We start from the raw sequence: 57,671 nt of genomic DNA on the forward strand, positions 1-57,671 counted from the left end.
AAAACAATTAAGCGCCTCAAAACAGCTGTTTTGGGGCGCTTAATGTTACGAAATGGCAAGATTTTCTGTTAAAGAATTAGTTATTCATGCATAACTTGAAATTTTGAATTGGCGAATGCCTATTTAGTCCATCATAAGTAAAAAGCAAAGTATATACCTTCACTTGAGGTCTTTTGCTTAAGTTTGGAGACTGTTTTTTTTACGATTATTTTGGTTCAACAACAACTAAATTACTCGTGGGATTCACGAATAAAATCATGTTTATAATCTCGGACATATTCTTGAATGGTTCGTGGTGGCCGATGTAATACTTGTTCAATTGTATTTGTCACCTTTTTAGCATTACCTAATTGAGTAATCAGATAAAGCATTACCATAACATTGACGTAGTCTTTTGGTATACCACGTTGAATCATCACCCGACGAAAGTTAAATAAAGTTGGCTTGCTGTAAGTAATTTTCGTGTCCAAAATCGTTGTCATCACTTCAGCTATCTCGTCATAAGTTAGTGCGCTTGCTCCAGTAAGTTCTAACTCTTGGTTCAAGTAAGCTGAATTTGTTAAACAAACAGCAGCTACCTCACCAATATCTCTGGTATCAATAAAACTTGTTTTTGAATGTCCTGCTGGAATAAACAAATCATGGTTGTTCTTGATATCATTTTGATGCGTTGTATTTAAATTTTGCATGAAGAAGCTAGGACGAATAAAAGTATAAGGTATTTTTGCTTCACGGATCATTTTTTCAATTTTATGATGAGGAGTCATCGGATTTTTTTCAACTCCAATTAAAGAAACGAAAACGATTTGCTCGATAGTTTGTTGTTTGGCATATGCTAGAAAAGGTGCCATGTCTTCTTTTGGTTTAGATAACTGTGGTGGCCGAATAAAGAAGACTTTATTCACACCTTTAAAAGCTTTAGGAAAAGTTTTTGGGTCTAGAAAGTCAAATGGGACAAGTGTTAACTGTTGAAAATGTTGAAATGCTTCTTGAACCTTTGAAACAGTATGAACGCCTACTGTGAGTTTGATTTGATCATTTGTTGCTAAAATTTCAATCAAAGGATAACCAATATTTCCTGTACCACCGATAACAAGTATATGATCCACTATACGTTCCTCTTTTCTATTTGATTGTTTTCCTGATTTATTTTTGTTAGTAAAACATTCAAGGTTGTTTGCTCATCTGTTGATAAAACTGTTAAATAGTTTGCAAGAATCTGTTCGCTAATTGCTTGGCATTCACCTAAAATTTCATGCCCACTATCGGTCAATGAAATCAACTGAGAGCGAAGATCTGAAGGATTCTCCGTTTTGATAACTAATCTTTTCTTTTCTAGTCGTTTGATGATTCCGGAAATAGTGGGTTTGTCCATATCCAATGCTTCTGATAATAAGACAGCAGTCCGTTCATCTTTGAGAGAGAGTTGTTGGATTACTGCCCATTGTTGAACAGTAATTCCTTTTTTATTCAGTACTTGATTTAAATTGTATTTTAATTGCTTTGAAATATTCATTAATAAATAGCCAGTATCCATTTAAGTGAGGCCTCCTTCAATAAAATAATCGATAAATGATATTTAGTTAGTATGCTAACTAAATAAGGGAGAGTTGTCAACTTTTTTTGTTTTGGCTGTGGAAAACTACATTAAAAATCAACTAGCAGATGAAATTGTAGAATAATAAATGTATTTTTTTGAGCAAAAATGATAGCTATTTTTTATTTTTTTAAACTAAAAGCGAAAATAAAAAAAGTATTTCGTTGCATGTTTTGCTATACTTTTTTTGTGTTGATCACAAATAGAGTAATGCCCAATTCTATTTACACTTCCATCAAACCCAAACTTATTCCAATAGCCATTAACGCTTGGTTCAGCGAAGTGATCATTGCTGGACCTTTCTTCATTTTTAGCTTCATCCTTAGTAGAATAGGTGAATTATTTTTTTTTAAGCTGTTTCTCTGGCTAATCAGATCATCACTAAAAAAGCTCTCCCAAAAAGGTTAACTTTTGAGAGAGCTTTTTATTTGTTGAGAGGCGTTAATTCAGATCCAATCGAAAATCAAGTGGATGTTCCTTATTTTTGTTTTTGTGGTAGAGCCAATAATCCAAAACAGCAGCAATACAAATGCAAAGTGGCGCATCTTCATCTTTGGTCACATCTAGTACATAGTAGTCACCAGTAAACAAAGTGGCTTTGTTCATCGCCATAATCGGCTGATTGAAATGATGGATGTGGTAACGGTGATTGTAAATATCCCCTTGAACTGTCCAATGAAGGTGACGAATATAATAAAAATCACCTGGCCAATTAAAAATCTTTTGCATGGTGCCAACTTTTTCAAAATCTTTGTAAAGTTCAAAGCGAGTACCAAATGTCAGGCTGATTTGCTTGATGTGCGCAACGAGTTTTCCATTCATTGAATAAAGCGAAAGTGCATCGCCTTTCGTTCCCCAACGACCAACCATTAAGAAAAGTGATTGACCATCCTCGTTTTTAACGATTGTCCGAGTCGCACGACTAAGCTGTTTTTCTTGAACGAAAAATTCTGACATCGTTATCCCTCTTTTCTAACTAAAAACTATAAGTCTTCAGCAATTGCACGTAAAATTGCCTTGCCAACGCCAGATTCTAAATTCGTCGCAGTTGTGTATTTTGCATATTCTTTCACGTCAATTTCTGCATTCCCCATAGCAAAGCTTACACCTGCTACCTGCAACATACTGACATCATTGAAATTATCTCCAATAGTCATGACGTCATCTAAAGAAATGCCACGGTCGTTTGCAACGTGTGCGACAGCAATTCCTTTTTGAGCATTTTTATGGTTGACTTCAATATTATTTTGACCAGAAGAAGTAACTGTTAGATTACCAAGTTCATCAATTTGTTTGCCGACAGGACCGAGAACACTTGGCCCTTCATTATGGAAACAAATAATTTTCAAAACTTCAATTTCCTCGTCTTGTTGCAAAAGATCACGAATACTATCAATGTAATTAATATGAAGTAATTCTAAATTTGCTGAAGCCATTGCGATGGCCATTTTGTAAGTCAAATGTGGTAAATGTGTAGCAACCATGGAGGCAAAGCTTTCTATTCTTTTTGCTTGGCTTTCAGAATACAAGCCTTTGTTGGTTGAAACTTCATAATAGATTTTATTTTGATCTAAAATATCTAGTACAAGCGCTGCTTCTTGGTGAGGGATGGCAACTGTAAAAAGAGAATTGCCTTCTTTGTCAAAAACTTGTGCACCGTTTAAAGTAATCATCGCACAATCGATACCAACTTCATCTAAAGCGGCACGCGCTTCTTGATAATTACGACCAGTAGCTACCATAAATTCGATTCCAGCTTGTGTAGCAAAGCGAATCGCTTCGGCGTTTTCCGGTGTCACGCTCATGTGTGAATCTAATAATGTACCATCCATGTCGGATGCAATTAGTTTGATCATAATTGTTTACCGTTCCTTTCTAATTCTTCTTCTTAGTTTACCATATTAAGGAGGCAACGCGAGGAAGATTGTCCCTTGTTTAAGAATAATTTGTAGGTTATCCTTTGAAAAGGAGGTGAAGGATTTTGAAAAAAATCATTCATAATAGCTGGCAAGAAATCTTAGCAGATGAATTTGAAAAACCTTATTATCAATCTTTACGTGAATTTTTAAAAACAGAATATCAAACACAAAAGATACATCCCGATATGTATCATATTTATGAAGCATTAGAATTAACGCCCTATGACAAAGTCAAAGTAGTCATTCTGGGTCAAGATCCTTATCATGGTGTGAATCAAGCACATGGCTTATCGTTTTCGGTGCAACCGGGTGTGAAGACACCACCGTCACTTGTGAACATTTATAAAGAAATGCAGTCAGATTTGGGCATCGTGCCAGTACAACATGGAAATCTGGTTTCTTGGGCAAAGCAAGGCGTTTTATTGTTAAATACTGTTTTGACTGTTCGAGAAGGACAAGCGTATTCACATCGTGGAAAAGGCTGGGAACAATTAACAGATCGAATCATTGAAAAATTAAATGAGCGGGAACAGCCAATCGTTTTTATTTTATGGGGCAAACCAGCTCAAGAAAAAATCAAAATGATTGATCGCAGTCGCCATGTCATTTTGGCTTCACCACATCCAAGTCCGCTGTCAGCACATCGTGGTTTTTTTGGCTCGAAACCATTTTCGAAAGCAAACGATGCATTGGTGGCTTTAGGCGAAACACCAATTGAATGGCAACTGCCTGAAACAGTGTAATAAAACAGCGCTTTCCTGTTATAGTGCAGAATTGCATCTATGTGAAAAACTTCATTTTTATAGCATTTATGACTAATACAGATAAAATAAACTGTTCTTTTTTTTGAGAATAGTGTATGATTGGGTATATAAAATATCTGGAGGTCATCTCGTGGAATTGTTTGATAATTTAAGATTTAAAATTGTTCGTCGTGGTATTAAAATCGTTTTTCCAGAAGCAACTGATGCAAGAATTTTGGGCGCTGCTGCTCGTTTGAAAGCAGAAGAATTGATGGAACCAATTTTGATTGGTAACCCAGAAGAAATCAAAAATGCAGCCCATGCGCGTGGGATTAAAGCTTCAGGATTTACAGTCATTGACCCTGCTAATTATGCACAATGGGATGAAATGGTTGATGCTTTTGTTGAACGTCGTAATGGAAAGGCATCCAAAGAACAAGCACAAGAAATTTTAAAAGATGTCAACTATTTTGGTACAATGTTGACTTATATGGGGATTGCTGATGGCATGGTTTCTGGTGCTATTCACTCGACTGGTGATACAGTTCGTCCAGCTTTACAAATCATCAAGACAAAACCTGGTGTGAGTCGTACAAGTGGTGCGATGATTATGGTTCGCGGAAGAGATCAAGAAAAATATGTCTTTTCTGACTGTGCAATCAATGTCAATCCAACGGCGCAAGAATTAGCTGAAATCGCTGTTGACTCAGCTAAGACAGCTGAATTATTCGACATCGAGCCAAAAGTTGCGTTGATGAGTTTTTCAACAAAAGGTTCTGCAAAAGCAGCTGAAGTAGATAAAGTTGTAGAAGCAACAAAAATTGCGAAACAATTAGCACCTCAATACATGATTGATGGTGAATTACAATTTGATGCTTCATATGTGCCAGCAGTTGCACAATTGAAAGCACCTAATTCAGATGTAGCAGGCCAAGCAACTGTTTTTGTATTCCCAGAGCTTCAATCTGGAAACATTGGCTATAAAATTGCGCAACGTTTTGGTAACTTTGAAGCAATTGGTCCAATCTTACAAGGTCTAAACAAGCCAGTTTCTGATTTGTCACGTGGGGCAAATGAAGAAGATGTTTATAAATTGTCAATTATTACGGCAGCACAAACTTTGATGGACTAATAAGGTTGTGGCGTCAAGCGTTCAGCTCTGAAAAAATAAAGAATAACTGACAAAAATAGCTGCTTATGTTTTTGGACAGTTATGAATTATTTCGAGGAGTTGCTTGGGGAACACCGTGAATAAGGTTGTGGCGCAAGGTGGTTAGCTTCAAGCGGTCATCTCCAACAAATAAACCAACAAACGTTTTATTTTTGAAAAGTTGATTTTTAGTAAGAGTGTATGGCTTCGGTCGACACTCTTATTTTTTCTTTAAAAATCGGTTGTTCCACGTTATACTTGCACATAGAAACAGGACGAATCATAGAAAGTAGTGAACCAAAAATGATTGAATTAACAGGATTAGACATGACAGAAAAACTTGCGAAGGTAATTGGGCAAGTTGCTGAAGCAGGCGACAATTTAATACTAACTGGTGATCTTGGTGCTGGAAAAACGACGATGACCAAGGGAATTGCTCTAGGATTAGGCATCGATCAAATGATTAAAAGCCCAACCTATACGATTATTCGCGAGTATGGACAAGGACGCTTACCGTTATATCACATGGATATCTATCGCGTGGCAGCAAGTGGTGCTGACTTGGGATTAGATGAGTATTTTGAAGGTGACGGGCTTTCTGTTGTTGAATGGGGAAATCTACTGGAAGAGGCTGTACCAGAAGATTATTTGGAACTGATTTTAGAAAAAAGTGATACAGATTTGGATAAACGCTATGTGAAGTTCCGCGCATATGGCAGTCAAGGAGCAGATTTTGAAAAAAGAATACGAAATGGATGGGAAGAAATCAATGGCTGAGGAAATTAGTGTGGTAATCCGTGAAGCTGCTCCAGAAGATGCCCAAGAAATTTTGACAATGAGTAAACAAGTTGGCAGCGAAACAGAATTTTTAGTGATGGATGAAGAAGGCTTGCAATTGTCCCCAGAAGGACTTGCTTTAGAATTAGGTTATTTGGCTGAAAGTGCGAATAATTTGCTATTGGTTGCTTTAGTTGGGGATAAAATTGTTGGGACAGCTTCCGTAAAAGCTACTAGTGAATACCGAATCGCTCACATCGGAGAAATTGGAATTAGTTTACTAAAAGAGTATTGGGGCTTTGGTTTAGGAACATTGCTGATTGAAGAAATTATTGATTGGGCAAAGAACAGTGAAGAAATTTTTCGCTTGGAGTTACAAGTTCAAGTTCGAAATGAACGCGCAGTACATTTATATCAAAAATTGGGTTTTAAAATTGAATCAACGATGCCAAGAGGTGCGCGAAGTGATACGGGTGAATTTTTAGATGTGTATCAAATGAGTTATTTGAATTTATAAGTATAAGATGTGTTTCTAGTAAAATGATTAGGGAATTAAAAAGAGGAACGGCTCATAGTGTGCCCCAAAAGTTAGCTATTCTGGTCTAACTTTCGATGTACACTATAAACCGTGCCTCTTTTTTTGTCTTTAAGTGTTAAAAAATTGTTTGTTTTGATTGTGGTAGTTCAAAATATCAAAAGCTATTTTGAGTGACTGTTCGCTAGCTTGTTGGACTGAACGCTTGGCGCCACAACCTTTATCCACGGTGTTCCCCAAGCAACTCCTCGAAATAATTCATAACTGTCCAAAAACATAAGTAGCTATTTTTGTCAGTTATTCTTTATTTTTTCAGAGCTGAACGCTTGACGCCACAACCTTACTTCAAAGTAACCAATTTCTTAAGTGGCTCCGTCCCAAAATGCTTTTCTTGATAAAGCAAGATTTCAGCACAAGCTCGACTATCTTCTAGCGCATCGTGATGATGATCTAGTGAGATAGAGAGATTCTCACAAACCGTATTGAGTTTGTGGTTAGGGAATTCTGGAAATAGTTTGCGACTACTTTTTACTGTACATAATGATAAATAATTTGGTTGAGCTAGCTGATAGTAGTCTAAGCAGCCAGCTAAAACTTTAGTATCAAAAGCGGCATTATGTGCAACAATCAGCCGATTTTGTTGAAAATAATTTTGAATAGTTGACCAAACCTCTGGAAATTTTGGTGCATTTCGCACATCTTCTTGATGAATCCCATGAATTTGAACATTACGCCAGAAAAAAGGTGTTTCAGGCTGGATCAAGGTATAATATTCATCAACGATTTGACTATTTTGGACCATCACTAATGCCAACGAACAAGCACTATATGGTTGATGGTTAGCCGTTTCAAAGTCCATTGCAACGAAGTTCATTTTCATAAAACCTCCTTTTTAAAAAGTATTCTAACATAGATTGTCGAAAAATAAACTGTTTCTAGTAATCAAAATAAATCTTTACATTTTTAAGTCTAATTCAACTGGGCAATGATCACTACCGAAAATTTCAGTGTGGATTTTGGCATCGATTAAGTTGCTATCCAAAGAACGACTTGTTAAAAAATAGTCAATGCGCCAGCCAGCATTATTTTTCCGTGCATTAAAGCGATAGCTCCACCAAGAATAAATACCTTCTTGCGTTGGGTAAAAATGACGGAAAGTATCAGTAAATCCTGTAGCAAGTAAGTGTGAAAAGGCAGTTCGCTCTTCAATGGTAAAGCCAGCATTTTTTTGATTTGTTTTCCAATTTTTTAAGTCGATTTGTTCATGTGCCACATTTAGATCACCACAAATAATTACTGGTTTTTGTTTGTTTAACTCATTTAAGTAATTTTCAAAAGATTTTTCCCATTCAAGTCGATAAGCTAATCGCTTTAATTCGCTTTGTGAGTTGGGCGTGTAACAGGTAACTAAGAAGAAGTTTGGGTATTCCAATGTAATCAAACGACCTTCTTGATCGTGTTCATCAATGCCCATACCGTAAGAAACAGATAGAGCCTCTTCCTTAGCAAAAATGGCGGTACCTGAATAACCTTTTTTGACTGCATAATTCCAATATTGATGATAACCAGGTAAGTCTAACTCAATTTGTCCTTCTTGTAATTTAGTTTCTTGTAAACAAAAGAAATCTGCATCTAGTTCATGAAAGACCTCCATAAAATTTTTCTTCATAATCGCTCTAAGGCCGTTAACATTCCAAGAGATAAGTTTCAAAATAGACACTCCTTTTTACTTTAAGTACGTCTTTTTTTCTGTTCTCATTGTACTTCAATTTTATCGAAATGAAAAATAGTGTAAGATTGAGTTAAGAAACCGTTATTGGAGGAGAACAAATGAAGATTGGCGTAATCGGTGTTGGCAACATTGCAGAAAAAGCATATCTACCAACTTATGCAAAAAATCAAGGAACATTGACCTTTTATTTTGCAACTAGAAATGAACAAACTAAAAAAAGAATCAAAGAGATGTATGGATTTTCTCATTTGTATGAAACGATTGATGAATTGATTGCAGAAAAAATCGAAGCATGTATGATTCACGCAGCAACAAAAGTTCATTATGAACTCGCAAAAAGATGTTTAGAACAGGGAATCCATGTGTTTATTGACAAACCATTAAGTACTTCGTTGCATGAAGTAGCTGAGTTACAAGCCTTGGCAAAAAAACATCAGGTTGTGCTGATGATTGGGTTTAATCGCCGTTTTGCGCCAATGGTTGAAGAATTGAAGCAATTGCCAAATAAACGTCTGATCCAATTACAAAAAAATCGGATAGCTGCTCAAGAAACAACTGAATTTGTTGTGTATGATCTCTTTTTACATTTAGTCGATACAGCTGTTTATTTATTGGATGAACCAATTACCCAAGTGAACAGTAAAATTATTGAAAAGAATGACTACTTAGAACTTGCTGTGTTGCATCTCGAAACGGCGAATCAAACGGCTATTTTAACAATGGACTTGAGAAGTGGTGCGAATACAGAACAGTATCAAGTAACAAGTGAACAAGGGACGTACGAAGTTCGTAATCTGACACAGATGACGATTCAACAGGAGGGACAAACACGCCAAAAGGAGTTTGGGGATTGGACGAACACTTTAGAAAAACGCGGATTTGAACCAATGATTATGGCATTTTTTGAACAGATCCAACACACGCAACCGAACAATCAACAGTTAAAACAAACAGGGGTTTATCAGAGTCATGAACTTTGTGAACAAATGATTCGGACACAGCTTCGTCACTTGCTTTAACATCGAGGGTAGTAACTTTGTTTTAAGCGTGATAGAATAATGTGGATGTTTTAATAGAAAGGAAAATCCTCAGTGAATAAAGAAGAAGTAATGAAGCACTTACCAGAGATAACTTTGCTCTTAGATGAACCGTTGATGAATTATACATTTACCAAGACTGGTGGACCAGCAGATGTTCTTGCTTTTCCAAAGAGAAAAGAAGAAGTCAAAGAAATCGTTGATTATTGCAGAGTAAACCAAATTCCTTGGATGGTTTTAGGAAATGCTAGTAATTTGATCGTTCGTGATGGCGGAATTCGTGGCGTAGTTATTATGTTGACTGAAATGAATGCTGTTCATGTAGAAGATATGGTTGTTGTAGCAGAAGCGGGTGCGAAACTAATTGATACAACTTACGCAGCTTTGGCAGAATCATTAACAGGTTTTGAATTTGCTTGTGGAATTCCAGGAAGTATCGGTGGCGCTGTTTATATGAACGCCGGAGCTTATGATGGTGAAATCAAGGATGTATTTGCAGAAGTAGATGTTTTGCTTGAAGATGGAACGATGCAAACATTGACTAATGAAGAAATGAATTTCTCTTACCGTCATAGCGAAATCCAAAAAATGAAGGCAATCGTGTTAGAAGCACGTTTTCAATTGAAAAAAGGGGATTACCCACAAATCAAAGCGCGAATGGATGAACTAACTGAACTGCGTCAGTCTAAACAACCACTTGAGTACCCTTCTTGTGGTAGTGTGTTTAAACGTCCTGTTGGGCATTACACTGGGCAATTAATCCAAGAAGCTGGCTTGCAAGGCTTAAAATGGGGCGGCGCACAAATTTCTGAAAAGCATGCAGGATTTATTGTCAATATTGATCATGCAACAGCAACAGACTATGTGGAATTGATTGGCCATATTCAGCAAGTAATCAAAGAAACGTTTGATGTAAACTTAGAAACGGAAGTTCGAATCATTGGTGAATTGGCTCCAGAAAAAAATTTAACAAAATTTTAAAAGAAGGTTGTGGCTCCAAGCGCTCAGCTTCGAAAAAATAATGAGAAACTGACAAAAATAGCTTTTCATATTTTTGGACAGTTATGAATTATTGAGAGAAGCTGCTTGGGGAACACCGTGGATAAGGTTGTGGCTTCAAGCATCCATCTTCGAGTAAATAAGAATAACCAAAAAAATAGTTTATTATCTGTTTGAGTAATTACCTGATGAAGACTTCAAAAAAAGTTGTGACGATTGTCACAACTTTTTTTGTCGATTAAAAATTATGTTATGTTTTTATTTATCAAATACTTGGTAGTGTCTGATTTTTTTAGATGACTTTTAAATTTTTCTCATAGCAGTTGTTATTGTGATTTTATTCACTTATAATAGGCTTTGGGAAAAAGGAGGAAAAAAATGAAAAAATTATTAGCAAGTTTATTTATTGTTACATCTGTTATCACGATGAGCGCCTGTTCATCAGATAATTCAGCTTCAAAAGAATCATCAAACTCAAGTACAAAAGAGACAACAGATGTGTCTTCTGGTGCATCTGAGCAAGCATATACTGATCCAAAAGAAATGAAAGATTCCTATGATCTAGTGATTGTTGGTGCTGGTGGAGCTGGAATGACTGCTGCAATTGAGGCAAAAGATGCTGGTCTAAATCCCGTGATTTTAGAAAAAATGCCAGTTGCGGGCGGAAATACTTCAAAATCTTCAAGCGGAATGAATGCCTCTGAAACAAAATTCCAAAAAGCAGATGGCATTACAGATTCAAATGATGCGTTTTATGAAGAAACATTAAAAGGTGGCGGAGGAACGAACGACAAAGAAATGTTACGCTACTTTGTTGATCATTCAGCAGACGCTATTGATTGGTTAGACACAAATGGTATTACTTTAGATAACTTAACGATTACTGGTGGAATGAGTGAAAAACGTACACATCGTCCATCTGATGGTTCTGCAATTGGTGGGTACTTAGTTGAAGGTCTTTTGAAAAACGTTCATGAACGTGAGATTCCAATTTTTGTAAACACAGACGTAACAGATATCAAGAAAAATGACGGTACAGTGAATGAAGTAACTGTTCAAGTGCAAGGCGAAAAACCAAAAGAAATCACTGGAAAAGCAATTGTCGTAACAACTGGTGGTTTTGGTGCAAGTAAAGAGTTGATTGAAGAATATCGTCCAGACCTAAAAGGCTATGTAACAACTAACCAAGAAGGTTCAACTGGTGATGGAATCAAGATGATTGAAAAACTTGGCGGACAAGCAGTGGATATGGATAAAATTCAGATTCATCCAACTGTTCAGCAAGATAAAGGTGTTTTGATTGGCGAAGTTGTCCGTGGTGAGGGTGCAATTCTTGTCAATAACGATGGTGAACGTTTTGTAAATGAAATGGATACTCGTGATAAAGTATCAGCAGCAATTACTGCTTTACCAGACAAATCAGCTTACTTGATTTTTGACCAAGGTGTACGCGACCGCGCGAAAGCAATTGATTTCTATGATGAAAAAGGCTATGTTACAGCTGGTGACAGCATTGAAGAGTTAGCCAAAGCAATCAACGTTCCTGAAGAAACATTAGCAAATACAGTTAACACTTGGAATAGTGAAGTAGCAGATAAAAATGACACACAATTTAATCGTACAACTGCAATGGATAATGACCTATCAAAACCAAAATATTATGCAATCAAAATCGCACCAGGAATCCACTATACAATGGGTGGTGTGAAAATTAATACCAATACAGAAGTATTAAATGCAGATAATGAACCAATTAAAGGTTTATATGCAGCTGGTGAAGTAACTGGTGGCTTACATGGAGATAACCGAATTGGTGGAAATTCAGTAGCAGAAATTATTATTTTTGGACGTCAAGCTGGTCAACAAGCAGCTAAATTTGTTTCTGAAAATTAAAAATGAGCTTGGGGTAGCAGTTGCCCCAAGCTTTTTTGTTTAAAATGTTTTTTTATAATCTAGTAATCAGTAGGACAAACGAGACTGGGATAAACCTAAAAATCCAGTTGTTCTTAACACATTTTTTAATTTAAAAAACGCCTAAAATCAACGTTTTCAAAAACGAATTTTAGGCGTTTTTTCTATTTAGGCGACTTTTGCCCCAGTTCCGTTTATTTTTTACAGGTCTTATAACTAAGTATGTGTGGATAGCTATTTAGAGTAACGGCTCGCTATCTGTTCGGAGCTAAGCAGTTTGCGCCACAACCTTTTACGGTGTTCCCGAAGTAGCTTCTTCGGTAATAAGTCCTCTTTTTATAAAAATATAGAAAGCTATTTTTATAAAAGATTCCTTATTACTTGAAGCTAACCACTTTGCGCCACAACCTTTTACGGTGTTCCCAAAACAACTCCTCGAAATAACTCATAACTGTCTAAAAATATAAAAACTATTTTTGTCAGTTGCTCATTATTTTTTCGGAGATGAACGTTTTGCGCCACAACCTTATTCACGGTGTTCCCAAAGTAGCTTCTTCGGTAATAAGTCCTCTTTTCATAAAAATATAGAAAGCTATTTTTAGAAAAGATTCCTTATTACTTGAAGCTAATCACTTTGCGCCACAACCTTATTCACGGTGTTCCCAAAGTAGCTTCTTCGGTAATAAGTCCTCTTTTCATAAAAATATAGAAAGCTATTTTTAGAAAAGATTCCTTATTACTTGAAGCTAACCACTTTGCGCCACAACCTTTTTTACGATGTTCAAGAAGTAACTCCTTCAAAATAAGTCTAAACTATTCAAAAATGTGAGCAGCAATTTCTGGTAATTTATTCTTATTTATCGGGACTGGACACTTCTTTCACAATTTTTTTAAATGTACATCCAAAACAAACTTACTTTGATTGCTAATAAAATAGGATTTTGAAAATTCAAATGCTCGTCCTTTTTGATCGTAACCAATTTGCTCAATCACCAATACAGCATCATTTTTTTTGATTCCTAAAGAGGCACTAACTTCTTCATTTGCTTGGTCTGCATAAACAATTCGACGCGCATCAACCAGCTGCAACTTGGCTTCATGCCCTAGATAATCATAGACAGATCCTTGCAGTATTTCTTCGGTGATAGGTGCGATTGCAACAGGCATAACAACATGTTCAAAACTATAATACTGACCATTCAATAAACGGACACGCTTAAATTCATAGACAGGGTCTGTTTTATTTAAAGATAAATTTTGCTGTTCTTCTTCTGTAGGCAAACGCGCATCAAAAAATAAAATATTACTTTTGATTTCTTGATCACGATGAGAGTAAGTTACCCCAACTGGCAGATCTAAAGGGAGTAATTCACTTGTATTATTTTCAATTGTTGGGCGAATATATGTACCAGATCCTTGCTTACTAAATATTAATCCCTCGTTTTCTAATAAAGATAGTGCTTTTTTTAACGTAATACGAGAAACATCATATTTTTCTGCAAAAAATTCTTGGGTAGGCAATAAAGTCCCAGCACGATAATGATTTGTTAGAATATCACGCTTGATATCTGAATAAATTTCACGGTATTTATACAATTTGTAAACCTCACTTTTTATTATTTGTATACACATTTTAATATAAAATAGATAATTTGTATATATAATTATAAAATTAAATGTTTACAAATTATCTTAGTTGTATATAATTAAATCAGAAAACGTTTTCTCTAAAAAGTAGAAAAGGGAGTATTACTATGAAATTTGATGTACAAAAACTTCAAGAACCATTGTTAAAAGTTTCAGCTTGGGTTGAAGGCAATACTATTTTACAAGCTGTAAAAAATGCGTTTGTCCGCACCATCCCGTTTACTGTTGTTGGCTCATTTTCAAATTTAATTAAAATGCAGATCGATGCATTGATTAAAAATCAAGGAATCGATAATGCGATTTTAACAAATATCAGTAATTTATTTGGTTACTTAGGAAATGCTACATTAGGAATCGTTGCTATTATTGTTGTTTTTTCTTCAGCTTATTCATATGCAATTGAACTAAAACATAAAGAAAAAAATGAACGTTTAAATCCGATTATTGCAACATTACTTGCGTTGTCTGCTTACTTTGTAATGGTACCAAATAATGTGAATTATCTCGACTCTAAGGCGGAAATTATCGAAGGATTTGCTTCTTCTTTCTTCAGTTATGAAGGAATGTTTACTGCGTTGATTGTTGGAATGATTGCCGTTGCTTTATTTGCTCGGTTTACACGAAGCAAATTTACAATCAAGATGCCTGGAAATGTCCCACAAAATGTTTTTGATTCCTTCTTCTCATTGATTCCAATCAGTGAAGTATTATTGATTTTTGGTGTTCTTCGCATTGTAATCCAATCATTAGGATATGTTTCATTGTTACAAATGATTTCTGAAGTATTGATTAAACCACTGTTGACTGTTGGAACAGGATTGCCTGCAATCATTATTGTCATTTTATTACAACAAATTTTATGGTTCTTAGGATTACATGGTTTTAATATTGTTTGGGGAGTTGTTTCCGCATTTTGGTTACCAGTTTTCTTAGAAAATGTTGCCAAATTTGCAGAAACACAAAGTTTTGCTGGCATTTCAATTGCACCAAACACAATGACGAATGTCTATGCAATGATTGGTGGTTCAGGGGCAACCTTTGGCTTGATCATCGCCATGCTGATTTTTACGAGAAAAGGTGAGAAAGAACGAGAAGTTGCTAAATTAGCATTGATTCCTGGATGCTTTGGTATTAATGAACCAGTTATTTTCGGATTACCAATTGTTTTAAATCCATTGATGTTTATTCCGTGGATTGTTGTACCAATTGTCAATGCAGTAATTGCCTATGTGGTGACTTCACTTGGCTGGGTCGTACCATTAGTTGTTTTGAATTCAGGAAATGAACCAATTTTTATTAGCACTTGGGTCTTAGGCGCATTCCATATCAGTCCAGTAATCTTGACTTTTGTATTGGTTGTCTTAGACATCATTATGTATGCACCTTTTGTCATTTTGAATCAACGACAAGAACGAGCAGCCGATCAATTAATGGCGCATTCAGCTGAATAATAACATGAATTGTAGAAGAATAGAGGAGTGGCACGCATGAAAGACATTTACACCGTCGCACATACCCATTGGGATTTTGAATGGTATTTTACCCGTCAAGAAGCACGCGTTCAATTTATTTTCCATATGGATGAAGTTTTGGAAGCTTTAGAAACGAATCAGTTAGATTATTATACGTTAGATGGTCAAATGTCGATCATCGAAGATTATTTAGCTTTATTTCCAGAAAAAGAAGTAGAAATCAAAAAATTTGTGACAGCAGGACGTTTATTTATTGGGCCATGGTTTACACAAATTGATGAAATGACTACCTCAGGTGAATCAATTGTTCGTAATCTAAAAATCGGAATTACAGAAGCAAAAGCACTAGGTGGCGTGATGCGAGTTGGTTATCTTCCAGATTCTTTTGGACAAGGACAAGATATGCCCAAAATTTATCAAGGATTTGATATTTCTCATGCATTATTTTGGCGAGGAATGCCAAGAGAAGCGAATGCCCGTTATTTTTACTGGTCAAGTAATGATGGTTCAAAAGTCCTAACAGCTAATATTAAAAATGGTTACTATGCTGGTGTGGAATTGGTTGAGCAAAATCAATTTGATGAGCTTGCAGAAAAAATCAGTACACAGACACCGAGTGAGACCCATTTGTTACCTGTTGGTGGCGACCAACGAGCAGTTGACTTTGATTTGAAACAACGAATCAGTTTAGCCAATCAAGAAAGTGAAGAAGCTACTCGATTCATTGAAAGCAACTATCCGGTTTTCTTTAAATCTTTAGAAAACGAATCAGAAAAACTGCCTGAACTTTCTGGAGAATTTATTGAACCATCTGATTCAAAAATTCATCGTGGCATTTATTCTTCTAGATATGATTTGAAACAGGTTTATGATCGATTAGAACGTAGCTTGACTTACCAATTAGAACCACTATCTGTCGTAGCAGCAAATCACGGTATTCCTGTTAAACAAGGACTGATTACCAGTCTATGGAAAATCGTTGCTAGAGGACAAGCTCATGATAGCGCAGGCGGTTGTAATAGCGATAAAACGAATCAAGACATTTATTTGCGTGGGGTTAATGGATTGCAAGAAGCTCAGTCTTGTGTTGACTATTTATTGCGGAAACTAAGTATTTCTTTAAATCACGGACAAGACAATCAAGTTTTTCTTTGGAATCCGTTACCCTTTGAGTTAACAACAATTCGTAAAGTAGCACTTTCAACTAAAACAGCTACTTTTTCATTAGTCGATCAAAAGGGACAACCGGTTGAAGTTGAACTGTTAAGTCAAAAACGAGAAAATGCCGCACTCTTGAGAAGAGATCCTGAGGCAATGAGTGATGAACATTATTATGTAAGTGAAGTAGCAATCGAGTGTACATTACCTTCAATGGGCTGGCTTTGTTTTACGGTCGAAGAAACAACTGCAAGTGTACCACAGCTCACAAAAGCAACGGAGTTAGAAAATGACTGGTATGTTATCCAATTGAAAGAGGGAAAACTGAACCTTTATTCAAAAGAATTGAAGAAATGGTACCATGATTTCTTATGGTTTGAAGACAGTGGCGATGAAGGGGACACGTATGATTATTCGCCAGCGTTTAATGATTGGTTCTTAAAACTTGATTTTTCACAGCATAACCAAGCAATGGTTGAGCAAGGGGACTTGATTAGTCGAATGACGATTGAGGGAGAATGGGCCTTACCTTTTGACCTATGTTCACGAAAAGAACAAGTAACAGATGGAACAGTCAGCTATACGATGGTTCTGGAATGCAATAAGCAAACGAACTTGATTGATGTGCATCTAACACTGGATAATCAAGTGCTTGATCATCGCTTACGTTTGATGATTGCAACAAAAACAAAGGCCGTGGTTTCTACAAGTGATACACCATTTGGCATAATAAAACGTCCAATAGAAGAAAAACATTTACCTGATTGGAAAGAAATCGGGTATAAAGAAGAACCGACAAGTATGCGACCAATGTTACATCTTGCCAATCTCCATGATGAAAAAGAAAGCTGGTCATTTTTAACTAGAGGTACGAAAGATTTTCAAGTAATCGATGGCGAAAGGCAGCAATTAGCAATCACTGTTTTCCGTGGTGTGGGTTACTTGGGACGTCCAGATACATTGCGAAGACCCGGAGATGCCTCTGGACTTCAAACAAAAGTTGTTCCAACACCAGATAGCCAATTAGTAGGTACAGTTGTGTTCGAAGGCAGCCTTGTTTTAGATGAATTTTTCGATAGCCAGAAGTTACAAACCAACTATTTAGAAACAACACAAGAAGCACTTGACTATCAGACACAGGAACTGAATCGTTTTACAACACCAATCCAATATTTCCCAGTCAATCCAAAATCACTTATTGAAGACCCACGTGGAAAAGTAACCATCGATGAACTGACAGTTGTGTTTAGTAGTCTTCAAGCAACGATTGATGGAACAGGGATTGAATTACGTTTGTATAATCCAACAGATGTAGCACAAACAGCACCAGGTAAACTCTCTTTTGATGCACCTACTGAAGTAAAATTACTGAACTTGGAAGGGAAAGTAATTGATTCGGTAAGCGAAAATGTGACTACTTTACCGATGAGTGCTTTCAAGCCAGGTGAAATTCGAACGTATGGCATTTTTTTCAATCAAAAAGAAATGGAGTAGTGACGTGATCAATCAAACAGACTTAATCAATGAAATCCAACAATATGCAATGACTATCAATTTAAAAGATGCAAAAGCAACAAAGTTATTTCAACATGCACTCGTTGATACAATTACGAATACGGTTTCTGTGAGAGAAAATGGCGAAATCTTTGTTGCTACAGGTGATATTCCTGCCATGTGGCTAAGAGATTCAACTTTTCAAGTCTTGCCATATTTAGAAATCGTCCATGAGGTCCCGACAATCAAACAATTGATTCATGGCGTATTGAAGCAACAATTAACGTATATCAAACATGATCCTTATTCTAATGCGTTTAACAAAGAAGTTGGTGGTGGTCATTACAGTAATGACACGTCGAATATTCCAATTTCGCCATTAGTTTGGGAAAGAAAATTTGAAATTGATTCATTATGTGCGCCATTTTTCTTAGCGTTTCATCTCTACAAAAAAACGGGTTATGAAGCACATTTGACTCCTGATTTTTGGGCGGTCGCTGAGTTGGCAATTGACACTTTTATTACGGAACAGCACCATGAATCATCAGATTATCTTTTCCAACGTACAAATTGTCCGCCATCAGATACTTTAGCGAGAGAAGGAAGAGGAACACCGATAAATTATACTGGAATGGTCTGGAGTGGCTTCCGTCCAAGTGATGATGCATGCACTTATGGTTACTTTGTTCCAGGAAATCTATTTATTCTAGTTATCTTGGATCAATTGCTGGAATTATTAGCAGTGAAACCGAAAGAAGACCAAGAAGTATTACGTCAAAAAATCCAGAAATTACAAGAAGACATCTCAAAAGGTGTCCAACAATTTGCTATTTTAAATGACGAAAATGGTGAAAGTTATTATGCATATGAGGTAGATGGTTTAGGAAATCATTTATTTATGGATGATGCAAATGTTCCTAGCTTATTATCTTTACCGTTTTTAGGTTACATGAAAGAAGACAATCCGCTTTATCAAACAACACGCCAGAAAATTTTAAGTAAAGAAAATCCTTATTATTATTCTGGAACCTACTTGGCAGGAATTGGCAGTCCACATACACCACCAAACTATGTCTGGCCAATTTCACTTGCGATGGAAGGCTTGACTTCAACGAATCGTAACTTTGTTGAAGAAAAAATTGATCAAATTGCTAAAAACGACGCTGGAACTTTGCAGTGTCATGAGGGAGTTGATGTGGATAATCCCGAGAATTATACGAGAGAATGGTTTTCTTGGGCGAATATGACGTATTGTGGGTTGGTTTTTCACTATTTGAATTTAGGTGGAAAATGAATAGTTAAATGCTGCTTGACGGAATGTTTTACAGAAAAAGAGGAGAAAACAAAATGAAGAAAATGAAGTTTGGATTTGCTGCACTCGTTTTTTTTGCTATGACACTTTTTATTCCTGTAACAGTTCATGGACAAGAACAAGAACATTCAACACAGACGATGGTTTACTATCGAGCTTGGCGCGATAAAACGATGCACGGTGTCAACACTAGTTTACCTGATGAAAATTGGCTGACAATGGATGACATTCCTTATGGGATCGACATTGTAAACATCTTTAGTTATGTACCAAAAGGGGAAGAAGAAAAAGCAGCACCTTTTTTTAAGGAATTGAAAGAACATTATGTACCTAACCTGCATGCACGCGGTGTGAAATTGACCAAGGCAATTGATTATTCAGAATTGCTAAAAGTCCCTTATGCTGGTTCGTTTCCAACAGAACAAGAATTTGATGCGTATGCGAATCAATTACTAGATGAACATGTACGCGCTTATGGTATTGATGGGCTTGATATTGATATGGAAACTTTCCCAAGCGCCACAGACATTGCTCTTTCAGATGGTGTAATCAAAGCATTAGCGAAATACATTGGGCCACTAGCGAATAATGGGACCGTTTTTGTTTACGACACAAATGGTTCCAACTTGGCACCTTTACAAAATGTTGCATCAAGTTTCACTTATTTAGGATACCAACAGTACGGCTCGGATGACACACGAACACAACGCGCAATCAATGATTATACCAATGTCATTGAAAAAGAGCGCTTTATGCCAGGTTTGACATTTCCTGAAGAGCAAGACAACAACCGTTGGTACGACACAAAAGAACCTTATGAAACAAGTAATATCTACAAAGTAGCAAAATTTACCGCAGACCATCAATTATATGGAATGTTTTTATATGCTTTGGATCGAGATGGGCGAACATATAATGAAGATGATTTGAATCATGTTGTGCCGTCAAACTTTTTATGGACAAAAACGGCTATTTTGCAAGCAAAAGGATTTACTTTAGAACAAGCGAAAAATATTGCGATTCATCATTGGAACCGAGTAAGTGAAGAAGGACCAATAAAAAATTCAGTCCTAGAAAAAATCAATTCTGCGCAATCTATTTATGAAGTGAACAAAGTATTACTAGGATCAAGTAATGATTTCGTAAATGACGGTGCAAGTATCACCTATGATCCAATTTATGAATTAACACTTATGAAATAAAAAATAAAGGTATGGCAACTACTCGCCATACCTTTATTTTTTTGCTATTTAGCTAGTGTCTTTGCAATTTCCTCAGTTCCTTCAGAAAGAACAATTGTCTTTCGCGAAAAAGCGGAAGTATCTACTAATTGGCTTAAAAATGCAGCAACTGTTTGCCGACTGATTGTTTTAGCAGCTTGTTCACCAGGCGCAGTTAATTGAATGTGTGAAACTTTTTCTTCGTTGGTCAAAGTAACTGGTTGAATAATCACATAATCTAAAGTCGTTTGATTTTTCAACCACTCATCAGCATAATGTTTTGTAATGTAGTAGTCGATCATTGAATCGGGCCAGTTTGCTGGATTATCTGCAAAAACAGCACTAATCATCAGGTAACGTTTCACTGCAGCTTGTTCTGCTGCACGAATAGTTTTGATTGCACCGTCAAGGTCGACTTGTAATAAGTTCTTTCCTTGAGAGCCAGCTGCAAAAATAACTGTATCGATTTCTTTAAAAGTGTTGCTCATTTCTTCTACTGTCCAAGTCAAATCAAATGAAACGTAAGTAACGTTATTTGCTTCAACGAGTGATTGTTTGGCAACATTACGAACACCAGCAGTAACTTGGTGGTCAGTCTTTGCAAGGTCTTCGATTAAATGGCGACCAATTTGACCATTGGCACCGACAACAAAAATGTTCATAGGAATCTTCCTTTCAGTTCAATTTCTTTCGCACCCATAGTAACACGAAGTTATTTAAATGTTCAGTGTTAACCCTTGGAAGGGAATGAAAAAGAAAGATAATATATCAAAGTAGAAAATGAGTTGAATAGTCTAAGAATGTTAGTCTAGACTTAATTTGGAGCCAACAAACTAATAAACTGATATTTATATAAAGTCTAGCAAATTTTCAGTATCCTCTCTGCGTAATTTAATTCTTTCTGACTATGAAATATTACCTTATAATGTGAGTTATTTAATTATAGAAGTAATAGCTGTATGCTATAATATTTTTTGTAAACGTTTACAAAAAATATAGGGGAGTGTTAAAATGAAAAAAGTTAAACTAATTATTACGATGTTGTCTTGTATGTTGCTACTGAGTATATTAGCCCCAGGTACTTCTCAAGTTATCTATGCTTCAGAAAATGATGATAGTATAGAAACAAATAAAATGTTTCAACCAGAGAAGATAACCATACTTGACTCAAATAATTTGTACAAAGCATTTGTTAATGAAATCAATAGTCCAGAAATGAAAGAACAAATAGCTTTTCACGAAGAATCACAAAAAACGATAGACTTGATTCAATCACTTATAGTAAAATATGATGGTGCTGAAGTCAAAATGTGCTATGCAGTTCAAACTCTAGGTGATTATATAGTACCATTAGGTAATGGATGGTCAGAAAAATTTGTGAATGGTGGTATTAATGAGTACGCAACCACTAAGGCAGGTTTAGCAAACTTAAGAGATTATTTAGGCGGTGCCGCTGTAGGATTTGCTGTGAATGGGGCAGCCTATGGAGCGGTAATTGGTGGAGTTATGGGGGCTGTCGTCGGTGTTATTATTGGAGCTGGGATATTAAGTAATCGTTGTAATCAAGGACAGGCTGACATTAAAGCTATGATTAATAAAGGTAGAACAAAAGGTGGTGTTCGACTGACGTTAACAGCAGAATTTCCCATTTGTAGCCTTGATTCACAAACACAATGTGCTATCTGATAATGTAATGATTATAAGATAGCTGATAGGAGTTTACGTATATGTTTCCGATGAGAAATTTTCTGATCTTTTCGACTGTTTTTGTAGTAATATTGCTGTTTATAAAATACTATAAAAATAATCGAAGAAAATAGTTTTCGACTATTTGGAAAGTAACTATTAAAAATCAAATACATAATGAACAATAAAAAAATGGGAGTAAAGTTAATCATCTTTGAGTTTCACCGCTAAAGACGGTGGCAAAGACATTCCTATATCAAAAAGAAATAGCTAGTCGTCTCGCTAAAGTGACGGCTATTTCTTTTTGTCGTTTTTAAGCACAGCCACAATCAAACCAATCAATGCGATGGTAAACATACCAAAGCCGAGAATGATTTGAATTGTTTCCTATGCGGACAAAAAGGTTACTCCTTTCGTAGCGTCCAGTACTTACATTCATAAGCACCACCACCTTTCGAAAAGTAACCACCGTCATTCAACTTCACTGTCAAATTTGATTATAGCATAAGCCTTCCTAAACATAAGTAAATGTTTGGGAAGGCTTTCTTTTTTATTGCTTTATTTTGTTTAATGAATGTGAGAAAAGCTAGACTAACCATTCAGGGTGATCGTTTTTGAAGCTGAACGTTTGGAGCCACAACCTTAATCACGGTGTTCCCCAAGCAACTTCTCGAAATAATTCATAACTGTCCAAAAATATGGAAAGCTATTTTTGTCAGTTGCTCATTATTTTTTCGAAGCTGAACGCTTGGAACCACAACCTTTGTCTACAATTCTTGCGTAGGGTTCGTCTTAACCAATTTAAGCAATACACTTGCTACACCAGCAGTAGCGAGTCCCGCAACAATTGCCTCAGGAACACCACTAGTAAAGATCACAGCCAGAATCGCTGAATAGACTGCATTGGTATTCGCACCAATTACTTGCGCATAATCTTGTTGGAATAAAAAATAAATCAAATTCATTACTAAAATCGTATTTGTAAGTGAACCGGCTAATCCTGCGATAAATAATGCGACAGGCGAAGTGTTTCTCTTAGAAAAACGTTTGAATCCCATATAAACAAAATAGGGAACGATTCCAATCAAAATTCGTGGAATAAACACAACTAACAATGCCTTCCAGCTACCTTGAGTAGTACCAATTACAGGGACTAAAGGTGAAAACACAAAGGAAAGTGGTGTTTGAATAATTGTGCTACGAATTAAGCTGATGAAGCCAAAAACGCCACCAAGGAATGCACCCAATCTTGGTCCTAAAACAATTGAAGCAATAATGACTGGGATGTGCATCGTTGTTGCGTTGATTGGGCCAATCGGAATAAATCCAAGTGGTGTGACTGCTAATAAAATCAGAATGGCTAAAAACATTGCGGTTAAAGTGAAATTTTTAGTGTTTTTCATCACTTTTCCTCCTCTACGTTGTTCGCTGATTCAAATGTAATAACACTTGATCAATAATTATTTGGACTTCTGCCAAGGCACCTTTACCAAAGTCACCACAAGCTAGTAGCGATTCTCTTGGTTCGATTTCTTGATAACCAACGGATTTCAAAGTAGCTAAGTTTCGCTGATTGATTGGATTTGTGTACATCGTTGTATTCATGGCTGGCGCAATCAATTTAGGTGTTTTTTCAGGCAAAGCAAGTGCAACAGTAGACAATAGATCATCTGCAATTCCATTTGCTAGCTTGCCGATGATATTCGCTGTTGCCGGAGCAACTAAAAAAAGGTCAGCTTGTTTTGCTAGTTCAATATGGTTGATTACTTTAGGATTTGCTTCTTGCATGACATCTGTATGGATTGGATGTTTGGCTAAAGATTGTAAAGTTAATGGTGTAATGAAATGGGTACTACTTTCAGTCATGATGACTTCGACTTGATAACCTAACTTCATTAATTGGTTAGTGATATCTGCACTTTTATAGGCAGAGATACTTCCAGAAATGCCAAGTAGAACAGTTTTCATTTAATCATCTCCTCTATTTTTTTGAACATTTGCGACAATCAGGTCTGCAATTTCTTTTTTCGTAAAAGCTTCAGCAATGGTTCCATCTGCTGCGAGTAAGTATCCATGATGATGTTCTTGTGAAATTTCGGTTAAGTCATTGGCTAAAATAAAATCAGTTTGATTTTTCACCAAGCTCTGTTGTGCAATCTTTAGTAAGTGTTCTTTTGAGACATCCACAAGTAGCTTAAACCCAACAATACACGCAGTAGGTTGCCAATCCCGCAAATAACTAATAATTTTAGGTGTTTTTTCTAAAACAATGACTAATTGATCTGTGTCAGAAGAAATTTTTTTGACAGAGTTGCCGTCAGCTTGCTTTGTTTGAGTCAACCAGTTATCAAAAGAAGTTTCAGTTACTTTATTTGTACCAAAACTTTCGATAAAATGCTCTTTTGACAAACTGAGGCTTGGAGTGAAATCACTGACGGCCATACTATGGATGATTGCGTCATAGGTTTTTGCTTGCAACAATGTTTCTAAAATCGTTAATAAATCATGGGTCGATTCAATCATATGGAGATGAATCGCGTCACTTGGTTCAGGTAACACACTGTTTTTGGTAGTGACATAATCAATGATTGCTTCGGGATTGTTCGAAAAAGCATCTGCAATTTGTTTGCCTAGTCGACCAGTCGAATGATTGGTTATCGCACGTACTTGATCAATTTTTTCCGTAGTGCCACCAGCAGTTATTAAAATGTTCATTCTTTTTCACCTACATGAACTAAAGTTCTTCCTTGATGTGTTCCAGCTAATAATTGAGCAATCGTTTCTGGTAATTGGGTAAGTGAAATTTCTGTGACCAGCAAGTCATCTGTAATTGCTAGTTCTGCCAAGGATTGCCAAATTTTTTCTCGTTGTTCATGGGGAACATTAACGGAGTCGATTCCAATCAACTGAATATTTCGCAAAATAAAAGGTAAGACGGTCGTATTCAATTCAATTCCGCTAGCATTGCCACACAGCGCAGCCGCACCATTATAAGAAATCAAAGGCAAAAGTTGACTCAATTGAGCGCCACCAACCGTGTCAATCACGTAATCAACTGTTTGTTTCGCTAACGGTTTTGTTTTTTCTGGTAAAAAAGTTGTAGGCTGAATAACCTGTGTTGCGCCTAATTTTGTTAGCCAAGATTCAGCAGTTGTTTTTCGAGAAAAAGCAGTGATAGTTGTAAAACCTAATTTATGCAGCAAAGCGATTGCCACACTACCCACGCCACCTGAAGCACCGGTAACTAATACGTGATTCGTTGGTTTCATTCCTTGTTCTAACAACGCATTTACTGCAAGAGCAGCAGTAAATCCAGCTGTTCCTAAAATCATTGCTTGACGTGTACTTAATCGTTCAGGTAACTTAACTAGCCATTCACTTGGAACCGCTTGATATTGACTGTAACCACCGGGGTGAGTAACACCTAGTCCGTAACCAGTAACTAAAACTTTTTCACCGGGCGAGAATTGTTCAGTTGAACTTTTGATAACAGTTCCAGCTAAATCAATGCCAGGCGTCATCGGGTAAGTCCGAATCACATTTCCAGATTCGCTACTAGCCAAAGCATCTTTATAATTAACATCTGAATAAGCGACTTCAACAAGTACTTCATTGTCTGCTAGTTCAATGGGTTCTTGTTCAATAATCTTTGCTTGAAATGTTGGATCCTTTGTTACTTGAAAAGCTTTAAAAGTTTCCATAATAAAATGAAACCTCCCTCAAAATTTTCTTATATCATACCATAAACGCATCATTTTTTTTGGAGTTCTTTCTCTAAGCTTTTTATAAAAAATGAGGAATGCATTCTGAAAAAAATTTTCTATGCTGTAGTTGTAAAATTATTTTTTTCCCGCATTCTTTTTTCTCCAAAAAAATAAACAGAAAGGGTTGCGTTTTTTGTCAAAATTCGTATACTAATACAGGTGATTGTAAACTTTAAGTTTACTATTAGAAAACTTCTGACGGAGGAAAAAATGGAAATCGGGGAAAAGTTACGAAATTTACGAATTCAAAAGAACTTGACACAAGAAGAACTTGGCGAGCGGACAGATTTATCAAAAGGCTATATTTCTCAATTAGAAAGAGACTTAAGTTCGCCATCAATGGAAACTTTTTTTTCCATACTTGAAGTCTTGGGTGTCTCACCAGAAGAATTTTTCCGCCAAGAAGCATCAAGTTTGCAAATCGTTTATTCAGCAGAAGATCATACGATTTATTTTGATGAAGAAAACGGTTATGAATTAGAATGGTTAGTTTCTGATTCAAATGAAAAAGAAATGGAACCAGTTCTCTTGACGTTTGAGTCAGCTGGTGAGTATAAGACATTTGAACCTTCTTTATCCGAAACGTTTATTTTTGTGTTAGAAGGGGAGTTAGAGTTAACCTTAGGTGAGAAGAGTTATTTTGCAAAAGCAGGTCAATCTGTTTATTATCAAGCGACAAAGCAACATCAGTTGAGAAATCATTTGACGACCAAGACGAAAGTATTGATTGTTGCGACAAAATCGTATTTATAAATTGGAGGTATGAAGAAGTGGGGAACCCAATTATTGCGTTTGATCGAGTAGTGAAACGCTATGACGATGAAACAATTTTAAAAAAGGTTAGTTTTGAAATTGAGCAAGGGAAATTTTATACGTTGTTAGGGCCTTCGGGATGTGGGAAAACAACGATTTTACGAATTATCGCTGGTTTTACGGAAGCTACTGAAGGAGATATTTATTTTGAAGGGAAACGACTGAACGATCTTCCCGCAAACAAACGTCAAGTAAATACGGTTTTTCAAGACTATGCGTTATTTCCTCATATGAACGTATTTGATAATGTTGCTTTTGGATTACAAATTAAAAAAATGCCTAAAAATGAAATTCGAAAAAAAGTGACGGATGCGTTAAGAATGGTTCAGCTTCCTGGGTACGAAACGAGAGAAATCAGTGAAATGTCTGGAGGACAAAGACAGCGTGTTGCGATCGCACGCGCCATTGTTAATGAGCCAAAAGTCTTGTTACTTGATGAGCCATTATCTGCTTTGGATTTAAAACTACGAACAGATATGCAATATGAATTACGTGAATTGCAACAACGTTTAGGAATCACTTTTATTTTTGTAACACATGATCAAGAAGAAGCTTTGGCAATGAGTGACGAAATTTTTGTTATGAATAAAGGCAAAATTGTTCAAAGTGGTACACCAGTGGACATTTATGATGAGCCGATTAATCATTTTGTTGCTGATTTTGTTGGAGAAAGTAATATTGTTGATGGTGTGATGATTGAGGACAACTTAGTCGAATTTGTTGGGAAACAATTTGAGTGTGTAGATGGTGGAATGCGTCCCAATGAACCAGTTGAAGTCGTTTTACGCCCAGAAGATTTGAATATTACGACACCAGACAAAGGAAAATTAGTTGTTACCGTAGACACACAGCTGTTCCGTGGCGTACACTATGAAATTATTTGTTTTGATGAACAACACAATGAATGGATGGTTCATTCAACGAAGAAAGCCAAAGAAGGAAGTAAAGTAGGTCTTTCTTTTGAACCAGAAGATATCCATGTTATGCGTTTCAACGAATCAGAGGAAGACTTTGATGCACGATTAGAAAGCTATGAAGAGTAAGGGGGCTGTGTAATGAAAACAATGCGGAGAATTTATTCAGTCCCTTATATGTTGTGGCTAGGATTATTTGTAATTGCGCCAGTTATCATGATTATTTATCAATCGTTTTTTGACATGAATGGGCACTTCACCTTAGCCAACTACGCTACGTACTTTACCTCAGGAACGTATCTTTGGATGACCTTTAACTCTGTCTGGTATGCGTTTTTGATTACAGTTTTTGCGTTACTAATTAGTTATCCAACAGCTTATTTTTTGACCAAATTGAAACATAAACAATTGTGGCTGATGCTGATTATTTTGCCAACGTGGGTCAACTTACTGCTGAAAGCTTATGCATTTATTGGTATTTTTAGCATCAATGGAAGTATCAATCAGTTTTTTGACTTCATTGGTATTGGCACGAAACAAATTTTATTTACCGATGTGAGTTTCTTATTTGTTGCGACTTATATTGAGATTCCCTTTATGATCATGCCAATTTTTAACGCGCTAGAAGAGTTGAATCCATCGTTAATTAGTGCGAGCCGTGATTTAGGTGCAAATAATCTAGAAACATTTCGTCGCGTGATTTTTCCTTTATCTTTAAATGGTGTGAAAAGTGGGGTCCAAGCAGTCTTTATTCCTTCACTTTCTTTATTCATGTTAACGCGACTGATTGGAGGAAACCGTGTGATCACTTTGGGGACAGCAATTGAGCAACACTTTTTGGTCACCCAAAATTGGGGAATGGGTTCGACGATCGGTGTTATTTTGATTATTGCGATGTTCGTGGTCATGCTTTTAACCGGTGAGAAGAAAAAAGGAGGGCGATCTTGATGAAAAAATTCAAGTGGTCATATGTTTATCTAGCCATTGTTTTTTTATTGTTGTATTTGCCAATCTTTTATTTGATTTTCTACTCCTTTAATGATGGCGGCTCTATGACAAGTTTTACTGGCTTTACTTGGGAAAATTACCAAGCAGTTTTTGAAGACACGCGTTTGATTATTATTGTATTAAATACATTCATGCTTGCCTTTTTATCTGCATTGTTAGCTACGATTATCGGGACGTTTGGTGCAATGGGGATCTATTACACGAAAAAAAGAAGTTCACGCACAGCTTTGTTGAGTATGAATAATATTTTATTGGTTTCACCAGATGTAATTATTGGTGCCAGTTTTTTGATTTTTTTCACTTTACTGGGCTTTGGTTTAGGATTCCAAAGCGTGTTACTTTCGCATATTGCGTTTAGTATTCCGATTGTGGTACTGATGGTGCTACCAAAGTTACAAGAAATGAACGATTCGATGGTTGATGCCGCACGCGATTTAGGCGCAAATAATTTTCAGGTAGTAAAAAATATCATTTTACCTTTTCTTTCTCCGGGAATCATTGCGGGGTATTTCATGGCGTTTACCTATTCATTAGATGATTTTGCTGTGACCTTCTTTGTTACAGGGAATGGGTTTACTACCTTATCAGTAGAGATTTATTCTCGTGCACGCCAAGGAATTAGCTTAGAAATCAATGCGTTGAGTGCGCTCGTTTTCTTGTTCTCGATGATTCTAGTGATTGGCTATTATTTTATTAGTAAAGAAAATAGTCCCAAACGAGGTAAAAAAAATCGTCGAGTACGTGAGGAGGTGGCAAAACTACAATGAAAAACTTGCAATCCTTATTTTTTGGTATCGTGATGATTATTGTTGTTTTGTTATTCGGCGTTCATCAATTGGAAAAATCAAGTGGCATGACCAATGCCAAAATTTTAACGATTTACAACTGGGGCGACTATATCGATCCTAGTTTGTTGACTAAATTTGAAAAAGAATATGGTTATAAAGTCAACTACGAAACATTTGACTCAAATGAAGCGATGTTTACGAAAATCCAACAAGGTGGAACGAATTACGATATCGCGATTCCAAGTGAATACATGATTCAAAAAATGATTAAGGAAGAATTACTGTTGCCACTGGATCACTCCAAAATCACAGGGTTGAACAATCTCAATCCACGATTTTTAAATTTGGCTTTTGATGAAGGAAATAAATACTCGGTTCCTTATTTTTGGGGAACTTTGGGGATTGTTTACAATGATAAGTTTTTAAATGCAGGACAAATGCAACATTGGGACGATTTATGGCGACCAGAAGTGAAAGATAGCTTGATGTTGATTGATGGTGCCAGAGAAGTGATGGGACTTTCTTTAAATAGTTTGGGTTATTCCTTGAATAGTAAAAATCTTTCAGAGTTACAAGAAGCTGCAGACAAATTAAATCAGCTAACCCCAAATGTCAAAGCAATCGTAGCGGATGAAATCAAAATGTACATGATTAATGAAGAAGCATCCGTTGCTGTAACTTTCTCAGGAGAAGCAGCCGACATGATGTCAGAAAACGACCATTTGCATTATGTTATTCCCACAGAAGGTTCAAACTTATGGTTTGATAACATTGTGATGCCAAAGACCGCAAAGAATACGGAAGGCGCGTACGATTTTATCAATTTTATGCTTAAACCAGAAAATGCAGCACAAAATGCAGAATATATTGGCTATTCAACACCGAATGCTGCAGCAGAAAAATTATTACCAAAAGAAATTTCCGGGGATGAACAATTCTATCCATCAGATGAAACGATTGCTCATCTAGAAGTCTATGAAAATCTTGGTCCGAAATATTTGGGTATCTACAATGATTTATTTTTGGAATTCAAGATGTATCGCAAATGATGACAAAACTCAGTAAAACTGGCGAAAACTCAAGGCTCAAAAGCCTTTGTTTACGTGCTTTTAAAAGCTCAGTTTTCCAATTTTCTACCAAAAGCGTCTTTTTAGGCGCTTTTTTGTGTTATTTTATTTTTTCTATCACAGTTTTCTACCAGAGAAAAGTGGCTAAAAAGGCTATGATGTAGGGGATAGTTCGATAAATAAAAAAACAATAATCAAAGTTGAATTGATTCTCTCTGAAAAGATTGTAGCAAATATCGTTACAGCTTTTTTATGTATCAGTTGGCGGGGAACCTTAAGACAGAAATACAGACTTAATAAACAGAACTAAAGTCTCTAAATTTTTAGCTTTAGTTCTTCTCTGGCATCCAATTGCTTAGTTCAACTCAAAATGCAGTATATTTTAGTACCTTTCAGCTCATTAGTTTTGTTGATTTTAACAGAATTTATTTCCACTCGGACATTCATTATCTTCTTTTAATTCATTTTTGTTGTTTCAAAGCTTTTATACGTACTTAGTAACTAGCGTAACTGTTTAAATTCACAGTAATCGATCCTATTTTACTATTCACTTTCAATGATTAATCCACAAAAATTATTGGTGTAGTATTGTAAATAAGTTCAAATTTCCTTAAGTCAACTTTGAAGCGTTTAGATAGGCTATGAGAACCTATCATTTTTAATCCTTCAAAATACTCTATTAACTCATTTACTCGTCCAGATTCTTCCGTTAAATGTTTAAAAAGTAATTTATAAAAATTACAGTAAACTTCTGTATCGCCAAAAAATAGAAGTTTGTGACGAACGTCAGTCATCTTCTCTAAATATTTTTTTGCTAAAGTAGTTTCTTTACGTTCGAGCATTAATAAAAAGGCATTGTTATACATACCAATCAATATGGAATGAAAAATCTCATAATCCTTATGTTTTTCTATTTTTTTTTCAACGCCTGATAATCTACCGTTTATGTAATTTGTTTCAAAAATAAATAAAAGCGTAGTAAAGGTTGCCATTTCAAATCGGCCCCACTCATCAACAACTTCCAAATATTTTTTTAACTCGGCTAAATATTTTTTGTCAGAATTATTTAGTTTTCTTTCACTATCTGCTAGTTGATACCAATCAATCGTCTTAACAACTAAGTAATTTCTGATATCTACAATATTGTTTGTCTTTCTAACTTTTTCTCGAAGTGTTCGTAACGTACGTTGGGAATTTGGTTTATCTTCTCTGATTTTCTTTATTAATTTCTTTAAACGCCAATTCTTTTCTCTTACGCTATCTTTGTCTAAATAAAAAACAAATTCATCTAAGCTTAGATTCATTCTTTCCAATAATTCAATTAAAACAAAAAATGGAATCTTTGTTTTGCCATTTTCATATTTTACAAACGTTTCTCTAGTCGTTATTCCTTCTGATAGCTCTTTTTGATAAATTCCTCTTTCTACCCGAAGTTTTCTTAGTAGCTCATGAATTTCCATAGACTCTCCGTTATTTTATTTTTTATGATGTGAAAATTTTGACCATAATTTAAATTCTTTTTTCTTAGTTACTATAATAGAATAGCACATGTGAAGAACAAAACAATGAGGTGATAAAAATATGTTTGTTTTTTAGTGCGACCATTCAAAGAGTAGTTTATTGGTGTTTGTTATTTTTTTAAAAGGGTAAGGAGAATTTTTTTGATAAATAAATAGTAAAGAAAATCCATTATCGCAAATTAGCCTTATAATGGTTTGCGTGCTTGGCTTATTTCCGATTACATATTTAATCAATCGCTTTAATAGCTATTCTAATATTGTCCAAATTACGTTATTAACAATTTTTATTGTTAGTGGCTTTATCATAACAAATCATATATTTAATACTAAATGGGAGAAAGAACGACTATGAAAAAAACAATTCTTGACATCTTTAAATATAGTGGTATTTCATTTTTTGCAACATTTTTAATTCTAGTTGCTTTGATAATTCCAAATGGAGTAAATAGTTTTTTAAACGGAACAAGTTTTCAGGTACCATTGAACATGTTAACCATAGCGGGAGTCGCAAACGGCTCTGAAAATTCATTAGAAATACATTTCACACAAATCTTTTTTTGGCAAATATTACTTTTATATACTTGTTTAACTTTCATAATTTTTGGAATAGTTTATGCTAAAAAAAATAAAAAAGCCCTTTATTTGGTAATATCATTGTTAGCAATGGGGACACTTGTGTTAGGCTCGGCTCAATTATCAAGACTTCAACAAGAACCTCTAAAGACAACTACAGTTCAAGATATAGACTCTATCATCAATAGTAAGGGAAATAGTATTATTTACGTTGGCAGAGAAAATTGTCCAGATTGTATACTATACAAACCTAAGTTGATTTCTTATTTGGAAAAAGAAAAATTAGAAATTAATTACCTAGATACTACTGGCAATAAAAACGATGTTGATGATTTCAGAAAATATTATAATAAATTAGGTGTTGAAAGTATTCCTGCGGTTATTTTTATAAAAAATGGTGAAATAGAGCAAATCTTGTATGGAGATAAGGAAGCTAAAAATATAGAACATACCATAAAATTTTTTGAAACCTCGTGAATTTGTTGTCACAGTAGCGATGAAATGTAGGTAAACATACGGCGAAAAAGGTTAGTCTATTACCAGTTTGGGTTTATCAATTTTCTACCATAGAAAAATATTGATATGTTGGGAAAGATAGTCGAGTCTATAAAGTAAACCGTCGATATAAATAACCAGATAGGTGTTAGAATTAGGAACACTAAATTTAACGAGGTAGAGAAAAAAAGATTAAAGTAGTTTTCACGTATAAAACAGCTAAAGAGAATTTACCTGAATTAATGGGTGAGCTTGCTGAATCTGCAAGCAATCCTAAATTTGTATCGAACGTGACAAACGAAAAAATTGATATGTTTAAAAGGATAGTTGGAGATGATGTTTATATTGTTTTAGATATTTATTATAATTCAAGAGAAGATTATGAAATAAGAACAGATTTTGAATGTATTATGGTGGAATGGAACGATATTTGGTTTTCTCCGAATAATAAACATGAAGAAGTTCGCGTGGGAGTATTTGATGTTCTTTGAGACGAGTGTATGTAGTTGAACAGCGACGATGGAGAGGTTTATACTTTTAATCATTACTTTTTAATTTGGACTAAGTGTGCTTAATTATGAACTCGATTTCTTTAGGATAAAAACATTAATAATGTTGTGTATAGTTAGTTGCGTTAATAGATTTTAATGTAAAAAAACTACATTATTATTCTTGAACTAAAATTTTATGTTAATAAAAAGAATCAAAAATACTGTACAATAAATTTAAGTATCAATAAAAACAAACTAGAACAGTTTTTAACAGATGGATGAAGTTAATACTTGAGTGGAGGTGCTAGTTCTGAAGAAAATAAATAGCAAAACAACTATTTTAGTTAGCCTTGTGAATTTTTTATTAGCAATCTATTGGTTAGTTTTTCATTTCAATAACATGCATCTAGTAGATGTTTTTATCATTGGCTGGCTTATAATAAATTTTATTTTACTTTTCAGTAGTGCTGTCAAAAAATAATAAAAATTTGGACATTAGATGTTCTACCAAAAGCGTCTTTTTAGGCGCTTTTTTCTTTTTTTTCCACAATAAAAATGGGTTCTAACATAAATTTTTCGAAGCATTTGCAATGGAAGTTTAAAAAATGAATTGTGATACAATGTGGATAAAAGAAAATGGGATGGGAGAGAGTCAGATGAAAAAAGAAGAAAAAATTTCCATTTTGCAAGACCTTATTCGTATTAAATCAGTGAATGGCAATGAAGCTGAGGTAGCATCCTATTTGAAAAAACTTTTGGCTGAGCATGGAATGAAAAGCGAGATAGTTTCTTATGCTAAAGGACGAGATAATTTAGTTGCTACTTACCAAAGTGGCAATGCAGGAAAAGTTCTAGGTTTATCAGGGCATATGGATGTTGTTTCTGTAGGTGATGAAGCTGTTTGGACTTATCCACCCTTTGAAGCAAAAATTGAAGGAAATCGGTTATACGGTCGTGGAGCAACAGATATGAAGAGTGGACTTGCAGCAATGGTTCTTGCGATGATCGAGTTAAAGGAAACTGGAAAACCATTTAATGGAAAAATCAAATTATTAGCTACGGTGGGTGAAGAAGTAGGGGAACTAGGTAGTGAACAATTAACCAAAGCAGGCTATGTCGACGACTTGAATGGATTGATTATTGGTGAACCAACCAATTACAATTTGCTGTATACTCATATGGGTTCAATCAATTATACTGTCGCATCTTACGGTAAAGAAGCACATAGTTCTATGCCACAAGAAGGATATAATGCAATTGATCACTTGAATGAATTCATGACAAAAGTTAATGCAGAGATGAAGTGCATTGCAGAAATAGTTGAAAATCCTGTTTTAGGTCGGACGATTCATAACGTAACAATTATTAACGGAGGGAATCAGGTTAACAGCATCCCTAGTTATGCACAGCTACAAGGAAATATTCGTTCGATTCCAGAATTTTCAAATGATAAAGTCATTGAAACGTTGCAAAAGATTGTCGATGTCTTGAACCAAGGGAATGAATATCAACTTAAATTAACAATTGATTTCAATAAAATTCCGGTAAAAGCGAATCCCAAGTCTTCTTTGATCCATAGTATTCAAAAACAGTTTGAAGAGCCATTACCATTATTTGGTGCTGCCGGAACAACTGATGCAGCTGAGTTTACCAAAGCAAGACAGCCATTTGATTTTGTTGTATTTGGGCCAGGAGTACCAACCTTGCCACATCAAGTGAATGAGTATGTTGAAATTGATAATTATTTAGCGATGATTGATAACTACCAATCAATTATTCTTGATTATTTAGCATAACATCATTATTTTTTGTGAAGTGTGCTTTGAATTTTTACGTTGTAGAAATTTTCTAGCAGTTTGTAAAGGCTTAGAGGCTGGTTAGTGAATGACTAACGAGCCTTTTTTGTGGCGCTCAGTTCAAGTTTTTTCTTGTTAATAAATAGCTGATGTTGACACTCATTAATTTCATTAAAATCGTGATACTCTTGATGTAAAAATAAATATCATTCAATTAGACAGCGTACATATAAAATGAGAAACCTATCAAAGCATGTAGAGGTGAGTGATAGTAAATGGCAAACAATTGATTTAATACGGTAGCTAGAGAGACTGTATCTTTTTTATTTCTTAGGAGCGCTGTTTTTGCAATGCTACTTGATCTGTTGAGTTAGCTATTTTTTTGCATAGGGAGGATGTTTACTTTTTCTTAAACAAATCCAAAAAAAAGACAAGGTTTCAATCATAATTTCTTCACAATTAAGTTCTATTATAAATACATACCAACAAACAACCCTATACTTTTTCATTTTTACTCCTCAAGTAAAAATAACTCCTAAGGCCGCGGCTACCCACCGCGGTCGTTTTTTTGCTATTTTGCTAGAAAACTGGTTTCATAATGAGAGTGGTTAAAAAAACATTGACAGCGTTTTCTTTATTTGCTATATTGGGCGTATAAATAAAGAGGGTGCAACTATTAAATTAGGCACGACCTAGGAAAAGTACTTTTCTTAGGTCGTTTTTTGTTGTTTTAATAGTAGATCACATAAAATTATTCTTTAGAGAGGATCCGTGCAGCAATGAAAGTTGTAAAAAAAATCAATCATAATGTGGTGCTAATTGATGATGAAGGAATAGAGAAAGTTGCGATGGGAAAAGGAATAGGTTTTTCTACTTCTGTCAATGAACTATTTGATCCGACTGTTGCAGATAAATTTTTTACTTTAGATTCTAAAGAAAAAACGAAGATGTTTACGGAAATGGCTGCTCAGATTCCAATCGAATTTATTGAGTTTTCTGAAGAGGTGATTCAATTTATTTCAAAAAATATCTCATCTCAGCTGGATTCAAATATTTATATCGCGTTGACAGATCATATTTATTTTGCAATCCAAAGACAAAAGGAAGATAGTCAAGTAACAGCTATTATGTTGCCTGAGATGAAGTTGCTTTATCCTGATGAATATGAAACAGCAAAAGAAGTCGTTGCTCTTATCAATCAACGGTATGGGACACAATTAGGTGCTAATGAAGTTGGGTTTATTACAATGCATATTATCAATGCGGAATTGGGTGAGCCCAATAGTTTTAATAGCTTGAAAATATTGGAAATGACCAAAGAAATCAGCTTGGCATTGGAAGAAATTTATGGCTATCGCTTTGATACAGACTCCTTGATCTATTCCCGGATGATGATCCATATCAAATTTTTGGCAAAACGGTTAGTTTATCAAGAAGATTCTTCAAGTAAAAATATTGGTTTTTTTAGTAATGCTTTTAAGGAAAGCGAGCCATATCGAGTCGCTTTTGCAATCAAAAAAATGATTGAAGAAAAGTTTCATTTAAACGTTCAAGAAAATGAAGTGACTTATCTCGCAATCCATTTAGCAAGAATTCAATAATTAGGGCGTAACTATCAGGTAGGCGTAACCTTTTGAAACACAAAATTTTTTGTGGTCATGAGGTTGCGTCTATTTTTAGTGAAAAAGAAAGGAAGGAAGAAATGGGAAAAGTAATAATTAATTCAGATGATTTTGGTTATAGCAATGGCGTAAATTATGGAATTGTTGATGCTCATCAGCAAGGGATTCTAACTTCAACAACTTTAATGGCAAATATGCCAGGATTTGATCACGCAGTAAAGTTGAAAAAAGAATTACCAGATTTAGGGGTTGGCGTTCATTTAACGTTGACATGTGGAGAACCACTTTTGAAAAATGTAGATAGTTTGATGGATGGAGCAAACTTCAAAAAATTAGCTTTTTATCAACGGCCTTTTGAAATAGATGGTGACCAGTTATATGAGGAATGGAATGCACAAATTCAAAAGGTTTATCACGCTGGAATCATTCCGACTCATTTAGATAGTCATCATCATACGCATACTTTTGGAATGAATCAGGAAGTTGTTGTGGCATTAGCAAAAAAATATGGGTTACCTGTTCGTGGAAACTTTGAAAAAAGAGCAGAAGTTCGGCACGTTGATTATTTTGAACCACATTTTGATGATGTTGGAGAAATGATTGTAGAAAAACGTCAGATTAATTGTTCAGTGGAAGAGTATTTAGAAGGACTACTAGAAATTTTACGTGAAGAAAAAACTGTTGAAATCATGTGTCACACAGCTTATATTGACCAGTTGCTGTTAAATGGATCAAGTTTTATTTATCCACGAGTCAATCAAGTTGAATTTTTAATTCACTCAGCTTTTGCGAAACAAGTGAAAGAAGATGAATTGATTGAACAAATCACGTACAAAGAATTATAGATAAGGGGGAGAAAAAGTTGCAAAATTTTAAAGAAAGCGTACAAAAACTTGGTAGAGCAATGCTGTTACCGGTAGCTGCAATGCCGTTAGCTGGATTAATCATGCGTCTCTCAGCTGATGATATGTTAAATATCCCAGTGATTGGGGCTGCCGGAAATGCTGTGTTTGGAAATTTGGATATTCTATTCGCAATTGGGGTAACGATTGGATTTGCGAAGACGAAAGACAAAGGGATTCCAGCACTTACAGGTTTCTTGGCAATTGCAACGTTGAAAAAAGGATTGGAAATCATGAATCCGGCAGTCAACATGGGGATATTTGGAGGGATTATTTCTGGTTTGGTTGCGGCTTGGACGTATAACCGGTTTAAAGAGCAACGCTTACCAATGGTGTTTTCTTATTTTGCTGGTGAAAAATTTCCATTGACGATGGTTATGATTTTTCAGACGATCACTGCAGTTATTTTTGGCATTTTATGGCCATTTGCACAAGCGGGAATCGACAGTTTTGCACGATTATTAGTTAACATGGGTGCTTTGGGTGTTGGAATTTTCATGTTCTTGAATCGGCTACTGATTCCTTTTGGACTGCACCACGTGCTTAATACGTATGTCTATTATGATCTAGGTAGTTATACTGCGCCCAATGGCGAGGTTTTTCGAGGAGAAATGACCCGTTTTATCAATGGTGACCCACAAGCAGGCTTGTTTTTATCTGGATTTTTTGTGGTTATGATGTTTGGGGTACCAGCGATTTGTTTAGCTATTTATCGAGCTGCGTTTAAAGAAAATAAAAAGATGGTGAAAGGGATCATGGGGAGTGGAGCAGCTACTTCTTTTATCTCGAATATCACAGAACCAGTAGAATTTAGTTTTATGTTTATTTCACCAATGCTATACGTTGTTCATGCGGTATTTGCTGGTTTGGCTGGAATGGTTTGCTACTTGTTGAATATTAGGATTGGTTTTACATTTGGTGCTTGTATCGTAGACTATCTAATCAATTTTAAGATTGCGACGAATGCGATTTTGATTCTTCCAGTTGGCCTCGTATTTTTTGGATTATACTATTTTACTTTTTATTATTTAATCAAGAAACGGGACATTCCAACTTTAGGAAGAGAAGTGGCAACGGAATATGGCGCTGAGGCAGTAACTGAGGAAAATGAGTTGGTTTTAGCAAGTAAAAATTATGAATACATGGCAAAAAAAATGTTGCAAGCTTTTGGTGGTTCCGAAAATATTTCTGATGCGTTTAGTTGCAACACACGTTTAAGAGTTGAAGTGGAAAAACCAGAAATCGTTGATGAACAACGTATCAAACAGTTGGGCATCAGTGGTTTGATAAAACCAACAGAAAAAAATTATCAAGTCATTATTGGGCTAGAGGTTACGTATGTAATGGCGGAATTCAATAAATTATTAGAGCAATAGAAAGGAAGAAAAATATGACAAAAAAACAAATTATTACAATTGCTGGTGGAGGTAGCACTTATACACCAGGAATCATTCAAGCAGTATTAAATAATTCAGAACGCTTACCACTCTCAGAAATTCGGTTGTATGACATTGATGCACAAAGAAATGAGGACATGTACTTGATTATTCAGTATATGTTGGAGAAAGAAGGTTTTTCAGATGTCGTAATCTCATCAACAGAAGATCCAGAAGTAGCTTTTACTGGTTGCGACTTCATTTTCTCGCAAATTCGAGTTGGTGGTCTGAAAATGCGTGAAAAAGATGAAAAAATTCCTTTGAGTCATGGTTTGGTTGGTCAAGAAACTTGTGGTTTGGGTGGCTTTGCTTACGGGATGCGTTCAATGAGCGGGCTCTTGGAAATCGTAGGATATGTACAGAAATATGCACCTGAAGCATGGATTTTGAATTATACGAATCCTGAATCAATTGTTTCGGAGGCTGTTCGTCGACGCTATCCAAAAGCGAAAATGATTAATGCTTGTGATATGACAATCTCAATTGAAGAAACAATTGCGATCAACTATGGGTATGATCGTAAAAACTGGATTCCGACATATTATGGATTAAACCATTTTGGTTGGTACACAGCTATTTATGACAAGAAATTGAAGCGTGATGTTATGCCTGAAATCATCAAAAAGCTGAACGGTCAGGAAATGCAGGTTGCAGACTTTAATGCTGGAGATCAAACATGGCAAGAAGCATTTAGTATGATGTCTGTAATTACAAAGAACTTTCCACAAAATATTCCGAATAATTATTTAGAGTATTATTTATATCCGGATATGGTTATTGAGCATTCTGACAAAAACTATACTCGTGCTAATATGGTGATGGAAGGGCGAGAAAAAAATACCAAAGAAATGGCGAAAAAAATTCGGAATGGTGTGACCAAAGATGTTTTAAACTTTAACTTTGGTGAACATGGTCAATATATCGTTGACATGGCAACCTCTTTACTAAACGATGAGCGCCGACGTTTTATGTTGATTGTTCCGAATCAAGGTGCTATTCCTAATTTACGCCCGGACGCCGTGGTAGAAGTTCCTGCTTATGTCGGAGCAACAGGTGTGGAACCCATTTCCTTGAGAGAACCAATTTGTGATTTTCATAAAGGTATGATGGAAGCACAAGTAGCAGCAGAAAAACTATTAGTTGACGCTTATTTTGAAGGTTCATATCAAAAAGCATTACAGGCATTTACACTAAATCAAACAGTTCCTAATGCCAGAGTTGCGAAAAAAGTTTTGGATGAAATGATTGAAGCGAACAAAGAATACTGGCCAGAATTAGTTTAGGAGATGAAAGAATGCTTTTTTTTAAAACGAAGAAGATGTTGAAGTCTGTTGCGAACGGCTATGTTATCCCATTAGAAGAGGTTGATGATGAAGTTTTCTCTTCAAAAATGATGGGTGAAGGCTATGCCATAAAACAACATGATGGTAAGGTTTACGCACCGGTTGAAGGACGCGTGGAGAGTATTTTTCCAACGCTTCATGCACTCACGATTGCATGTAAAACAGGTGAGAAATTATTGATCCATATGGGAATAGATACTGTGGAATTAAAAGGTAAACCTTTTTCAATTCAAGTAACCAAAGACCAGAAAGTAAAGGCTGGAACATTGTTGGCTATTATCGATCTTCCACAATTAGAAAAAGCACAAAAAGAGGCTACACTTATGGTTGTTTTTCCGGGAATGACTAAGGGGAAAATTTTGAAAGAAAAACAAAAAGTTTCCTTACAAGATGAGTTGTTCCAATTTTAGAGCAAAAAGAATATCATTTATTTTTATCTCATCCGAAGTAAGAAGCATCGTGCACTGTAACCAAGCACGATGCTTCTTTTATCATTCATTTGTTGCAATGTTGTCTAGTTGGTGGCAGTTAGGTGTTTTGTATCACAAGCTTTATCCGCGGTGTTCCCAAAGCAACTCCTCCATATAGCTTACAGTCACTTCAAAATATGAAGAGCTATTTTAAGTGACTGCTTGCTATCATGTCGGAGCTGAACGCTTAGCGCCACAACCTTATTCCTCAATCATCATTGCCTTAATACCAAAACCTGCCAAAATTCGAGCAGAAGTATACGTATTCAACCCTTTTCTAAAAGTAAGAAAGACTTGTCGATCTTTAGGAATTTCATCAATTCGATCACGCAATTCGTTCATCGGAATATTTTTGGTTGCTTCGATACTACCAGATTTTGGCTTATCTGTTTCGCGGATATCTAAGAAGAAACCATTTTTTAATTCTTCTTGGGTTAATTCACTTGCTTTGATTGTTTCCACTGTATTATTCAGTTGATTGATTGCAACGTAACCAGCGATATTCAATGGATCTCTAGTAGTTGAATAAGGTGGAGAGTAGGGCAACTCAAGATCTGGTAAATCAAAGACAGTTAAGTTTCCTGTAATGGCAACAGATAATTCCCCAATTCGTTTATCGACACCATGTTCACCAACTGCCTGCCCACCCAAAATTTTACCAGTTTCTTCTTCAAAAATCAGTTTGAGATTTAGTCGAGTAGCACCTGGATAAAAATTAGCATGATCAAAAGGTGTAATGAAAATTGTTTTATAGTTAGTGATACCTGCGTCTTTTAATTGGTGTTCAGTAAGACCAACATAACTTGCAGTATAGTTAAAAATTTTTGCTACACCTGCACCAATATATCCACGATACGTAAATGGCGCACCATTTACGATATCTGCTAGTAGATGGCCTTGCCGATTTGCCGCACTTGACAACATGCTTGGTGTTGGCTGATGCGTAATAACACTAGTTGTTTCGATAATATCACCAATGGCAAAGATATCAGGAAGATTTGTTTTTAATTGATTATCAACGATAATTTGGCCATGCTCATTCATTGAAATACCAGCAGACTGAATGATTTCATTATTTGGTGCTACACCAGTGGCAAATAAAATCATGTCGGGATGCAGAAGATCTCCATCTGATAAGTCGACTTCGCTTCCTTGTTGTCGAATTTCATTGATGTGCGTATTTAAATGAACCGTTAAGCCTTGTTCAATTAGTTTATCATAGACTAAATCGGCAATCTCATGATCGTAAGGAAAAGCAACTTGATCTAGCTGGTCGACTAAAGTCACTTCCATACCGCGATGCTTAAAGTTTTCAGCTAGTTCCAATCCCATGACTCCAGCACCTAAAACTAAAACATTTTTCGGAGCATTGTTTTGAATGAAGGATTGGATTTTGTCGGCGTCAGTCACACTACGCAAAACAAAACCATTTTCGGCTTGGTCTGCACCAGGGATTGACGGTAAAGTAGGACGAGCCCCCGCAGAAATAATTAGATAATCATAATTTGTTTGGCTGACTTGGCCAGTTGTTAAGTCATGGATGGTCAACTCTTTTTTATCTGGGTCAATCTTTGTGACTTCGTGTTTTGTAAAGACATCAATATTGTTTTTAACTTTTAAAATTTCAGGTGTCCGCTCGATCAATGAATCACGATCATCAATTACTTGTCCGAGATAATAAGGAAGTGCACAACTAGCATAGGAAATGTGTTCACCTCGTTCATAAATCACAATTTCATGTTCTTCATTTAATCGGCGTAAGCGAGTTGCAAAGGAAGGACCGCCAGCAACGCCACCAATGACTACAAATTTCATAAAAACAACTCCTTTTCTAATTTGAATAGTACTATTTTATTTGTAATCCAGCAAAGAATTGTGCCGGAAGCAAAGCAAGTAATGGAAATGAGCAAAAAGAAAAAAGCATGTGAGACGAAAAAAAGTCGCTACATGCTTTTTTGACAAGTAAATAATTGTTTTATTTTGTGGTGAAGATTTTTAATTTTTGTGTCAGCTTAATGTTGTGTGTCACAACTTTAGCTATAGTGTTCCCAAAGCAATTCCTCGAAATAATTCATAACTGTTCGAAAATATGAAAAGCTATTTTGAGTGCCTGTTCACTATCTTGTCGGAGCTAAACGTTTTGCGCCGCAACCTTATTCACGGTGTTCCCAAAACAACTCCTCCATATAGCTTACATTCACTTCAAAATATGAAAAGCTATTTTGAGTGCCTGTTCGCTATCTTGTCGGAGCTAAACGTTTTGCGTCGCAACCTTATTCACGGTGTTCCCAAAACAACTCCTCCATATAGCTTACATTCACTTCAAAATATGAAAAGCTATTTTGAGTGCCTGTTCGCTATCTTTTCGGAGCTAAACGTTTTGCGCCACAACCTTATTCATACTCTTCCAACTCAATACTCAAGTTTTCCCAATCAACTAGCTTTTCTTCTTGCTCAACTCGCGCATTTTCCAACTGCTGGTTCAAGTCGTTTAATTTTACATGATCGTCAAGAACATCAGGACGAACCATTTCGGCCTCTAGCTGTGCAATTGTTTCGTCCAATTGTGCCATTTCTTCTTCGACTTGCGTAATTTTTCGACTTAAACTACGCATTAATTTTTGTTGTTCTTTACTTTGATAGTAATTTGATTTGCTAGTGGGTGTTTCAACGACTTCTGTTTGTTCTTCTTTTGCCAAGAGTTCTGCAATTTCTTCTTCTTCCTGTTTCTTTTCCAAATAATAATCATAGTCGCCAAGATACATCTTGCTACCATTTTCAGATAACTCAACAACCTTTGTTGCGATGCGATTGATAAAGTAACGGTCATGAGAAACAAAGAGCAGGGTACCATCGTAATCTATCAGAGCATTTTCTAGAACTTCTTTATTATCAATGTCCAAGTGGTTTGTTGGTTCATCAAGAATTAAAAAGTTTTCTTGATTCATCGCTAGTTTGGCTAACGCAACTCGTGCTTTTTCGCCACCACTTAATAACGGAATCGTTTTTTCAACATCTTCGCCAGAAAACAAAAAAGCTCCTAGCGCACTACGAATTTCTTTTTCCGGTAAAGTAGGATGCTCATCCCATAATTCTGCCAAAATTGTTTTATTTGTGTGTAAGTCTGCTTGTCCTTGGTCATAGTAACCAATTGTTACATTCGTTCCAAGGTGCTGATTTCCTCGAATAAACGGCAGCTGATGAATAATTGATTTAAGCAAAGTTGACTTCCCGATTCCATTTGGTCCAACGAGAGCAATCGCTTCTTGACGACGAACATCTAAATTAATTGGCTCGGATAATACTTCACCGTCGTAGCCAATTGCAGCATCTTCCACTTGTAAGACAACATTTCCAGAAGGTTTTTCTGCGTGGAAAAGAAAATGCGCTTGCTTTTCATCCCCTTGAGGACGATCTAGGCGGTCCATTTTTTCTAGCGCTTTCCGACGGCTCTGGGCACGCTTAGTTGTTGATGCTCGCACAAGATTCCGCGCAACAAAGTCTTCCAGTTTGTGAATTTCTGTTTGTTGTTTTTCGTATGCTTTCCAATCACTTGCAAGTTGTTCCGCTTTTAGGTCAAGATATTTGGAATAATTTCCTTTGTAATGACGCATCTTTTGACGGCTAAGCTCGTATACTTCAGTGACAACTTTGTCAAGAAAATAACGGTCATGTGAGACAATTAGTAAAGCACCTGTGTAGCCTTGTAAATAATTTTCTAACCATGAAAGTGTTTCAATGTCCAGGTGGTTAGTTGGTTCATCGAGAATCAAGATGTCTGGATGTTGCAAAAGCATCCGAGCTAGTGCAAGACGGGTTCGTTGGCCACCTGATAAAGTATCGATTGTTTGTTCATAAAAAGAAGGATCAAATTTGAATCCATGCAAGACGGAACGAATTTCGTTTTCATAACCATAGCCGTTTTTGTCGGAAAATTCGTGTTGTAATCGATCATATTCTTTTAAAAAAGAGTCGTAAGCAGGTGTTTCAGGGACTCCTTCACTGATTGCAATCTCTAGTTCGCGCATGCGTTGTTCCATTTTGCGAACTTCTGCAAAAGCTTTTAGCATTTCGTTCCAGACGGTTTCATTAGAAGACAAACCGGTATCTTGCGCTAAGTAACCGAGTGTAGCTGTTTTATTTTTGGTAATCGCGCCTTGATCCGGAGCTTCTAGACCTGCAATTATTTTTAGTAATGTTGATTTTCCAGCACCATTGCGACCAACTAAGGCAATTCGTGCGCCAGTGCTGATTTCTAAATGAATATTTTGAAACAAAACGTCCGCACCAAAATGGCGGGCGACTTGGTTGGCTTGTAATAAAATCATCGAATCCTCTTTTCTACTTTGTGAATTCTTCTAGGAATAAAAAGTAATTTTCAACTTGTAGTCTACCATAAATTCATTAAGACTGCGAGATTAGCGACAATGATAAAAAGATGAATAAAGAGTAAAAATTCACAATATCCGAGCAATCAAATTGATTTTTTCCTATAGATACTGCTATGATGGGTAAATCAAAGAAAAATTAGAAACTCGTGGAGGTAAGCAAGTGAAAGATCATATAATTCCAAAGGCAACAGCAAAGCGTTTGCCCTTATATTATCGTTATTTGAGAATTTTAAATAATGCTGGAAAGAAAAAAGTTTCTTCAACTGAATTAAGTGAGGCAGTCCAAGTCGACAGTGCAACTATTCGACGTGACTTTTCTTATTTTGGAGAACTAGGAAAACGTGGCTATGGGTATGACGTGGAAGATTTAATGCACTTCTTTGCTAAAACGCTAAATGATGATCAACTAACAAACGTTGCCTTGATTGGTGTCGGAAATCTTGGAAGCGCCTTGTTAAAATATAAATTCCATCAAAGTAATAGTATACGTGTTAGCTGTGCTTTTGATGTCAATGAAGAAATCGTTGGAAGAATTGTTGATGGAATCCCTGTCTATCCAATGGATGATATGATGGAACAAATCAAGATCCAACAAATCGAAGTAGCTATTTTGACTATCCCAGCTTCAAAAGCGCAAGAAGTAGTAAACCGTTTAACTGAAGCAGGAATCAAAGGGATTCTCAACTTTACCTCTGCGCGATTAAACGCGCCAGCAGATGTTTTGATTCAAAATGTTGACTTAACAAACGAATTACAGACATTGATTTATTTCTTGCATTCAGATGCAACTTTAAACACAATGGATGAAGAATAAGCTAAAGAAGGTTGTGGCGCAAAGCGTTTAGTTCCGACAAGATAGCGAGCAGACACTAAAAATAGCTTTCCATAGTTTGAAGTGAATGTAAGTTATATGGAGGAGTGGCTTTGGAAACACCGCTGAAAAGGTTGTGGCGCAAAACGGTCAGCTCTGACAAAATAATGAGTAACTGACAAAAATAACCTTTCATATTTTTGGACAGTTGTGAATTATTTCAAGGAGTTGTTTTGGGAACACCGCTTATTCATAAAAAAGAACCTATGGTAGAACTAAAAATAAAACGTTTCTCAATTTAAAACCGCCTAAAATAATCGTTTATAAAAACGAATTTTAGGCGGTTTTTCTATTTGAGCTATTCTTGTCATTATCCCTTTTTTGTGTTGAAAATTTCTTCATAGTTTAGTGCGTCAGTAGTATGGGTTATTTGAGTTAAAAGGAACTCGATTTTTTCTAAGTCAATGAAACGTGCTTGACGTGCAATCTCTTTTCCTTTGTGAAAAATCAAAATCACTGGGACAGTCAAAACTTCAAATGTGCTAGCAACCTCAGGAATTTCGTGAGCATCCAAATGCAAGGCAGGAATATCGAATGAAGTGAGCAACTTCTGTAAACGTGGTTCAATTGCATGACAGACACTACAATGAGGCATGGAAAGAAAAAGGACAACCGTGTCTTCCGTGTCGATGAGTTGTAATGCTTCTGCTAGCTGAGTTGTTTTCTTCATTCAAACGACCTCGTTTCTCTTTTTTATTTTCTGTGACTAATGTAGTTGGGAATGAGTGAATTGTCAATCAAGTTGCTTTTACAAAAAACAAACTAAAAGATAAGAGAATAGTAAACTTTTTTTCTTAACTTGTAATTTTTTAAGGAAAAGCGTATATTATTTTGGCAAATGACGTTGTATTAGAAGGAGAGACAGTATGTTTTCTTGGATACCCAATTCGGTTTTGCAAATGAGCACGATTTTTTTATCCATCGTTATCGAAGCATTACCGTTCGTTTTATTAGGTTGCATCATTTCGGGAGCATTACAAGTTTTTTTGACGCCGGAACGTGTTCGACGTTGGCTTCCTAAAAATAAATTTTTATCTATTTTAGTTGGCTCTGGATTAGGATTCTTTTTTCCTTCATGTGAGTGTGGCATTGTGCCAATCGTCCATCAATTTGTAAAAAAAGATGTTCCCGTACCAACTGCGTTTGCTTTTATGTTGACTGCACCGATTATCAATCCAGTGGTGATCTTTTCAACTTATATCGCATTTGGCAATTCTTGGAAAATGGCGGGCTGGCGTGTACTAGGTGCTTTTTTGGTTGCCCTAGTAGTAGGCATTTGGTTGGCTTATTTTCAAAAGGAATCTGTTTTGAAAGAAAAATTGATTCAAAATCACTTAAATGAACAGCAAAAACATTCACATCATCATCATGAGTTGCCGATTGAAGACCAGAAGATGAAAGAAAAAAGATTTGCCAACATCCATCGATTAGGTCAGCAAGTATGGCATGTTTTGACTCATGCGATTGATGAATTTTTTGATACAGGTCGCTATTTGATCATTGGTGGACTGATTGCGGCAGCGATGCAAACTTATTTACCAACACGAGTAATGTTGACTTTAGGATCAACTAAAATCTTAGCAATTGTCATCATGTTGTTATTAGCATTTACGATGTCGTTATGTTCTGAAGCAGATGCATTTATCGGTTCTTCCCTATTAAGTTTATTTGGGACAGCACCTGTCGTCGCTTTTTTAGTTTTTGGACCAATGGTGGATATCAAAAACTTGTTGATGATGAAGCGTTACTTTAAAAGTCAATTTATCTTTGCATTGATTTGTGTCATTGCAGTGGTTGTTATAGGTTATACATTACTCATCTAGGAGGGAAAGTGATGATCCGTTTTTTAATTTTATCAGGTTATTTTGAACTGATGATGTATTTACAAGTTTCTGGCAAGTTAGACCAGTATATCAATGTTCATTATCGGTATTTAGCAATCCTTTCGATGATTTTATCTGCAGTACTAGCATTAGTTCAACTCTATTTATGGGGAAAAAATGAACCAGAAAAAGGAACAGATGAGCATCACGATCATGACCACGGATTGACAAAACCAAGCCAGCGTTTGGTTGCTTATGTACTACTAGCTTTACCAATCCTAGTAGGAACATTGTTTCCAACGGTTAGTTTGGATACCACGATTGTTGAAGCAAAAGGATTTAATTTTCCTGTTAGTAAAGAATCTGTGGGTGATCCGGAAATGCAGACGCAATATCTGAAACCTGATACAAGTATTTATTTCAATCAGTCTGATTATCAAGAACAGATGAACGAGTTAAAAGCAAAATATGGAGATAAACAAACTATTCAAATCACAGATGAAAATTATTTGGAGATTATGGAGCTGATCTATAATTATCCAAGTGAATTTATTGGGAAAACAATTAGCTATGATGGGTTTGTTTATCAGACGCCAGATAAAGAAAAACAAGATATTTTCTTATTCCGTTTTGGCATCATTCACTGTGTAGCAGACTCAGGTGTTTTTGGGTTATTGACGCAGATGCCAGAAGGAACCACGGTCAAAAATGATGAATGGTATCATGTGGAAGGTGTGATTCAGTCTGAATATTACCAGCCATTCAAGCGGGATATTCCGACCGTACATGTGACGACAGCGAAAAAAGTGACCGCGCCAAAAAATCAGTATGTCTATCGTTCTTTTTAGGGAAGGAATATGAAAGGATTATTCCACTCTAAAAAGAAAAAAACTAGAAATGACTTCTCCCATTCTTGCGTAATTTGACTTTATTTTGAAGAATTACTGCTTGAACATTATAGACAAAGTCATGGCATAAAGCGCCTAACACTAAAAAACAAGTGTAAAGGATTAAAGCAAAAGAAAACGTCGAGCCCAGTTACGCTCGACGTTTTCTTTATTTTTTTGTCAGGAATTTCTTTTTACGTTTGCTAATCATAGATTCACGCTTTAATTTAAAGTTTCGAATATTGTGATTAAAAACCTCAGATAAAACTAGTCCTAAAGCAATTGCACCAGCAATCATAATTGCTTGTACCGCGTATGTAATCGCGTCTTGATAAGAACCAGTGACTAAATTGCGGACAGCTTGATAAGCTAGCCCCCCAGGAACCAATGGAACCATTCCAGGAATATTAAAAATTGTGACCGGCATCTTGAATTTTTTTGAAAAAACATCGCTAATAAAGGCGACTCCCAGTGAACCAAGTAAGGAGCCAAATGCAGCATTACCACCAAAGGTAATCGTGACCCAGTAGATCATCCAGCCAAGTGCGCCAGAAAAACCACACCAAGCCAATGCGCTTCGTGGCACATTTGTGATAATAGCAAACGCGGCTGTTGCTAAAAAACTAAAAGAAAATTGTATCAGTATCGTCCACATGGGTAAGCTCCTTTTCGATTAAAAAAGTTGAAAGATAAAAGCAATGGCAAAGCCAATCATAGTGGCTGTCATCATAGCTTCTGTTCCGCGAGATACACCTGAAAGGTAATGGCCAGCTAACAAATCGCGAATGGCATTGGTAATTTGAACCCCAGGTACTAACGGCATGACACAACCGATAATAATCAAATCTTGATTGATTCCGATATTTAGTCGAACACTAAGAATAGCCGCTAATCCAATAAATAAAGAAGAAAAAAATTCTGAAAGAAATTTTATTCTGAAAAATTTCAAGCTATATAAATAAATGGCGTATCCTATGCCACCAATGAGTAATGCAATGGGAAGGTCAGCTAATTCGCCACCAAATAAAACCATAATAGTTGCACTGATGATAGCTGCGCTAAAAATTTGTAACCAAACAGGAAAAAAGAAACGCTCTTTATAAATGCCTTGTAAGGCATCGTAGAGTTCAGTCAATGTTAATTCCTTAGCTACGTATCGTCGAGATAGATCATTGACCTTTACTACTTTTTCAAGATTGATGGAACGATTGGTAATTTGTTCCATTCGAATAGTTGAAGTTCGATCAAGTCCAATAAACAATCCTGTTTGTGTGACATAACTAACTAAACGATAATTGCCAGAAGCTAGAGCAATTCGACTCATTGTATCTTCTACTCGGTACATTTCGGCGTTGCTTTCCATCATGATTTTACCTGCAAGTAAACAAGTATCAAGTAATAAATTCAATTCTTTTTCCGACATACCATCTTCTCCAATAGTTCATTTGTTGTTTTCATTCTACTACAAAAAACAGAAATGAAGTAAAAAACTGAATGAAAAAACACTTGAGCAATGAAAAAAAGAGGCGTATACTTTTTTTAGTCATGCGGGTGTAGTTTAGTGGTAAAATCCCAGCTTCCCAAGCTGATGTCGCGAGTTCGATTCTCGTCACCCGCTTTTATACAAAGGACGTGCTTTTATTGTCGTATAGACGATAACTGCACGTTCTTTTTTGATTGAAGATAAAAAGGGAGTTTCTAAAAAGGGGAACATATGTTAAAGTTTAGAAGAATTGGCAAGAAGAGGAGTAGATAGATGAGTAAGAAAACCACTAAGACTATTATGGGTGTTGTCATCGCAATTTTAGCCGGAGCTTTTGGGATTTCGACAACGCAAAACGATTCGGATATCTTTCAACAGATTACTGCAATTTTCGATTCAGCACCACAAGCAGCAAAGTTAGCAGATGTTCCTGAATACGATGGTAAGCATCAAGAAATAGAAATCAATAATAATCAGCCTGATTTTTCTCAATCAGATTTTAGTTTGGCCAACGGTGTTTGGGAAAAATATTCTGAGGTTGATCGTTTAAATCGAGTAGGTTCAGCAAATGCGATGTTAGGAAAAGAGTTATTTCCAACAGAAAAAAGAGAACCTCTTTACGTAAATCCAACTGGATGGAAGCAAAAAAAACTAACTGATGGTCAATGGTTGTACAATCGTAGTCACTTAATTGGTTTTCAGCTAACTGGTCAAAATAATAACATCAAAAATTTGATGACAGGGACTCGTTCGCTAAACACACCTTATATGTTGGCGCATGAAAATGATATTGCTGCATACATCAAAGAAACAAATCATCACGTGCGTTATCGAGTGACACCTTACTTTGAAGATAGTGAGTTAGTAGCACGCGGTGTTCAATTAGAAGCGCAAAGTATCGAAGACTCTAAGTTGAAGTTCAATGTTTTTATTTACAACGTTCAAGACGGTTACACAATCAATTACCAAACAGGTCAAGCTGTTAAGAGTAAAAAATAAGTAAAATGATGGTAAAGTACAAACTCTCCAGAATGATTTTTTGTACTTTGCCATCACTTTTTTTATTTGAAACAGAAAAACGTACATTTTATCTAAAATAACGTATAATGAACAACGAATGTTTTATTAAAGAAGCTTGTACAAATAAAAAAAAGAAACAAAAAACAAATGGTAAATTTCCAATTGTTAAATGTTTTATTATTACTGAAAAAAGTACATAAGATTTATTTGTAGTTTGAGCGTTCTTCTAGTAAAATGAATGTGGATAAGGTAGAATAAATACCTTGCGGGAAAGAGGTGTAGAATCATGGGTTTTACAGATGAAACCGTACGTTTTGATTTTGATGATAATCGCAAAAAAGAAGTCGGTGAAACATTAGCAATCGTTTATCGGGCTTTGGAAGAAAAGGGCTACAATCCTATTAACCAGATTGTTGGCTATTTACTTTCTGGAGACCCGGCCTACATTCCTCGTTATCGTGACGCACGAAATTTAATCAGACGTCATGAGCGCGACGAAATTATGGAAGTAATCGTGAAAGATTATCTTTCAAATCATGGAGTGAATTTATGAGAGTAATGGGCTTAGACGTTGGCTCAAAAACAGTTGGTATCGCAGTAAGTGATCCATTCGGTTGGACTGCCCAAGGTGTAGAAATTATTCGAATTGATGAGGCAGCTGGTGAATTTGGTTTTGACCGTCTAAAAGAATTGGTCGCTGAATATGAAGTCGATCGATTTGTTGTAGGATTGCCCAAAAACATGAATAACTCAATCGGACCAAGAGCAGAAGCTTCCATGGCTTATGGAGAAAAAATCAAAGAACTATTTTCTTTACCGGTCGAATTTCAAGATGAACGGCTAACAACAGTTCAAGCTGAACGCATGTTAGTGGAACAGGCAAATACGTCACGAGCAAAAAGAAAAAAAGTAATTGATAAATTAGCCGCAGTCATGATTTTACAAAACTATCTTGACGGCTCGGGTAAACAACTATTTTAGAAAACGAAAAGAGGAATTGATATGACAGAACATAATCATTCACACGATCATGACCATGAAGGACATGAGCACATCACATTAGTTGATGATCAAGGAAACGAAACACTTTACGAAATCTTATTGACTGTTGATGGGCAAGAAGAATTCGGTCGTAACTACGTACTATTATACCCAGCTGGGGCTTCTGAAGATGAAGATGTTGAGTTACAAGCTTATGCTTACATCGAAAACGAAGATGGTACAGAAGGCGAATTGCAACAAATTGAAACAGATGCTGAATGGGATATGATTGAAGAAGTTTTCAATACATTCATGGCGGAAGAAGAAGAATAGTCCTTTTAAAGAGCAGAATCCTTATTATATAAGGGTTCTGCTCTTTTTCTTCTTTTTTGAATGCCAATCTGAAGGACATTCTTTTGATCTTTAGCTTGATTTAGTGATATCTGTAGTTTTTTCCCTTCTCAAGTTGTTGTTATTCCATAGGTTAGTGTCTGTTGTACTGTAAGCAACATTCATGAATGGAATCAGATTAGTTTTTTTGTAGTCTATGATTGTTTGTGTATTCATTTATTTGTTGTTATACTTCCCAATGTATGTCAAGGCATTATGTATGGTTTACCGTTAATATTCGTTCAGGCCTCTCAAATATTGCATCCAAAACAATGATATACTATGAAAAATTTAAAATAAGGAGTACAAGATGATTACACTAAAATCCAAAAGAGAGATTGACTTGATGACTCAATCTGGATCATTATTAGCAGACGTTCATATCCACTTACGAGACTTTATTCAGCCTGGAATTACCAGTTGGGACATTGAAGTTTTTGTACGTAATTACATTGAAACTCATGGCGGAATTGCCGCTCAAATTGGATTTGAAGGTTACGAATATGCTACGTGCATTAGCATCAATGATGAAATTTGCCACGGCTTTCCAAAAAAACAGGTCTTAAAATCAGGCGATTTAGTGAAAGTTGATATGTGTATTGACTTAAAAGGTGGCATTTCTGATTCTTGCTGGGCTTACGTCGTGGGAACAAGTACACCTGAAGTTGACAATTTGATGGAAGTAACCAAAAAAGCTCTCTATTTAGGAATTGAACAAGCACAAGTTGGGAAACGAACTGGAGATATTGGTCATGCAATCCAGACCTATGTAGAAGCTAAAGGATACAGTGTCGTACGAGATTTTATTGCTCACGGAATTGGTCCTAGTATTCATGAAGAACCTTTCTTTGCACATTATGGTGAAGCTGGAAAAGGTATCCGCCTGAGAGAAGGAATGATTATCACCATTGAACCCATGGTAAATGTTGGTGATTGGCGGATGAAGATGATGCCTAATGGCTGGGAAGCAAAAACTCTAGATGGTAGTTTAAGTTGTCAATACGAGCATAGTTTGGCAATCACTAAAGACGGCCCACTAATTTTAACTTCTCAAGGAGAAGAAGGGACTTACTAATACATGATTTACAAATGTTAAGTCCGTCTTAAGGCAGTAGCTTAGTTCCAAATAAATAAATTGAATGAAACAATATGTAATCATCCCTTTGCTTCTTCTGCTATCGCGGGATTCGGCTTCATTCATGGCAGAAGAAGAATAGTCCAAAGTTGTTCCTGTTCTAGGAACAACTTTTTATTTTACAAAAAATCAAAGGAAATTTATTAGCAAACCAATCATTGAACATTTAAGTTCCCTTTAAGCTTCACTTCTTACACTATCTGTAACGAGGTGAGTGAGAAGATGAAAAAAATATGTGGCTTATTTTTAGTGGTGGGTGTCTTGTTCATTGCTACAAATCATTTGGGAATCTTTGAACAAAAGACAACAGCTGAACAAACAGGAAGCACCCAAACAACTGAGATAAAAGCAACCAGCACAACGACAAGTAGTCATGAAACACGACAGCAAATCAAAATTGGTAAAGAAGATAGTACGTTATATGCCGATAAAGAATTAACGATAAAACTTGCAACGATTAATGGTGGGGAACTAACGGAATATCTTTCCGAAACAGACGACAGCTATCAAATAAAAACGAATGCAGGGACAACGGGTTATTTAGCCAAGACAGATGGAACAATGCTTGTGCAGAAAACACAAAATCAACCAGCTAGTTTGTCTGACGCAGTGATTGTACTTGATCCTGGACACGGTGGAGATGATGTCGGCGCATTGAGCAATGACGAACAGACGGAAGAAAAGACACTCACGCTGAGTACAGCTAAAAAACTAAAAGCAGCTTTAGAGGCGGAGGGAGCAACTGTTTATTTGACCCATACGACAGATGAATTTATCCAACTTGGTGACATTTGTACCTTCAGCAAAGAAAAATCAGCTGATGTCTTTATCAGTTTGCACGCTGATTCAACAGAAATTGCGAACGAAGCAACAGGAATCACTACTTATTATTATTATGAGAAAAATGAGGAGCTTGCACAAACAATTGCTGATGGCTTTTCTGAGTTGCCTCTGAATTCTCGAGGAATCATGTATGGCAACTATCAAGTGTTGCGAGAAAATCTTCAACCAGCCATCTTGGTGGAGATGGGGTATATGAATAATGATTCTGACTTGGCTGAATTAGTAACGGATGATTACCAAGAAAAATTTGCAGAAAGTTTGACAAATTCATTACTTGCTTATTTTAGTGAATAACAATTATCAATAAATAAAAATCAAATATAAACTGATTCGTCGCGCGTTTGATTTAGACTGTAAACAAAGACTTTAGTTATCTTCGTTTTAAAAAAGATATCTGAAGCCTTTGTTTATTTTTTCATAAAAAATCAACAGGAGTACACATTTACTATAGGATTAGATTTATTGTGAGAAAAATAAGTATCGTATGTATGATTTTTCAAGTTTTGATATGAGATCTATCGGATGCTGTTTTTTTATATCTGTCAAAAGCTGCTTAATCGTTTCTTCAGTTTTTGTATATCCTTAGACAAAAATTGTGCCTTGGATAAATCTACAAGTGTTGTTATTCTTTTTATATGTTTTCTATTTTGAAGTAGCTTTGCTTTTGGTTTTTACAAAATTTGTCATTCACGTAAAAGGTGATACTTCATAATTGTTATACGCTATAATTTTTGTTCATCTTACTTATTAGGAACAATAGGTTTGATAGACAGATGATATCGGTTTTTTTAGAAAAGTTTAGAGAGAGTCCCCTTTCATGATACAATTATCTACTGCCACAATGACTTTAAATAAAAAATGAGGAGAAGAAAAACTATGACTAATCAAAGTTTGCTGAAGTTCGAGGACGCTTGGGAGATTGTGAAGCAAGAACCAACGGTATGGGAATTTATAGAAATAAAAAATGATTCTTTCTACTACAAAATAAATCAGGAAGAATTGTTTCTAAGTAGTTTTAAAAGTAAAAATCTACCGTCATCTCCTTATACATTAACATTTTTGGGTGAAGTGCTAACAAAGTTGAGTCCTTTAGCTAATATCATGTCACGACGTCCAGGAACAGAAGAAGTTACTTTTTATGTTTTACTTAATACACCACAGTCGGGTTTTTTTGGGAAAAAAGTAGACAAAAAAATGTTAGAGGTTGCCGCTCCACCACTTGTTTGGAGGAGACAACAAATCCAAAAAGGAATAAGGCAAAAAATCAAAGAGTACATAGAAAAGAATGAATCTTTTTTCTTTCTTGATATTGGTTCAGGGGCAGGTTTTGATAGCCTTGAGATTGAGCGCCTAATACATAGAATCAACGACTTAACAAATAATTGCTTTAATAAACCTTATGAAAGTCTAAATATTGACATTGATTCAAAATGGTTGAAGAATAATCAACTATTAGCAGAAAAATTATTTGGTTTGAATCATTTTATAACAAGAGAAAATATTTCTATTTTTGATTTTTTGGAAAAATATCCAAGGGCCACGCTCGGGCAATATGATCATTTAATTATTTCTTGTAATGGATTTGCTGAATTTTTATCTGACATAGAACTTCGAAATCTATATGAAAACATATTTCTGTTTACACAAACATTTGATGGGAATGTCGATATTATCTTGCCTTTTGCGAATAAAAATAAAAAACAAGAATCTCTTGGACATAAGATTGGCTTTAAATTCAAAGCAAAAGAAAAGCAGGAGATAATCAATATGATCAAAGAAATTTTTATAAATTACAAAGTGACGTATTGCGAGAAATATAGCCACATTGTAATGAATGTGCAAAAAGATAGTGATTAATTGAATACGTCAACAGCATAAAATCCAAATCATAACTTAACAGATATGATCTGGATTTTATGCTTTTCTCAATTGTTGTAGCCAATTTTTTACACTCGATCTCAAGGTGGAAAATATCAGTGAGAAACAAAGGATGAACTTTCACAAATGTTAAATACTAGTTTTCTGAACATTGTTATCTAGCAAGATATGTAGCATTAAGCTCAAATAGCTTATACTTAAAGTAAGCATCAGAAACTCGCTTTAAGAAGAGGTGAAAAATTCAGTAGCTATAATAATTGCAAAAGGAAATATTTTTTGTGAAGGAGTGTTTGGATGAACTTATTACTTAAAGATGTTGACGAGTCTAATTGGCGGGACGTTATTGCGTTGTCTGTTTCAGATAATCAAGTAAATTTTATTGAAACGAATGCCACATCTTTGCTGGAAGCAGCCTATGATGTATCACTGGGGTGGCGACCATTAGCCATGTATGACGGTAAGAAACTTGTTGGTTTTTCGATGATTGGTGCTAAAAAGGAACAGGCTATGTGGTTAGACCGATTGATGATTGAAGCGAACTCGCAGGGAAAAGCATATGGCAGTTTATTTTTGCCTTT

Annotated in this window: 54 protein-coding genes, 1 tRNA gene and 1 pseudogene (1 of these 56 cut by a window edge); 37 read left to right on the forward strand and 19 right to left on the reverse strand. The window is 35.7% G+C overall.

Annotation, left to right across the window (positions count from 1 at the left end):
• Positions 1–230: 230 nt before the first annotated feature.
• From IGJ66_RS02520 to IGJ66_RS02535, 4 genes are all read right to left on the reverse strand, one after another.
• Complete coding sequence (locus IGJ66_RS02520; RefSeq protein ID WP_067485127.1) at positions 231–1,109, reverse strand: NmrA family NAD(P)-binding protein; 879 nt, start codon at positions 1,107–1,109, stop codon at positions 231–233.
• Positions 1,109–1,537, reverse strand: a complete 429-nt coding sequence (locus IGJ66_RS02525) for a MarR family winged helix-turn-helix transcriptional regulator (RefSeq protein WP_393968573.1) — start codon at positions 1,535–1,537, stop codon at positions 1,109–1,111. The genes IGJ66_RS02520 and IGJ66_RS02525 overlap by 1 nt, the downstream gene beginning before the upstream one ends.
• A gap of 501 nt (positions 1,538–2,038) precedes the next feature.
• Complete coding sequence (locus IGJ66_RS02530) at positions 2,039–2,554, reverse strand: LURP-one-related/scramblase family protein (RefSeq protein WP_430616790.1); 516 nt, start codon at positions 2,552–2,554, stop codon at positions 2,039–2,041.
• Between the two features lie 26 nt (positions 2,555–2,580).
• On the reverse strand, positions 2,581–3,453 hold the full coding sequence (locus tag IGJ66_RS02535; RefSeq protein WP_067485117.1) for a Cof-type HAD-IIB family hydrolase: 873 nt from the start codon (positions 3,451–3,453) through the stop codon (positions 2,581–2,583).
• A gap of 125 nt (positions 3,454–3,578) precedes the next feature.
• Between IGJ66_RS02535 and IGJ66_RS02540 the strand changes: the two genes are divergently transcribed.
• The 4 genes from IGJ66_RS02540 to IGJ66_RS02555 all read left to right on the forward strand — a co-directional run bounded on the left by IGJ66_RS02540 (position 3,579) and on the right by IGJ66_RS02555 (position 6,703).
• Positions 3,579–4,259 carry a uracil-DNA glycosylase gene (locus IGJ66_RS02540; protein ID WP_067485113.1) on the forward strand — a complete coding sequence of 227 codons (681 nt, stop codon included), beginning with the start codon at positions 3,579–3,581 and terminating at the stop codon, positions 4,257–4,259.
• Positions 4,260–4,410: 151 nt separating this feature from the next.
• Entirely contained in the window at positions 4,411–5,391 is a 981-nt protein-coding gene (pta, locus tag IGJ66_RS02545; RefSeq protein WP_071868813.1) for a phosphate acetyltransferase, read from the forward strand.
• 321 nt (positions 5,392–5,712) lie between these two features.
• Positions 5,713–6,186, forward strand: a complete 474-nt coding sequence (tsaE, locus tag IGJ66_RS02550; RefSeq protein WP_067485401.1) for a tRNA (adenosine(37)-N6)-threonylcarbamoyltransferase complex ATPase subunit type 1 TsaE — start codon at positions 5,713–5,715, stop codon at positions 6,184–6,186.
• Complete coding sequence (locus IGJ66_RS02555) at positions 6,179–6,703, forward strand: N-acetyltransferase family protein (protein ID WP_430617012.1); 525 nt, start codon at positions 6,179–6,181, stop codon at positions 6,701–6,703. Before tsaE ends, IGJ66_RS02555 begins: the two co-directional genes overlap by 8 nt.
• A gap of 358 nt (positions 6,704–7,061) precedes the next feature.
• Here the strand turns inward: IGJ66_RS02555 and IGJ66_RS02560 are convergent, their stop codons facing one another.
• Positions 7,062–7,595: a 3'-5' exonuclease gene (locus IGJ66_RS02560; protein WP_430617013.1), complete on the reverse strand. Its 534-nt coding sequence runs from the start codon at positions 7,593–7,595 to the stop codon at positions 7,062–7,064.
• Between the two features lie 81 nt (positions 7,596–7,676).
• Complete coding sequence (locus IGJ66_RS02565; RefSeq protein WP_067481517.1) at positions 7,677–8,432, reverse strand: exodeoxyribonuclease III; 756 nt, start codon at positions 8,430–8,432, stop codon at positions 7,677–7,679.
• Positions 8,433–8,551: 119 nt separating this feature from the next.
• Here IGJ66_RS02565 and IGJ66_RS02570 point away from each other — a divergent pair, with 119 nt between their 5' ends.
• From IGJ66_RS02570 to IGJ66_RS02580, 3 genes are all read left to right on the forward strand, one after another.
• A complete protein-coding gene (locus tag IGJ66_RS02570; RefSeq protein ID WP_430616791.1) occupies positions 8,552–9,472 on the forward strand; it encodes a Gfo/Idh/MocA family protein in 921 nt (306 codons plus the stop codon).
• A gap of 72 nt (positions 9,473–9,544) precedes the next feature.
• Positions 9,545–10,471: a UDP-N-acetylmuramate dehydrogenase gene (gene murB / locus IGJ66_RS02575; RefSeq protein WP_067481519.1), complete on the forward strand. Its 927-nt coding sequence runs from the start codon at positions 9,545–9,547 to the stop codon at positions 10,469–10,471.
• A 396-nt stretch (positions 10,472–10,867) separates the two neighbouring features.
• A complete protein-coding gene (locus IGJ66_RS02580; RefSeq protein WP_311797911.1) occupies positions 10,868–12,382 on the forward strand; it encodes a flavocytochrome c in 1,515 nt (504 codons plus the stop codon).
• 897 nt (positions 12,383–13,279) lie between these two features.
• Here IGJ66_RS02580 and IGJ66_RS02585 read toward each other — a convergent pair.
• On the reverse strand, positions 13,280–13,996 hold the full coding sequence (locus IGJ66_RS02585; RefSeq protein ID WP_067481521.1) for a GntR family transcriptional regulator: 717 nt from the start codon (positions 13,994–13,996) through the stop codon (positions 13,280–13,282).
• Positions 13,997–14,154: 158 nt separating this feature from the next.
• Between IGJ66_RS02585 and IGJ66_RS02590 the strand changes: the two genes are divergently transcribed.
• The 4 genes from IGJ66_RS02590 to IGJ66_RS02605 are packed head-to-tail and all read left to right on the forward strand — an operon-like array spanning position 14,155 to position 20,685.
• On the forward strand, positions 14,155–15,498 hold the full coding sequence (locus IGJ66_RS02590) for a PTS sugar transporter subunit IIC (RefSeq protein WP_067481531.1): 1,344 nt from the start codon (positions 14,155–14,157) through the stop codon (positions 15,496–15,498).
• A gap of 36 nt (positions 15,499–15,534) precedes the next feature.
• The gene (locus tag IGJ66_RS02595; protein WP_271026886.1) at positions 15,535–18,171 is read left to right on the forward strand and encodes a glycoside hydrolase family 38 C-terminal domain-containing protein; all 2,637 of its coding nucleotides are present in this window, start codon (positions 15,535–15,537) and stop codon (positions 18,169–18,171) included.
• Entirely contained in the window at positions 18,137–19,465 is a 1,329-nt protein-coding gene (locus IGJ66_RS02600; protein WP_086270606.1) for a glycoside hydrolase family 125 protein, read from the forward strand. Before IGJ66_RS02595 ends, IGJ66_RS02600 begins: the two co-directional genes overlap by 35 nt.
• 53 nt (positions 19,466–19,518) lie before the next feature.
• Positions 19,519–20,685, forward strand: a complete 1,167-nt coding sequence (locus tag IGJ66_RS02605) for an EndoS/ChiA family endoglycosidase (RefSeq protein WP_270344662.1) — start codon at positions 19,519–19,521, stop codon at positions 20,683–20,685.
• A gap of 44 nt (positions 20,686–20,729) precedes the next feature.
• Here IGJ66_RS02605 and IGJ66_RS02610 read toward each other — a convergent pair whose 3' ends face one another.
• Positions 20,730–21,365, reverse strand: coding sequence for an SDR family oxidoreductase (locus IGJ66_RS02610; RefSeq protein WP_067481539.1), 636 nt, complete (start codon positions 21,363–21,365; stop codon positions 20,730–20,732).
• 349 nt (positions 21,366–21,714) lie between these two features.
• Here IGJ66_RS02610 and IGJ66_RS02615 point away from each other — a divergent pair, with 349 nt between their 5' ends.
• Positions 21,715–22,389 carry a glycine zipper family protein gene (locus IGJ66_RS02615; RefSeq protein ID WP_430616792.1) on the forward strand — a complete coding sequence of 225 codons (675 nt, stop codon included), beginning with the start codon at positions 21,715–21,717 and terminating at the stop codon, positions 22,387–22,389.
• Between the two features lie 294 nt (positions 22,390–22,683).
• On the opposite strand, the pseudogene IGJ66_RS02620 reads toward IGJ66_RS02615, so the two are convergent.
• From IGJ66_RS02620 to IGJ66_RS02640, 5 genes and pseudogenes are all read right to left on the reverse strand, one after another.
• Positions 22,684–22,776: pseudogene (locus tag IGJ66_RS02620) on the reverse strand (putative holin-like toxin); the annotation flags it as partial.
• A gap of 380 nt (positions 22,777–23,156) precedes the next feature.
• Positions 23,157–23,792 carry an ECF transporter S component gene (locus IGJ66_RS02625; RefSeq protein ID WP_067481541.1) on the reverse strand — a complete coding sequence of 212 codons (636 nt, stop codon included), beginning with the start codon at positions 23,790–23,792 and terminating at the stop codon, positions 23,157–23,159.
• Positions 23,793–23,805: 13 nt separating this feature from the next.
• Complete coding sequence (coaC, locus tag IGJ66_RS02630; protein WP_430616793.1) at positions 23,806–24,357, reverse strand: phosphopantothenoylcysteine decarboxylase; 552 nt, start codon at positions 24,355–24,357, stop codon at positions 23,806–23,808.
• Positions 24,358–25,104: a phosphopantothenate--cysteine ligase gene (locus IGJ66_RS02635; protein WP_075491833.1), complete on the reverse strand. Its 747-nt coding sequence runs from the start codon at positions 25,102–25,104 to the stop codon at positions 24,358–24,360.
• Positions 25,101–26,090 (reverse strand): acryloyl-CoA reductase, encoded by a 990-nt coding sequence (locus tag IGJ66_RS02640; RefSeq protein WP_071868823.1) that lies wholly within the window; start codon positions 26,088–26,090, stop codon positions 25,101–25,103. Before IGJ66_RS02640 ends, IGJ66_RS02635 begins: the two co-directional genes overlap by 4 nt.
• Positions 26,091–26,363: 273 nt before the next feature.
• Between IGJ66_RS02640 and IGJ66_RS02645 the strand changes: the two genes are divergently transcribed.
• The 5 genes from IGJ66_RS02645 to IGJ66_RS02665 are packed head-to-tail and all read left to right on the forward strand — an operon-like array spanning position 26,364 to position 30,725.
• Positions 26,364–26,906, forward strand: a complete 543-nt coding sequence (locus tag IGJ66_RS02645; protein ID WP_067481550.1) for a helix-turn-helix domain-containing protein — start codon at positions 26,364–26,366, stop codon at positions 26,904–26,906.
• 17 nt (positions 26,907–26,923) lie between these two features.
• The gene (locus IGJ66_RS02650) at positions 26,924–28,009 is read left to right on the forward strand and encodes an ABC transporter ATP-binding protein (RefSeq protein WP_067481551.1); all 1,086 of its coding nucleotides are present in this window, start codon (positions 26,924–26,926) and stop codon (positions 28,007–28,009) included.
• A 12-nt stretch (positions 28,010–28,021) separates the two neighbouring features.
• A complete protein-coding gene (locus IGJ66_RS02655) occupies positions 28,022–28,828 on the forward strand; it encodes an ABC transporter permease (protein ID WP_067481552.1) in 807 nt (268 codons plus the stop codon).
• Positions 28,828–29,655 (forward strand): ABC transporter permease, encoded by an 828-nt coding sequence (locus tag IGJ66_RS02660; RefSeq protein ID WP_067481553.1) that lies wholly within the window; start codon positions 28,828–28,830, stop codon positions 29,653–29,655. Before IGJ66_RS02655 ends, IGJ66_RS02660 begins: the two co-directional genes overlap by 1 nt.
• On the forward strand, positions 29,652–30,725 hold the full coding sequence (locus tag IGJ66_RS02665) for an ABC transporter substrate-binding protein (RefSeq protein WP_430616794.1): 1,074 nt from the start codon (positions 29,652–29,654) through the stop codon (positions 30,723–30,725). Before IGJ66_RS02660 ends, IGJ66_RS02665 begins: the two co-directional genes overlap by 4 nt.
• Before the next feature lie 578 nt (positions 30,726–31,303).
• On the opposite strand, the gene IGJ66_RS02670 is transcribed toward IGJ66_RS02665, so the two are convergent.
• Positions 31,304–32,203 carry a helix-turn-helix domain-containing protein gene (locus IGJ66_RS02670; RefSeq protein ID WP_071868636.1) on the reverse strand — a complete coding sequence of 300 codons (900 nt, stop codon included), beginning with the start codon at positions 32,201–32,203 and terminating at the stop codon, positions 31,304–31,306.
• Between the two features lie 408 nt (positions 32,204–32,611).
• Between IGJ66_RS02670 and IGJ66_RS02675 the strand changes: the two genes are divergently transcribed.
• The 8 genes from IGJ66_RS02675 (at position 32,612) to IGJ66_RS02710 (ending at position 41,331) form a co-directional block, all read left to right on the forward strand.
• Positions 32,612–33,313, forward strand: coding sequence for a thioredoxin family protein (locus IGJ66_RS02675; protein WP_071868637.1), 702 nt, complete (start codon positions 32,612–32,614; stop codon positions 33,311–33,313).
• Between the two features lie 260 nt (positions 33,314–33,573).
• Complete coding sequence (locus IGJ66_RS02680; RefSeq protein WP_071868638.1) at positions 33,574–33,822, forward strand: hypothetical protein; 249 nt, start codon at positions 33,574–33,576, stop codon at positions 33,820–33,822.
• A 656-nt stretch (positions 33,823–34,478) separates the two neighbouring features.
• The gene (locus tag IGJ66_RS02685; protein WP_430616795.1) at positions 34,479–35,618 is read left to right on the forward strand and encodes an ArgE/DapE family deacylase; all 1,140 of its coding nucleotides are present in this window, start codon (positions 34,479–34,481) and stop codon (positions 35,616–35,618) included.
• A gap of 779 nt (positions 35,619–36,397) precedes the next feature.
• Positions 36,398–37,219: a PRD domain-containing protein gene (locus IGJ66_RS02690; RefSeq protein ID WP_067481562.1), complete on the forward strand. Its 822-nt coding sequence runs from the start codon at positions 36,398–36,400 to the stop codon at positions 37,217–37,219.
• A gap of 101 nt (positions 37,220–37,320) precedes the next feature.
• Positions 37,321–38,085, forward strand: coding sequence for a carbohydrate deacetylase (locus IGJ66_RS02695; RefSeq protein ID WP_071868640.1), 765 nt, complete (start codon positions 37,321–37,323; stop codon positions 38,083–38,085).
• A 59-nt stretch (positions 38,086–38,144) separates the two neighbouring features.
• Positions 38,145–39,518 (forward strand): PTS transporter subunit EIIC, encoded by a 1,374-nt coding sequence (locus tag IGJ66_RS02700; protein WP_430617014.1) that lies wholly within the window; start codon positions 38,145–38,147, stop codon positions 39,516–39,518.
• A gap of 14 nt (positions 39,519–39,532) precedes the next feature.
• Positions 39,533–40,861 carry a maltose-6'-phosphate glucosidase gene (locus IGJ66_RS02705; protein WP_071868641.1) on the forward strand — a complete coding sequence of 443 codons (1,329 nt, stop codon included), beginning with the start codon at positions 39,533–39,535 and terminating at the stop codon, positions 40,859–40,861.
• A gap of 11 nt (positions 40,862–40,872) precedes the next feature.
• Positions 40,873–41,331: a PTS sugar transporter subunit IIA gene (locus IGJ66_RS02710; protein ID WP_067481570.1), complete on the forward strand. Its 459-nt coding sequence runs from the start codon at positions 40,873–40,875 to the stop codon at positions 41,329–41,331.
• A gap of 261 nt (positions 41,332–41,592) precedes the next feature.
• Here the strand turns inward: IGJ66_RS02710 and IGJ66_RS02715 are convergent, their stop codons facing one another.
• Both IGJ66_RS02715 and IGJ66_RS02720 read right to left on the reverse strand, forming a co-directional pair.
• Positions 41,593–43,206 carry an FAD-dependent oxidoreductase gene (locus IGJ66_RS02715; RefSeq protein ID WP_430616796.1) on the reverse strand — a complete coding sequence of 538 codons (1,614 nt, stop codon included), beginning with the start codon at positions 43,204–43,206 and terminating at the stop codon, positions 41,593–41,595.
• Between the two features lie 578 nt (positions 43,207–43,784).
• On the reverse strand, positions 43,785–45,719 hold the full coding sequence (locus IGJ66_RS02720) for an ABC-F family ATP-binding cassette domain-containing protein (RefSeq protein ID WP_430616797.1): 1,935 nt from the start codon (positions 45,717–45,719) through the stop codon (positions 43,785–43,787).
• 223 nt (positions 45,720–45,942) lie between these two features.
• Between IGJ66_RS02720 and IGJ66_RS02725 the strand changes: the two genes are divergently transcribed.
• Positions 45,943–46,596, forward strand: a complete 654-nt coding sequence (locus IGJ66_RS02725) for a redox-sensing transcriptional repressor Rex (protein WP_067481576.1) — start codon at positions 45,943–45,945, stop codon at positions 46,594–46,596.
• A gap of 367 nt (positions 46,597–46,963) precedes the next feature.
• Here the strand turns inward: IGJ66_RS02725 and IGJ66_RS02730 are convergent, their stop codons facing one another.
• The gene (locus IGJ66_RS02730; RefSeq protein ID WP_067481578.1) at positions 46,964–47,323 is read right to left on the reverse strand and encodes a thioredoxin family protein; all 360 of its coding nucleotides are present in this window, start codon (positions 47,321–47,323) and stop codon (positions 46,964–46,966) included.
• 196 nt (positions 47,324–47,519) lie between these two features.
• Here IGJ66_RS02730 and IGJ66_RS02735 point away from each other — a divergent pair, with 196 nt between their 5' ends.
• Positions 47,520–48,476, forward strand: coding sequence for a permease (locus IGJ66_RS02735; RefSeq protein ID WP_067481580.1), 957 nt, complete (start codon positions 47,520–47,522; stop codon positions 48,474–48,476).
• 11 nt (positions 48,477–48,487) lie between these two features.
• Positions 48,488–49,324, forward strand: a complete 837-nt coding sequence (locus tag IGJ66_RS02740) for a TIGR03943 family putative permease subunit (RefSeq protein ID WP_430616798.1) — start codon at positions 48,488–48,490, stop codon at positions 49,322–49,324.
• Positions 49,325–49,532: 208 nt separating this feature from the next.
• On the opposite strand, the gene IGJ66_RS02745 is transcribed toward IGJ66_RS02740, so the two are convergent.
• Both IGJ66_RS02745 and IGJ66_RS02750 read right to left on the reverse strand, forming a co-directional pair.
• Positions 49,533–50,018: a threonine/serine exporter family protein gene (locus tag IGJ66_RS02745; RefSeq protein WP_067481582.1), complete on the reverse strand. Its 486-nt coding sequence runs from the start codon at positions 50,016–50,018 to the stop codon at positions 49,533–49,535.
• Positions 50,019–50,036: 18 nt separating this feature from the next.
• Positions 50,037–50,786, reverse strand: a complete 750-nt coding sequence (locus IGJ66_RS02750; RefSeq protein WP_075492162.1) for a threonine/serine exporter family protein — start codon at positions 50,784–50,786, stop codon at positions 50,037–50,039.
• A gap of 124 nt (positions 50,787–50,910) precedes the next feature.
• Between IGJ66_RS02750 and IGJ66_RS02755 the strand changes: the two genes are divergently transcribed.
• From IGJ66_RS02755 to IGJ66_RS02795, 9 genes are all read left to right on the forward strand, one after another.
• A tRNA-Gly gene (locus tag IGJ66_RS02755) sits at positions 50,911–50,981 on the forward strand.
• 138 nt (positions 50,982–51,119) lie between these two features.
• The gene (locus tag IGJ66_RS02760; protein ID WP_430616799.1) at positions 51,120–51,845 is read left to right on the forward strand and encodes a DNA/RNA non-specific endonuclease; all 726 of its coding nucleotides are present in this window, start codon (positions 51,120–51,122) and stop codon (positions 51,843–51,845) included.
• A gap of 307 nt (positions 51,846–52,152) precedes the next feature.
• Positions 52,153–52,419: an IreB family regulatory phosphoprotein gene (locus IGJ66_RS02765; RefSeq protein ID WP_067481587.1), complete on the forward strand. Its 267-nt coding sequence runs from the start codon at positions 52,153–52,155 to the stop codon at positions 52,417–52,419.
• Positions 52,416–52,847 (forward strand): Holliday junction resolvase RuvX, encoded by a 432-nt coding sequence (ruvX, locus tag IGJ66_RS02770; RefSeq protein WP_067481589.1) that lies wholly within the window; start codon positions 52,416–52,418, stop codon positions 52,845–52,847. Before IGJ66_RS02765 ends, ruvX begins: the two co-directional genes overlap by 4 nt.
• 21 nt (positions 52,848–52,868) lie before the next feature.
• A complete protein-coding gene (locus tag IGJ66_RS02775; protein ID WP_067481590.1) occupies positions 52,869–53,180 on the forward strand; it encodes a DUF1292 domain-containing protein in 312 nt (103 codons plus the stop codon).
• A 367-nt stretch (positions 53,181–53,547) separates the two neighbouring features.
• Positions 53,548–54,312: a type I methionyl aminopeptidase gene (map, locus tag IGJ66_RS02780; RefSeq protein WP_067481630.1), complete on the forward strand. Its 765-nt coding sequence runs from the start codon at positions 53,548–53,550 to the stop codon at positions 54,310–54,312.
• A 282-nt stretch (positions 54,313–54,594) separates the two neighbouring features.
• Positions 54,595–55,509, forward strand: a complete 915-nt coding sequence (locus IGJ66_RS02785; protein ID WP_067481631.1) for an N-acetylmuramoyl-L-alanine amidase family protein — start codon at positions 54,595–54,597, stop codon at positions 55,507–55,509.
• Between the two features lie 582 nt (positions 55,510–56,091).
• A complete protein-coding gene (locus IGJ66_RS02790) occupies positions 56,092–57,072 on the forward strand; it encodes a hypothetical protein (protein ID WP_430616800.1) in 981 nt (326 codons plus the stop codon).
• Positions 57,073–57,387: 315 nt separating this feature from the next.
• On the forward strand, positions 57,388–57,671 hold the 5' portion of the coding sequence (locus IGJ66_RS02795; RefSeq protein ID WP_430616801.1) for a GNAT family N-acetyltransferase. The gene runs 163 nt beyond the window's last position; the window shows 284 of its 447 coding nt (coding positions 1–284); it begins with the start codon at positions 57,388–57,390; the stop codon falls past the right edge of the window.

Source organism: Enterococcus sp. DIV0176 (assembly GCF_050528535.1).
GTDB lineage: Bacteria > Bacillota > Bacilli > Lactobacillales > Enterococcaceae > Enterococcus_B > Enterococcus_B thailandicus.

What these genes read in the sequence shown, in the direction of transcription:
- IGJ66_RS02670 (WP_071868636.1), bottom strand. Translation starts at nt 32,203, where the DNA reads ATGGAAATTCATGAGCTACTAAGAAAACTTCGGGTAGAAAGAGGAATT.
- tsaE (WP_067485401.1), top strand. Translation starts at nt 5,713, where the DNA reads ATGATTGAATTAACAGGATTAGACATGACAGAAAAACTTGCGAAGGTA.
- IGJ66_RS02555 (WP_430617012.1), top strand. Translation starts at nt 6,179, where the DNA reads ATGGCTGAGGAAATTAGTGTGGTAATCCGTGAAGCTGCTCCAGAAGAT.
- IGJ66_RS02530 (WP_430616790.1), bottom strand. Translation starts at nt 2,554, where the DNA reads ATGTCAGAATTTTTCGTTCAAGAAAAACAGCTTAGTCGTGCGACTCGG.
- IGJ66_RS02790 (WP_430616800.1), top strand. Translation starts at nt 56,092, where the DNA reads ATGACTAATCAAAGTTTGCTGAAGTTCGAGGACGCTTGGGAGATTGTG.
- IGJ66_RS02690 (WP_067481562.1), top strand. Translation starts at nt 36,398, where the DNA reads ATGAAAGTTGTAAAAAAAATCAATCATAATGTGGTGCTAATTGATGAT.
- IGJ66_RS02700 (WP_430617014.1), top strand. Translation starts at nt 38,145, where the DNA reads ATGCTGTTACCGGTAGCTGCAATGCCGTTAGCTGGATTAATCATGCGT.
- ruvX (WP_067481589.1), top strand. Translation starts at nt 52,416, where the DNA reads ATGAGAGTAATGGGCTTAGACGTTGGCTCAAAAACAGTTGGTATCGCA.
- IGJ66_RS02535 (WP_067485117.1), bottom strand. Translation starts at nt 3,453, where the DNA reads ATGATCAAACTAATTGCATCCGACATGGATGGTACATTATTAGATTCA.
- IGJ66_RS02665 (WP_430616794.1), top strand. Translation starts at nt 29,652, where the DNA reads ATGAAAAACTTGCAATCCTTATTTTTTGGTATCGTGATGATTATTGTT.
- IGJ66_RS02745 (WP_067481582.1), bottom strand. Translation starts at nt 50,018, where the DNA reads ATGTGGACGATACTGATACAATTTTCTTTTAGTTTTTTAGCAACAGCC.
- IGJ66_RS02705 (WP_071868641.1), top strand. Translation starts at nt 39,533, where the DNA reads ATGACAAAAAAACAAATTATTACAATTGCTGGTGGAGGTAGCACTTAT.
- IGJ66_RS02775 (WP_067481590.1), top strand. Translation starts at nt 52,869, where the DNA reads ATGACAGAACATAATCATTCACACGATCATGACCATGAAGGACATGAG.
- IGJ66_RS02765 (WP_067481587.1), top strand. Translation starts at nt 52,153, where the DNA reads ATGGGTTTTACAGATGAAACCGTACGTTTTGATTTTGATGATAATCGC.
- IGJ66_RS02580 (WP_311797911.1), top strand. Translation starts at nt 10,868, where the DNA reads ATGAAAAAATTATTAGCAAGTTTATTTATTGTTACATCTGTTATCACG.
- IGJ66_RS02735 (WP_067481580.1), top strand. Translation starts at nt 47,520, where the DNA reads ATGTTTTCTTGGATACCCAATTCGGTTTTGCAAATGAGCACGATTTTT.
- IGJ66_RS02640 (WP_071868823.1), bottom strand. Translation starts at nt 26,090, where the DNA reads ATGGAAACTTTTAAAGCTTTTCAAGTAACAAAGGATCCAACATTTCAA.
- IGJ66_RS02610 (WP_067481539.1), bottom strand. Translation starts at nt 21,365, where the DNA reads ATGAACATTTTTGTTGTCGGTGCCAATGGTCAAATTGGTCGCCATTTA.
- map (WP_067481630.1), top strand. Translation starts at nt 53,548, where the DNA reads ATGATTACACTAAAATCCAAAAGAGAGATTGACTTGATGACTCAATCT.
- IGJ66_RS02730 (WP_067481578.1), bottom strand. Translation starts at nt 47,323, where the DNA reads ATGAAGAAAACAACTCAGCTAGCAGAAGCATTACAACTCATCGACACG.
- IGJ66_RS02715 (WP_430616796.1), bottom strand. Translation starts at nt 43,206, where the DNA reads ATGAAATTTGTAGTCATTGGTGGCGTTGCTGGCGGTCCTTCCTTTGCA.
- IGJ66_RS02695 (WP_071868640.1), top strand. Translation starts at nt 37,321, where the DNA reads ATGGGAAAAGTAATAATTAATTCAGATGATTTTGGTTATAGCAATGGC.
- IGJ66_RS02625 (WP_067481541.1), bottom strand. Translation starts at nt 23,792, where the DNA reads ATGAAAAACACTAAAAATTTCACTTTAACCGCAATGTTTTTAGCCATT.
- IGJ66_RS02660 (WP_067481553.1), top strand. Translation starts at nt 28,828, where the DNA reads ATGAAAAAATTCAAGTGGTCATATGTTTATCTAGCCATTGTTTTTTTA.
- coaC (WP_430616793.1), bottom strand. Translation starts at nt 24,357, where the DNA reads ATGAAAACTGTTCTACTTGGCATTTCTGGAAGTATCTCTGCCTATAAA.
- IGJ66_RS02605 (WP_270344662.1), top strand. Translation starts at nt 19,519, where the DNA reads ATGAAGAAAATGAAGTTTGGATTTGCTGCACTCGTTTTTTTTGCTATG.
- IGJ66_RS02740 (WP_430616798.1), top strand. Translation starts at nt 48,488, where the DNA reads ATGATCCGTTTTTTAATTTTATCAGGTTATTTTGAACTGATGATGTAT.
- IGJ66_RS02760 (WP_430616799.1), top strand. Translation starts at nt 51,120, where the DNA reads ATGAGTAAGAAAACCACTAAGACTATTATGGGTGTTGTCATCGCAATT.
- IGJ66_RS02525 (WP_393968573.1), bottom strand. Translation starts at nt 1,537, where the DNA reads ATGGATACTGGCTATTTATTAATGAATATTTCAAAGCAATTAAAATAC.
- IGJ66_RS02595 (WP_271026886.1), top strand. Translation starts at nt 15,535, where the DNA reads ATGAAAGACATTTACACCGTCGCACATACCCATTGGGATTTTGAATGG.
- IGJ66_RS02570 (WP_430616791.1), top strand. Translation starts at nt 8,552, where the DNA reads ATGAAGATTGGCGTAATCGGTGTTGGCAACATTGCAGAAAAAGCATAT.
- IGJ66_RS02675 (WP_071868637.1), top strand. Translation starts at nt 32,612, where the DNA reads ATGAAAAAAACAATTCTTGACATCTTTAAATATAGTGGTATTTCATTT.
- IGJ66_RS02590 (WP_067481531.1), top strand. Translation starts at nt 14,155, where the DNA reads ATGAAATTTGATGTACAAAAACTTCAAGAACCATTGTTAAAAGTTTCA.
- IGJ66_RS02635 (WP_075491833.1), bottom strand. Translation starts at nt 25,104, where the DNA reads ATGAACATTTTAATAACTGCTGGTGGCACTACGGAAAAAATTGATCAA.
- IGJ66_RS02710 (WP_067481570.1), top strand. Translation starts at nt 40,873, where the DNA reads ATGCTTTTTTTTAAAACGAAGAAGATGTTGAAGTCTGTTGCGAACGGC.
- IGJ66_RS02560 (WP_430617013.1), bottom strand. Translation starts at nt 7,595, where the DNA reads ATGAACTTCGTTGCAATGGACTTTGAAACGGCTAACCATCAACCATAT.
- IGJ66_RS02615 (WP_430616792.1), top strand. Translation starts at nt 21,715, where the DNA reads ATGAAAAAAGTTAAACTAATTATTACGATGTTGTCTTGTATGTTGCTA.
- IGJ66_RS02750 (WP_075492162.1), bottom strand. Translation starts at nt 50,786, where the DNA reads ATGTCGGAAAAAGAATTGAATTTATTACTTGATACTTGTTTACTTGCA.
- IGJ66_RS02680 (WP_071868638.1), top strand. Translation starts at nt 33,574, where the DNA reads ATGGGTGAGCTTGCTGAATCTGCAAGCAATCCTAAATTTGTATCGAAC.
- IGJ66_RS02645 (WP_067481550.1), top strand. Translation starts at nt 26,364, where the DNA reads ATGGAAATCGGGGAAAAGTTACGAAATTTACGAATTCAAAAGAACTTG.
- IGJ66_RS02785 (WP_067481631.1), top strand. Translation starts at nt 54,595, where the DNA reads ATGAAAAAAATATGTGGCTTATTTTTAGTGGTGGGTGTCTTGTTCATT.
- IGJ66_RS02685 (WP_430616795.1), top strand. Translation starts at nt 34,479, where the DNA reads ATGAAAAAAGAAGAAAAAATTTCCATTTTGCAAGACCTTATTCGTATT.
- IGJ66_RS02720 (WP_430616797.1), bottom strand. Translation starts at nt 45,719, where the DNA reads ATGATTTTATTACAAGCCAACCAAGTCGCCCGCCATTTTGGTGCGGAC.
- IGJ66_RS02655 (WP_067481552.1), top strand. Translation starts at nt 28,022, where the DNA reads ATGAAAACAATGCGGAGAATTTATTCAGTCCCTTATATGTTGTGGCTA.
- IGJ66_RS02600 (WP_086270606.1), top strand. Translation starts at nt 18,137, where the DNA reads ATGGCATTTTTTTCAATCAAAAAGAAATGGAGTAGTGACGTGATCAAT.